This window comes from Kitasatospora humi, assembly GCF_020907985.1.
GTDB lineage: Bacteria > Actinomycetota > Actinomycetes > Streptomycetales > Streptomycetaceae > Kitasatospora > Kitasatospora humi.
Genome location: NZ_JAJJPA010000001.1, coordinates 337,576 through 393,558, shown reverse-complemented (window position 1 = coordinate 393,558; position 55,983 = coordinate 337,576). Strand labels below are relative to the sequence as shown.

The 55,983-nt window shown below is 72.8% G+C and carries 51 protein-coding genes and 1 pseudogene (1 of these 52 only partly in view); 25 read left to right on the top strand and 27 right to left on the bottom strand.

What is annotated here, in order from left to right; all coding sequences use genetic code 11:
• The 5 genes from LN042_RS01875 to LN042_RS01855 form a co-directional block, all read left to right on the top strand.
• Positions 1 to 990, top strand: the 3' portion of a protein-coding gene (locus tag LN042_RS01875; RefSeq protein WP_230047944.1) for a methyltransferase. The gene continues 93 nt to the left of window position 1, outside the view; 990 of the gene's 1,083 nt are visible here — the last part of the coding sequence; the start codon falls outside the window, past its left edge; the stop codon is at positions 988 to 990.
• Between the two features lie 69 nt (positions 991 to 1,059).
• Positions 1,060 to 2,157 carry a tryptophan 2,3-dioxygenase gene (locus tag LN042_RS01870; protein ID WP_230047943.1) on the top strand — a complete coding sequence of 366 codons (1,098 nt, stop codon included), beginning with the start codon at positions 1,060 to 1,062 and terminating at the stop codon, positions 2,155 to 2,157.
• 128 nt (positions 2,158 to 2,285) lie between these two features.
• Positions 2,286 to 2,702, top strand: coding sequence for a GlcG/HbpS family heme-binding protein (locus LN042_RS01865; protein ID WP_230047942.1), 417 nt, complete (start codon positions 2,286 to 2,288; stop codon positions 2,700 to 2,702).
• An 86-nt stretch (positions 2,703 to 2,788) separates the two neighbouring features.
• Positions 2,789 to 4,153: a UDP-glucose dehydrogenase family protein gene (locus LN042_RS01860; RefSeq protein WP_230047941.1), complete on the top strand. Its 1,365-nt coding sequence runs from the start codon at positions 2,789 to 2,791 to the stop codon at positions 4,151 to 4,153.
• Positions 4,154 to 4,421: 268 nt separating this feature from the next.
• On the top strand, positions 4,422 to 5,678 hold the full coding sequence (locus LN042_RS01855) for a DegT/DnrJ/EryC1/StrS family aminotransferase (RefSeq protein ID WP_230047940.1): 1,257 nt from the start codon (positions 4,422 to 4,424) through the stop codon (positions 5,676 to 5,678).
• Positions 5,679 to 5,844: 166 nt separating this feature from the next.
• On the opposite strand, the gene infA is transcribed toward LN042_RS01855, so the two are convergent.
• From infA to LN042_RS37110, 3 genes are all read right to left on the bottom strand, one after another.
• On the bottom strand, positions 5,845 to 6,069 hold the full coding sequence (gene infA, locus LN042_RS01850; RefSeq protein ID WP_230047939.1) for a translation initiation factor IF-1: 225 nt from the start codon (positions 6,067 to 6,069) through the stop codon (positions 5,845 to 5,847).
• 55 nt (positions 6,070 to 6,124) lie between these two features.
• On the bottom strand, positions 6,125 to 6,889 hold the full coding sequence (locus LN042_RS01845) for a GNAT family N-acetyltransferase (RefSeq protein WP_230047938.1): 765 nt from the start codon (positions 6,887 to 6,889) through the stop codon (positions 6,125 to 6,127).
• 200 nt (positions 6,890 to 7,089) lie between these two features.
• Positions 7,090 to 7,755 (bottom strand): LuxR C-terminal-related transcriptional regulator, encoded by a 666-nt coding sequence (locus LN042_RS37110; protein ID WP_308191748.1) that lies wholly within the window; start codon positions 7,753 to 7,755, stop codon positions 7,090 to 7,092.
• Positions 7,756 to 8,045: 290 nt separating this feature from the next.
• Here LN042_RS37110 and LN042_RS01825 point away from each other — a divergent pair, with 290 nt between their 5' ends.
• The 4 genes from LN042_RS01825 to LN042_RS01810 all read left to right on the top strand — a co-directional run bounded on the left by LN042_RS01825 (position 8,046) and on the right by LN042_RS01810 (position 12,351).
• Positions 8,046 to 8,720: a response regulator transcription factor gene (locus LN042_RS01825; RefSeq protein ID WP_230047937.1), complete on the top strand. Its 675-nt coding sequence runs from the start codon at positions 8,046 to 8,048 to the stop codon at positions 8,718 to 8,720.
• A gap of 79 nt (positions 8,721 to 8,799) precedes the next feature.
• Complete coding sequence (gene rfbB / locus LN042_RS01820; protein ID WP_230047936.1) at positions 8,800 to 9,777, top strand: dTDP-glucose 4,6-dehydratase; 978 nt, start codon at positions 8,800 to 8,802, stop codon at positions 9,775 to 9,777.
• A 303-nt stretch (positions 9,778 to 10,080) separates the two neighbouring features.
• On the top strand, positions 10,081 to 11,085 hold the full coding sequence (locus tag LN042_RS01815) for a quinone oxidoreductase family protein (protein ID WP_230047935.1): 1,005 nt from the start codon (positions 10,081 to 10,083) through the stop codon (positions 11,083 to 11,085).
• 411 nt (positions 11,086 to 11,496) lie between these two features.
• Complete coding sequence (locus LN042_RS01810; RefSeq protein WP_230047934.1) at positions 11,497 to 12,351, top strand: VOC family protein; 855 nt, start codon at positions 11,497 to 11,499, stop codon at positions 12,349 to 12,351.
• A gap of 12 nt (positions 12,352 to 12,363) precedes the next feature.
• Here LN042_RS01810 and LN042_RS01805 read toward each other — a convergent pair whose 3' ends face one another.
• Complete coding sequence (locus LN042_RS01805; RefSeq protein WP_230047933.1) at positions 12,364 to 13,359, bottom strand: transcriptional regulator; 996 nt, start codon at positions 13,357 to 13,359, stop codon at positions 12,364 to 12,366.
• 152 nt (positions 13,360 to 13,511) lie between these two features.
• Between LN042_RS01805 and LN042_RS01800 the strand changes: the two genes are divergently transcribed.
• From LN042_RS01800 to LN042_RS01795, 4 genes and pseudogenes are all read left to right on the top strand, one after another.
• The gene (locus tag LN042_RS01800; RefSeq protein ID WP_230047932.1) at positions 13,512 to 14,780 is read left to right on the top strand and encodes an MFS transporter; all 1,269 of its coding nucleotides are present in this window, start codon (positions 13,512 to 13,514) and stop codon (positions 14,778 to 14,780) included.
• Positions 14,781 to 14,837: 57 nt separating this feature from the next.
• A pseudogene (locus LN042_RS37935) lies at positions 14,838 to 15,002 on the top strand (arylamine N-acetyltransferase); the annotation flags it as partial.
• A 50-nt stretch (positions 15,003 to 15,052) separates the two neighbouring features.
• Entirely contained in the window at positions 15,053 to 15,292 is a 240-nt protein-coding gene (locus LN042_RS37930; RefSeq protein ID WP_372495659.1) for an arylamine N-acetyltransferase, read from the top strand.
• On the top strand, positions 15,241 to 15,417 hold the full coding sequence (locus LN042_RS01795) for a hypothetical protein (protein ID WP_230047931.1): 177 nt from the start codon (positions 15,241 to 15,243) through the stop codon (positions 15,415 to 15,417). Before LN042_RS37930 ends, LN042_RS01795 begins: the two co-directional genes overlap by 52 nt.
• A gap of 19 nt (positions 15,418 to 15,436) precedes the next feature.
• Here the strand turns inward: LN042_RS01795 and LN042_RS01790 are convergent, their stop codons facing one another.
• The gene (locus LN042_RS01790; RefSeq protein ID WP_230047930.1) at positions 15,437 to 16,408 is read right to left on the bottom strand and encodes a 2-hydroxyacid dehydrogenase; all 972 of its coding nucleotides are present in this window, start codon (positions 16,406 to 16,408) and stop codon (positions 15,437 to 15,439) included.
• Between the two features lie 168 nt (positions 16,409 to 16,576).
• On the opposite strand from LN042_RS01790, the gene LN042_RS01785 reads away from it, so the two are divergent.
• A complete protein-coding gene (locus LN042_RS01785) occupies positions 16,577 to 18,061 on the top strand; it encodes an SDR family oxidoreductase (RefSeq protein WP_230047929.1) in 1,485 nt (494 codons plus the stop codon).
• 4 nt (positions 18,062 to 18,065) lie between these two features.
• Positions 18,066 to 18,557 carry a nucleotide triphosphate diphosphatase NUDT15 gene (locus LN042_RS01780; RefSeq protein ID WP_230047928.1) on the top strand — a complete coding sequence of 164 codons (492 nt, stop codon included), beginning with the start codon at positions 18,066 to 18,068 and terminating at the stop codon, positions 18,555 to 18,557.
• A 136-nt stretch (positions 18,558 to 18,693) separates the two neighbouring features.
• Here LN042_RS01780 and LN042_RS01775 read toward each other — a convergent pair whose 3' ends face one another.
• On the bottom strand, positions 18,694 to 18,975 hold the full coding sequence (locus LN042_RS01775) for a hypothetical protein (protein ID WP_230047927.1): 282 nt from the start codon (positions 18,973 to 18,975) through the stop codon (positions 18,694 to 18,696).
• A 162-nt stretch (positions 18,976 to 19,137) separates the two neighbouring features.
• Positions 19,138 to 19,560 carry an SsgA family sporulation/cell division regulator gene (locus tag LN042_RS01770; RefSeq protein ID WP_230047926.1) on the bottom strand — a complete coding sequence of 141 codons (423 nt, stop codon included), beginning with the start codon at positions 19,558 to 19,560 and terminating at the stop codon, positions 19,138 to 19,140.
• 448 nt (positions 19,561 to 20,008) lie between these two features.
• Between LN042_RS01770 and LN042_RS01765 the strand changes: the two genes are divergently transcribed.
• The 4 genes from LN042_RS01765 (at position 20,009) to LN042_RS01750 (ending at position 24,216) form a co-directional block, all read left to right on the top strand.
• Positions 20,009 to 20,932, top strand: coding sequence for an NADP-dependent oxidoreductase (locus LN042_RS01765; protein WP_230047925.1), 924 nt, complete (start codon positions 20,009 to 20,011; stop codon positions 20,930 to 20,932).
• Positions 20,933 to 21,021: 89 nt separating this feature from the next.
• Entirely contained in the window at positions 21,022 to 21,963 is a 942-nt protein-coding gene (locus LN042_RS01760; protein ID WP_230047924.1) for an AraC family transcriptional regulator, read from the top strand.
• A 92-nt stretch (positions 21,964 to 22,055) separates the two neighbouring features.
• On the top strand, positions 22,056 to 23,354 hold the full coding sequence (locus tag LN042_RS01755; RefSeq protein ID WP_230047923.1) for a YhgE/Pip domain-containing protein: 1,299 nt from the start codon (positions 22,056 to 22,058) through the stop codon (positions 23,352 to 23,354).
• A 130-nt stretch (positions 23,355 to 23,484) separates the two neighbouring features.
• Positions 23,485 to 24,216, top strand: coding sequence for a class I SAM-dependent methyltransferase (locus tag LN042_RS01750; protein WP_230047922.1), 732 nt, complete (start codon positions 23,485 to 23,487; stop codon positions 24,214 to 24,216).
• A gap of 38 nt (positions 24,217 to 24,254) precedes the next feature.
• Here the strand turns inward: LN042_RS01750 and LN042_RS01745 are convergent, their stop codons facing one another.
• Positions 24,255 to 25,109 carry an XRE family transcriptional regulator gene (locus LN042_RS01745; protein ID WP_308191747.1) on the bottom strand — a complete coding sequence of 285 codons (855 nt, stop codon included), beginning with the start codon at positions 25,107 to 25,109 and terminating at the stop codon, positions 24,255 to 24,257.
• A gap of 102 nt (positions 25,110 to 25,211) precedes the next feature.
• Here LN042_RS01745 and LN042_RS01740 point away from each other — a divergent pair, with 102 nt between their 5' ends.
• Positions 25,212 to 25,787 (top strand): ATP-binding protein, encoded by a 576-nt coding sequence (locus tag LN042_RS01740; protein ID WP_230047921.1) that lies wholly within the window; start codon positions 25,212 to 25,214, stop codon positions 25,785 to 25,787.
• Between the two features lie 150 nt (positions 25,788 to 25,937).
• Positions 25,938 to 26,837 carry an oxidoreductase gene (locus tag LN042_RS01735; protein WP_230047920.1) on the top strand — a complete coding sequence of 300 codons (900 nt, stop codon included), beginning with the start codon at positions 25,938 to 25,940 and terminating at the stop codon, positions 26,835 to 26,837.
• 10 nt (positions 26,838 to 26,847) lie between these two features.
• On the opposite strand, the gene LN042_RS01730 is transcribed toward LN042_RS01735, so the two are convergent.
• From LN042_RS01730 to LN042_RS01715, 4 genes are all read right to left on the bottom strand, one after another.
• Positions 26,848 to 27,702 carry an alpha/beta fold hydrolase gene (locus LN042_RS01730; RefSeq protein ID WP_230047919.1) on the bottom strand — a complete coding sequence of 285 codons (855 nt, stop codon included), beginning with the start codon at positions 27,700 to 27,702 and terminating at the stop codon, positions 26,848 to 26,850.
• A gap of 183 nt (positions 27,703 to 27,885) precedes the next feature.
• Entirely contained in the window at positions 27,886 to 30,882 is a 2,997-nt protein-coding gene (locus LN042_RS01725; RefSeq protein WP_230047918.1) for a helix-turn-helix transcriptional regulator, read from the bottom strand.
• Between the two features lie 313 nt (positions 30,883 to 31,195).
• On the bottom strand, positions 31,196 to 31,411 hold the full coding sequence (locus LN042_RS01720) for a hypothetical protein (protein ID WP_230047917.1): 216 nt from the start codon (positions 31,409 to 31,411) through the stop codon (positions 31,196 to 31,198).
• Between the two features lie 48 nt (positions 31,412 to 31,459).
• Positions 31,460 to 34,528: a type 2 lanthipeptide synthetase LanM family protein gene (locus LN042_RS01715; RefSeq protein ID WP_230047916.1), complete on the bottom strand. Its 3,069-nt coding sequence runs from the start codon at positions 34,526 to 34,528 to the stop codon at positions 31,460 to 31,462.
• Between the two features lie 149 nt (positions 34,529 to 34,677).
• Between LN042_RS01715 and LN042_RS01710 the strand changes: the two genes are divergently transcribed.
• A complete protein-coding gene (locus tag LN042_RS01710) occupies positions 34,678 to 35,484 on the top strand; it encodes an AfsR/SARP family transcriptional regulator (protein WP_230047915.1) in 807 nt (268 codons plus the stop codon).
• Here LN042_RS01710 and LN042_RS01705 read toward each other — a convergent pair.
• The 3 genes from LN042_RS01705 to LN042_RS01695 form a co-directional block, all read right to left on the bottom strand.
• Positions 35,438 to 36,727 (bottom strand): MFS transporter, encoded by a 1,290-nt coding sequence (locus LN042_RS01705; protein WP_230047914.1) that lies wholly within the window; start codon positions 36,725 to 36,727, stop codon positions 35,438 to 35,440. The genes LN042_RS01710 and LN042_RS01705 overlap by 47 nt on opposite strands.
• Entirely contained in the window at positions 36,724 to 39,465 is a 2,742-nt protein-coding gene (lanKC, locus tag LN042_RS01700; protein WP_230047913.1) for a class III lanthionine synthetase LanKC, read from the bottom strand. Before lanKC ends, LN042_RS01705 begins: the two co-directional genes overlap by 4 nt.
• Before the next feature lie 113 nt (positions 39,466 to 39,578).
• Positions 39,579 to 39,707 carry a class III lanthipeptide gene (locus LN042_RS01695; protein ID WP_230047912.1) on the bottom strand — a complete coding sequence of 43 codons (129 nt, stop codon included), beginning with the start codon at positions 39,705 to 39,707 and terminating at the stop codon, positions 39,579 to 39,581.
• A 222-nt stretch (positions 39,708 to 39,929) separates the two neighbouring features.
• Here LN042_RS01695 and LN042_RS01690 point away from each other — a divergent pair, with 222 nt between their 5' ends.
• Positions 39,930 to 40,208 (top strand): hypothetical protein, encoded by a 279-nt coding sequence (locus LN042_RS01690; protein ID WP_230047911.1) that lies wholly within the window; start codon positions 39,930 to 39,932, stop codon positions 40,206 to 40,208.
• Here the strand turns inward: LN042_RS01690 and LN042_RS01685 are convergent.
• The 10 genes from LN042_RS01685 to LN042_RS01640 form a co-directional block, all read right to left on the bottom strand.
• Positions 40,187 to 41,830: a multicopper oxidase family protein gene (locus LN042_RS01685; protein WP_230047910.1), complete on the bottom strand. Its 1,644-nt coding sequence runs from the start codon at positions 41,828 to 41,830 to the stop codon at positions 40,187 to 40,189. The genes LN042_RS01690 and LN042_RS01685 overlap by 22 nt on opposite strands.
• 190 nt (positions 41,831 to 42,020) lie before the next feature.
• Positions 42,021 to 44,963, bottom strand: coding sequence for a DUF5682 family protein (locus LN042_RS01680; RefSeq protein ID WP_230047909.1), 2,943 nt, complete (start codon positions 44,961 to 44,963; stop codon positions 42,021 to 42,023).
• A gap of 30 nt (positions 44,964 to 44,993) precedes the next feature.
• Positions 44,994 to 46,115, bottom strand: a complete 1,122-nt coding sequence (locus LN042_RS01675) for an ATP-binding protein (protein WP_230047908.1) — start codon at positions 46,113 to 46,115, stop codon at positions 44,994 to 44,996.
• A gap of 133 nt (positions 46,116 to 46,248) precedes the next feature.
• Complete coding sequence (locus LN042_RS01670) at positions 46,249 to 47,616, bottom strand: VWA domain-containing protein (RefSeq protein ID WP_230047907.1); 1,368 nt, start codon at positions 47,614 to 47,616, stop codon at positions 46,249 to 46,251.
• Positions 47,613 to 49,028: a hypothetical protein gene (locus LN042_RS01665; RefSeq protein ID WP_230047906.1), complete on the bottom strand. Its 1,416-nt coding sequence runs from the start codon at positions 49,026 to 49,028 to the stop codon at positions 47,613 to 47,615. Before LN042_RS01665 ends, LN042_RS01670 begins: the two co-directional genes overlap by 4 nt.
• The gene (locus LN042_RS01660) at positions 49,028 to 49,534 is read right to left on the bottom strand and encodes a hypothetical protein (RefSeq protein WP_230048079.1); all 507 of its coding nucleotides are present in this window, start codon (positions 49,532 to 49,534) and stop codon (positions 49,028 to 49,030) included. Before LN042_RS01660 ends, LN042_RS01665 begins: the two co-directional genes overlap by 1 nt.
• A gap of 142 nt (positions 49,535 to 49,676) precedes the next feature.
• The gene (locus LN042_RS01655; protein WP_230047905.1) at positions 49,677 to 50,390 is read right to left on the bottom strand and encodes an LppU/SCO3897 family protein; all 714 of its coding nucleotides are present in this window, start codon (positions 50,388 to 50,390) and stop codon (positions 49,677 to 49,679) included.
• A gap of 180 nt (positions 50,391 to 50,570) precedes the next feature.
• Positions 50,571 to 51,146 carry a hypothetical protein gene (locus tag LN042_RS01650; protein WP_230047904.1) on the bottom strand — a complete coding sequence of 192 codons (576 nt, stop codon included), beginning with the start codon at positions 51,144 to 51,146 and terminating at the stop codon, positions 50,571 to 50,573.
• Positions 51,147 to 51,171: 25 nt separating this feature from the next.
• Positions 51,172 to 51,738, bottom strand: coding sequence for a sigma-70 RNA polymerase sigma factor region 4 domain-containing protein (locus LN042_RS01645; RefSeq protein WP_230047903.1), 567 nt, complete (start codon positions 51,736 to 51,738; stop codon positions 51,172 to 51,174).
• A gap of 145 nt (positions 51,739 to 51,883) precedes the next feature.
• Positions 51,884 to 53,398: an aminotransferase-like domain-containing protein gene (locus LN042_RS01640; RefSeq protein ID WP_230047902.1), complete on the bottom strand. Its 1,515-nt coding sequence runs from the start codon at positions 53,396 to 53,398 to the stop codon at positions 51,884 to 51,886.
• Positions 53,399 to 53,474: 76 nt separating this feature from the next.
• On the opposite strand from LN042_RS01640, the gene LN042_RS01635 reads away from it, so the two are divergent.
• Both LN042_RS01635 and LN042_RS01630 read left to right on the top strand, forming a co-directional pair.
• A complete protein-coding gene (locus LN042_RS01635) occupies positions 53,475 to 54,137 on the top strand; it encodes a LysE family translocator (protein WP_230047901.1) in 663 nt (220 codons plus the stop codon).
• A 252-nt stretch (positions 54,138 to 54,389) separates the two neighbouring features.
• A complete protein-coding gene (locus tag LN042_RS01630; protein WP_230047900.1) occupies positions 54,390 to 55,037 on the top strand; it encodes an HD domain-containing protein in 648 nt (215 codons plus the stop codon).
• Between the two features lie 102 nt (positions 55,038 to 55,139).
• Here the strand turns inward: LN042_RS01630 and LN042_RS01625 are convergent, their stop codons facing one another.
• Together LN042_RS01625 and LN042_RS01620 are read right to left on the bottom strand one after the other, a co-directional pair.
• Positions 55,140 to 55,670: an SRPBCC family protein gene (locus LN042_RS01625; RefSeq protein WP_230047899.1), complete on the bottom strand. Its 531-nt coding sequence runs from the start codon at positions 55,668 to 55,670 to the stop codon at positions 55,140 to 55,142.
• 127 nt (positions 55,671 to 55,797) lie between these two features.
• Complete coding sequence (locus LN042_RS01620; RefSeq protein ID WP_230047898.1) at positions 55,798 to 55,959, bottom strand: hypothetical protein; 162 nt, start codon at positions 55,957 to 55,959, stop codon at positions 55,798 to 55,800.
• Positions 55,960 to 55,983: the final 24 nt, after the last annotated feature.

The following is a 55,983-nucleotide window of genomic DNA, read 5'->3' as shown; positions in this document are numbered from 1 at the left end:
GCCACCTGCGCGCTCGACCTCGCCGTGCGGCACGGCGTCTTCCGCGAGCTGACCGAGCACGGGCCGAGCCGTTCGGCGGAGCTCGCCACCGCGCTCGGAGTGGACCAGGACACCCTCGGGCGGCTGCTCACCCTGCTCCGCTCCCTGGAGGTGCTGACCGCCGACGGCGATGGCCGCTACACCGTGCCCGACCAGACCCGCCCCTACCTGGACGCCACTGACGCGCGGTACCTGGGCGGCTTCGTGCACCACCTGGTGGCCAGCACGTTCGGCCGGCTGCGGCATCTGGAGAGCTGCCTGACCAGGGGCAAGGCAGCAGCCGACGCCAACCGGCCCGAGCCCTTCGCCGAGATCTACCAGGACGAGGAGTCCACCGATCGCTTCCTGGACGCCATGTGGCAGCTCAGCTTCGACGTGTCCGGGGAGTTGGTGGAGTCGGCCGGCCTGGAGAACGTCCACCACCTGGTGGACGTCGGCGGCGCCGGTGGACCGTTCTCGGTGGCGGCACTGCTGCGCCGCCCCGGCCTCCGGGCCACCGTGTTCGATCTGCCGCAGGTGGCTCAACGGCTGCAGCAGGCCAGGCGGCGGTACCGGCTCGGCGCCCGGCTCGCGTTCATTCCCGGGGACTTCCACCGCGACGAACTGCCCCCCGGGGACTGCATGGCGTTCGGCTACATCCTCTCCGACTGGACCGATGACACCTGTCTGGAACTGCTGCGCAAGGCCCATCGGGCGCTAGTGCCCGGCGGCCTGGTGCTGGTCATGGAGCGGCTCTTCGAGGAGGACGGCTACCGGCCACTGGCGACCGCCGCGATGAACCTGTCGATGCAGGCGGAGACCCAGGGGCGCCATCGCACCGCGGCGGAGTACCTCACCCTGCTGCGGAGGGCCGGGTTCACCGGCTGCGAGGTGCGTCGCTCCAGCCGGGAGAAGCACCTGGTGATCGGGCGGCGCGCCGACAACGCCCATCCGCCCGGACGGTGGTGGTGAGCCATGACGGAATGGCCAGTGCCCTCGGCCGGTCCGGCGCTTCCCGGCCGGAGCGAGGAGATACTGCGCATGCAGAGCTCTTCCGGCCGGGCCGCTCTGACGGCGGCTCAGCGGGAACTGCTCGCCGACTGGTACGACGAGGCCTGCCACTCCCGTGACGAGAAGTCGACCGAGTACCGCGAGGAGCGCCAGGTGGTCGCGCTGCTCACGCGTCCGTTCAGCCGCCAACCGGACATCCCCGAGTACTACCGCTACACCAGTCTGCACGTCTACGACTGGTTCCTGACGCTCTACCACCGGGAGCCGGTGGAAGCCGGGATCACCGCGCTCCGGGCCACCCTGCTCGACCTGGCGGAGCGGGAGCGCACTCCGCCGCCGCAGCAGCCGGGCTACGGCCCCGCCGAGGCAACGGAGCGCCGCGCCCGGTTGGCTGCCCTGATCGAAACGCTCGACGGCCTCCTGATCGCTCCCTGGGGGCAGTCCGATGAGCAGCTCGGCCGGCGGCTGCAAGTACTGGTCCAGTGCACGGGCCTGCCGCAGTCATCGGTCCACCACGAGCACCTGTTCCTTCGCTCGGTGCACGCCTGCGAGCTCGCGTTCTTCCTCACCCGTTGGAGCGCCTGTCAGGCGATAGCAGCCATCTGCGGGGGGGACCGGAAGGCGGCGGTACGGCACGTCCGGAGTACCGCCGGCTGCGCGGATCTCTTCAGCGGTGTGCTCCATGTGCTGCGCACGCTCTCGCCGGAGCAGTTCATGAGCTTCCGGGCGGCCACCGGTGCGGCCAGCGCCGTGCAGTCGCTCAACTACCACTTGGCCGAGTTGGCGATCTACGGGTACGACCCGCGCAAGGCCGAGATCTTCTTGCGACTGCGCCACCTGCACTGCCTCAACCGTTCGCCGTACCGGGACGTCTGGCCGCTGCGGGCCGCCGTGCAGACCGTGCGCGACCCGGCGCTCAGCGCGGCGCTCAGCTTGGTGGAGCGCTCGCTGCTCTCCTGGCGGGGTCGGCACTACGGCTTCGGCCGCATCTATCTGCCGCAGGACATCAAGGGCTCCGGCGGCACCGAGGGCGCAGGCTACCTGAAACGCATCGTCGACAAGGAGATCTGCGCCACCGGTCCACCCGGCCGGGTGCCCGAAGCCATGTTCCGCTTCGGTCTCTGCTGACCGACGTGATACTTGGGTTGGGCGGCAACTGCCTGATAAGTCGTCAACTTCTTTGCTTCACAAGCAAAACAGCTTTTCTCAGTCATACAAGTCACATCACTTGTGTCTGCCCATCGGAAGGATTCCTCATGAGCAACGCCCCCGTGTTGAACGCCGCCCTGGCCCGCCGCATCCTGGATGCCGCCCTGGCTCAGGCCGTTCAGCTCAATGTCGCCGTCGCGGTCGCGGTGGTGGACGCCGGCGGCAATGTGCTGACCGTCGCCCGGGCCGATGGTGCGACCTTCTGGGCCACCACGGTGGCCACCCACAAGGCGGTGACCGCCGCCGGACTGGGCGTCCCCACGCTCGACTTCGGCAAGGCCGCCGCGGCCGACCCGGTACTGCTCGCCACCATGGCCGCCCAGCCGGGCTTCGCCCTGCTGCCCGGCGGCATCCCGATCATGCTCAACGGCGCCATCGCCGGCGCGATCGGGGTGGCCGGCGGCACCCGCGGCGAGGACCAGCCGGTGGCCGAGGCCGGCGTCGAGGCCGCCGCGGCGGGCTGACACCGGCGCCCACCGCGCCTCCGACTGCTGCCGGTGCGCTCGCGCGGCACACCGGCAGCGCACCTTCGTCCGGGAGGTTCGACCTCATGCGCGTATCGGTGATCGGCTGCGGCCACCTCGGCACCACGCATGCTGCCGCGATGGCCGAGTTGGGGCACGACGTGATCGGTGTCGAACAAGATCCGGAGAAGTGCCGGGCTTTGGCCGCCGGTCGGGTCCCGTTCTTCGAGGCCGGGCTGGACGAGCTGGTGGCCAAGCACACCGCCAGTGGTCGGCTGCGCTTCAGTACCGCTCCGGCCGCGGCCGCGGCCGGAGCGGAGCTGCACTTCCTCGCCGTCGGCACCCCACTGCGGCCGGACGGCAAGGGCTATGAGGTGGACCAAGTGGTGGGGGCCGTGCGATCGCTCGTCCCGCTGCTGCAGCGGCCGTGCACCATCGTCGGCAAGAGCACGGTGGCCGTGGGCACGGTGGCCCGCCTCCAGGCCATCATCGACGGACTGGCGACAGTGCCCGGTGTGGAGCTGGTGTGGAATCCGGAGTTCCTGCGCGAGGGCCATGCGGTCCTCGACACCCTGGAGCCGGACCGGATCCTGGCCGGTCTCAGCTCCACGGCGGCCCGCAAGGCCCTGGAGGAGGTCTATGCGCCGATCCTGGCCCGCGGCGAGGCCCAGCTCGTCATCACCGACCCGGCCACCGCCGAGGTCGCCAAGTCCGCGGCCAACGCCTGCCTCGCCGCCAAGATCTCCTTCGTCAACGCGATGGCCGAGGTCTGCGAGCTGACCGGGGCGGATGTCACCCAGGTCGCCCGGGTGCTCGGCATCGACCCGCGGATCGGCCCGCTCGGCATGCGGCCGGGCATCGGGTACGGCGGCGGCTGCCTGCCCAAGGACATCGCGGCCTTCGCCCATCGAGTCAAGGAGCTGGGTGCGGTGCGGGCGGCCGGGCTGCTGGACGCCGTCGAGGCGGTGAACCACGGCCGCCGGGAGGCAGCCGTGGCGTTGGTGGCACGAGCGGCGGGCGGCAACCTGGAGGGGGTCAGGGTCGGCTTCCTCGGTGCCGCGTTCAAGGCCGGGACCAGCGATGTGCGGGACTCCCCCGCCCTGTGGCTCGCCGCCCGTCTGCACCTTTGCGGTGCCACCGTGGTGATCCACGACCCTCAGGCGCTCCCCCAAGCACAGCGGGCACTGCCGGAGGCGCAGTACCGGGAGACCGCCCTCGGGGCCGCCACCGGTGCGGATCTGCTGGTGCTCGGCACCGAGTGGCCCGAATACCTGGCGGACCCTCAACTCCCCGCCACCGCAGCGACCCTGGTGCGCAAACCGGTGCTGGTGGATGTGCGCACCGCGGTCGATCCGGCGCTCTGGCTGGCCGCCGGCTGGTCGGTCTGGCAACTCGGCTGCCCGGTCCGGCATCCAACGGTCCCGCCGGCGACCGTCGCACCGCCGGGCTGATCTCGTGACCGCCGGCCGGGCCCGGTCGGCGCGGGGACCCGCCGCCGTTGCCGGTGAGCGAGGGGGGCAACCTGTGCCCACCAGCGAGGCGGCGCTCCGCGCGGGCGCCCCCACCGCAGGCGGTCGGCCCGGCCGATCCGCACAAGGCGTAGCCGAACTCGTCCTGCGGCCGGATCCCGTCGGCAGCCGAACGGGCTTACGTTCGGTGTACCGGGTGCGCCGCGAGTCGGGCGCGACGCACCCGATAGCCGCCAGGAGGAACCAGCTGATGGCCGTCGAGCTGACCATGGAACAGCCGGAGCAGGCGCAGGCGGAGCAGCCGGAGCAGGCGCAGGCGGAGCAGGCGCAGGTGGAGCAAGCGCAGCAAGCGGTGCCCTTCATGCGGACCGAGATCTGCCCGGAGGCGCGGGTCGCCGCCCTGCGCGTGCTGGCCTCCGGTCGGGTCGCCACCGGGGCGCAGGCCGCCATGTTCGAGCGGGAGTTCGCAGCCTGGGTGAAGGCGGGGCATGCGGTGGCGGTCTCCTCGGGAACGGCGGCGATCGAGCTGGCGCTGCGGGCTCTGCGGCTGCCACCGGGCGGACTCGTGCTGCTGCCGGCGGTGACCTTCTGCGGGGTGGGGCAGGCGGTGGTGCACGCGGGTCTGCGGCCCCTGCTCGTCGACGTCGACCCGGTCACCGCGATGCCCAGCCCCGCGACGGTGGCCGCCGCCCTGCAGGGGCACGCGCACGGACGGATCCGTCCGGCGGCCATGGTGGTGCTGCACTTCGCGGGTGCGCCGGCCCCGGTGCCGGAGCTCGCCGCCGCGGCCGGCCTGCCGCTGCACCGGGTGATCGAGGACGCGGCGCACGGCCCCGGCACCACCGTCCACGGGCGCGCGGCCGGCGCCCTGTCCCGGGCTGCCTGCTTCAGCTTCTCCACCGCCTCCAATCTGCCGGTCGGCGAGGGCGGCATGGTGACCTGCGATGACGGCGAGCTCGCCGCCCGGGTCCGGCGGGCCGGTCGCAACGGGATGTCCACCGATGTCCGGCAGCGCGACGGCACGGCCTCCCGCAGCGCCCGTCAGTTCACGGTCGAGGACGGCGGGCTGAAGGCGAACATGTCCGATCTGGAGGCCGCGATCGGTCGTGCCCAGCTGCGCAGGCTACCCGGCTGGCGGCGCCGCCGGGAACAGCTGGCCGCCGCCTACACGCTCCAGCTGCACGACCTGGGAACGCTGCTGCCCCCGGCCCTGCCGACGGAGGGACGGCACTCCTGGAACCTCTACGTTCTCCAGGTGACCGAACGCTACGGTCGGTCACGTGACGAGTTGGCCGCCGCACTGGCGGAACGCGGCATCGGCACCGCTGTGCACTACGTCCCGCTGCACCGACTGGGCTACTTCCGCCGTGCGGCGCTGCGCCCGCCGAGCGGCCTGCCAGGCGCCGACCAACTCTTCCCCCGGTTGCTGTCACTGCCGCTCTACCCCGGTCTCACCGACCAGCGGCTTGACCGCATCTGCACCGAGCTGCACCGGCTCGCGCGCTGATGCCGGGCCGCAGTGGCCGCTCCCGGCCGCGACGCCGGCGAAAGCGTGCGACCGGCCGCGACGGCCGCCGAAAGCGTGCGACCGGCCGCGACGCCGGCGAAAGCGTGCGACCGGCCGCGACGGCCGCCGAAAGCGTGCGCCCGCCCGGGCGCACGCTTCAGGTGGCTCAGGTCCGGTACCGGTAGATGATCCGGCCACGGGTCAGGTCATAAGGGCTGACTTCCACGAGCACCCGGTCGAACGGCAGGATCTTGATGTAGTTCTTCCGGATCTTCCCGCTGATGTGTGCGAGCACCTGGTGGCCGTTCTGGAGCTCCACCTTGAACGTGGCATTGCGCAGGCATTCCACCACGCTGCCCTCGACTTCCAGGCCCTTTGCTGTTCTTGCCAATGTCACTCGTCTTTCGAATCGGTGAGTCGTGTCGGATCGATGAGTCGGTACGGCGTCAGGATCGCACCAGTTCGACGGTGCCGCCGGTCCGCTGGGCGCCAATGCCCTCGAAGAGCGCGATCGCGGCCGTGTTGGACGCGTCCACCTCGGCCCAGGCCGAGTCGGTACCCGCGCGCTGCAGCGAGCCCAGCGCGTGGGTCAGCAGCGCCCGGCCGATGCCAAGGCGGTGCTGGTCGGCCCGCACCGCGATCAGTCCGATCCGGGCCCGGCGGCGGACCGGCACCACCCGGACCAGCCCTGCGTACTGGCCGTTCCGGACCGCCACCGCGTACTTCGACGGGTCCACCAGGGTCGTCCCGGCCGGGCGGGGCAGCACCTCCGCCGGCATGGTGTGCCAGCCGACGGTGGCCTCGACCTCCTCGCGGATCGCGCGGTCCAAAGCCCGGAGCAGGTCTTCGTCCGCCGCTCCGGCCGGCAGGATCGTGACGCCCGCCGGCGGCTGCGAGGCGTCGAGCCGGCTGTCGCCCGGTTCCGTGGCCAGGACGTACTCCTGCTCACGGCGTCCGACGGTGAATCCGACCTGCTCCCAGCGGGATTTCAGGTCGACCTCGGCCTCGCCGACCAGGGTGTGGAGGGGGGTCGGCAGGTCCGCGAGCATCGCAGCGGCGAGCCGGCCGAAGACCGCTTCCTGCCATACGTCGATGCTGACGAAGAGCCGCCCGTCGGGCCGCTGCGAGACGTCGCCGTGGCCGACGATCCGATCGTCCACCACGGCCTGCCACTGGGTCTCGGCCGCGCGCCTGATGATCACAGAGTTCATGGTTGTCGCCTTTCAGGAGTGCCTGTTGCAGAGCGCTCCCGACGACACCTGGATCAGTCGCACACCGTGATGAAAGGAGGGAGCACCCACCTCGATACAACGTTCACGGGTCCCACCTCCTTGCGTCCTGTCACGGTGATCCACACGCTAGCAATCGGGGTTTTCCCCGCTCAAGTCATTTTTCCAAGGGCGCGGCCCGGTCAGTGCGGTCCCGGCCGTGTCGGTGCCGTTGCGTCGGATGGTCCGGTCGGTGCGCCGCGGACGGCCTGGTGGGCCACGGCGACGGCTTCCAGGCGGGAGTGCACGCCGAGTTTGTCCAACACGTTCTGCACATGGGTGCGGGCGGTGCTGGTGGTCATTCGCAGGGCACGGGCGATCTCGATGGTGTCATCGCCCTCGGCCAGGCGGTCCAGCACCTCGCGCTCCCGCCGGGTGAGCCGGTGCAGCGGCTCGGTGTGGTCCGGGGTGCGGGCCCGGCGCAGCGCCTCCTGGGCGGGGGTCGGCTCGATGAAGCGGTCGCCGGCCGCGACCGTGCGCAGTGCTCGGTCCAGCAGCTCGAGCCCCTTGTCCTTGCCCAGGTAGCCGGCGACTCCGGCGGCGGCTGCGGTGGCCACCGCGTCCGGGTCCAGCTCCCGGGAGAGCACCACGATCCGGATGCCGGGGTCGCTCCGCCGGATCTGGGCGATGGCGTCCAGGGCCCGGCCGTCGAGGAGTTGCAGGTCGAGCAGGCACAGCTCCGGCCGGCAGGCGGCTACGGCACGCAGCAGCCCGCCCCTGGTGGTGGCGGTCGCCTGGACCAGGTAGCCGCGCCCCGCGAGCACCAGGGCCAGCGCCTCGGCGTGCAGCCGGTTGGCGTCGGCGATCACCAGGCGGGCCGGCGGGCGGGGCGCAGTCGTGGCGTTCCGCGACGCTGCTGGTACTGCCGGCCCCGCCGGCGCCCGGGACCGTACCGGGGGGCGGCTCTCGAGACGATCCGTGGACGAATCGGTCATGGCGGTTGCCCTTGCCTGTGCGGCCGGCCGCCGGGCGTCGGCGCCTGGAACCGCTGTCCGGAGCGGATTCCGGTGCGCCTGCCCCGCACGATCCGGCATCCCCCGCCTCATCCAGCGAAACAGACAACGTCGCCGCAGTCCACCGGCGATCGTATTCTCGAACCGTGGCCGGCGAGATCCAGGTCGTGGTGGCCGACCGCCGCCGCTCCGTGGCCGAGGTACTGGCCCTGGGGCTGCGGCAGGTGGGCATGGCCAGCCATGCGGTCACCGGCATGCGCGCCGCCTGCCGGGTGGCCGCCGCGGAGCACGCCGATGTGGTGGTGGCCGACATCGGACTGGTCGCCGAGGACGGCGCCGCTTCGCCATGGCCGCGTCGCCTCGGCGTTCCGTTGGTGGTGCTCAGCGATGGTGACCGCAGCGAGGATCTGGCCTGTGCGGCGGTCCGGGCCGGAGTGCGCGGCTGGGTGTCCAAGGACAGCTCGATGCAGCAACTGCTGACGGTGATCCGCGGGGTGCGGCGCGGCGAGACCTGGATACCGCCCGGCCTACTCACCCGGGTCCTGGGCGAGTTGATGACGCTGCGCAACTCCTTGGAGGAGGAGAGCGGACGACTGGCCAGTCTCACCGCTAGGGAACGCGAGGTGCTGGAGTGCCTGTCGGCCGGGATGAGCCGAGCCGAGATCGGTCGGCGGCTCTTCCTGTCCACCAACACCGTCCGCACCCACGTGCAGAACCTGATGGTCAAGCTGGACGTGCACTCCTCGGTGGCGGCCGTGGCGCTCGCTCACCGCGTCGCCCCGCCGGAGGCCCTGAGCCCGCCACCGGTGCGGCGCCGCTGAGAGGGCATCGCCACCGCCCCCACCGGCCCCCGGGTCTCGGCACGCAACGGTCGCCGACCGATCCCAGTACGTTTCTCCCATGACGCGCGTACTCGTGACCGGCGGCGCCGGTTTCATCGGCTCCGAATTCGTCCGCTCGATGCTTCGCACCCGGCCGCAGGACCGCATCACGGTGTTCGACAAGCTCACCTATTCGGGCGTCCGGGAGAACCTCGCGGAGGTGGCCGACCACCCTGGTTTCGCCTTCGTGCTCGGGGACGTCTGTGATCCGGTGGCGGTGGACCGGGTGATGTCCGGGCAGGACGCGGTGGTGAACTTCGCCGCCGAGTCACATGTGGACCGCTCGATCCAGGGCGCCGAGGCCTTTGTGCGCACCAATGTGACGGGCACTCAGGTCCTGCTGGACTCCGCGGTCCGACACCGGATCGGCCGGTTCGTCCAGGTCTCCACGGACGAGGTCTACGGCTCGATCGCCAACGGCTCGTGGGCCGAGCAGCAGCCGCTCGCCCCCAACTCGCCGTACGCCGCCAGCAAGGCCGGGGCGGACCTGCTGGCCCTGGCCTGCCACCGCACCCACGGACTGGACGTGGTGGTCACCCGCTGCTCCAACAACTACGGCCCCTACCAGTTCCCGGAGAAGCTGATCCCGCTCTTCACCACCCGGCTGCTGGACGGCCGTCCGGTGCCGCTGTACGGCGACGGACGCAACGTCCGTGACTGGCTGCACGTCCAGGACCACTGCCGGGCCCTCGCCCTGGTCCTGGACCGGGGCCGTGCCGGCGAGGTCTACCACATCGGCGGCGGCACCGAGATCTCCAACCGTGAACTGACCGACCTCCTGCTCGCGGCCGTTGGCGCGGACCCGCAGCTGGTCGAGCGGGTGCCGGACCGCAAGGGCCACGACCTGAGGTACTCGCTGGACACGGCCAAGATCCGGACCGAGCTGGGCTTCGAGCCACGCGTTCCCTTCGCCGACGGCCTGGCGCAGACCGTCGCCTGGTACCGCGGCCACCGCGCCTGGTGGGAGCCGCTGCTCGAGCGTGCGGCCCTGGGCTGATCGGGCGCGGCACCAGGCGGGTGCGTGGCGCGGCCACCGGCCACGCGCCCCGGTCCCCGACCGCGGGCCAGGACCGCCACTGCCGGCCGCCGCTCACCGCCCCGGCGGCGGCCCGTGGTCGAAGCGGTGCCGCTCCGGCGGTGCGTCAACTCCGCGTGCTCATCCTCCGACCGGCCTCGGCGACCGGCTCCCCGGCCGCGACCGCTCAGCCCGCCGACTTCTCGTCACGCGTGGTTCGCGGGTCGGGAACAAAGCACTGAACAGCCCGGTTGGCCTGCACAACGACGCAATGGGAGGTTGTCGATGAAGGCGATCGGATTCACCGAGAACGGCGCACCCCAGGTGCTGCGCCCCGTCGAGCTGCCGGTGCCGGAGCCCGGGCCCGGCCAGGTGCTGATCAAGGTCGCGTATGCGGGCGTCAACTACGGCGAGGTCCAGCACCGCCTCGGTGACTTCGGCCCGCCGGACGGTGTGGACGTCACCGGGCTTGAGGCCTCCGGGCGCATCGCCGCCCTCGGCCCCGGGGTTGCGCCCGGCGAGGGGTTGGCGGTCGGCGACCCGGTCGCCGCCTACCTGCCCACGGGCGGCGGGTACGCCGAATTCGCCATCGCACCCGCCGAGTTGGTCTTCCCGCTGCACACCGCCGCAGGCGAGATCGACCTGCGCACGGCGGGTGGCGCCGGCCTGGTGCTGCCCACGGCCTACGGTCTGCTCGCCGAGGCCGCGCGGCTCCGGCCCGGTGACACCGTGCTGATCCACGCCGCAGCCGGCGGAATCGGCTCGGCTGCCGCGCAGTTGGCCCGCGCCCTCGGCGCCAAGGCCGTGTACGGCACCGTGGGCAGCGCCGCCAAGGCCGAGTACGCCGCCCGCTTCGGCTATGACGACCTCTTCGGTAGGGAGGGATTCACCGAGGCCGTGCTGCAGGCCACCGGAGGCCGTGGGGTGGATGTGGTGCTCGATCCGGTCGGCGGTCCGACCCGCCTGGCCAGTCTGGAGGCCTTGGCTCCGTTCGGCCGGGTGACGATCTTCGGTGAGGCCGCTCGCCACCCCGACCTTGCGCTGCCCCTGCTGCCGCTCTGGAAGAACAACCGCACACTGGCCGGCTACAACATAGCCGACCTGTCCCGTCGTGATCCGCAGCTGGCGCGCAGCCACGGCCTGGCTGCCTTCGATCTGCTGGCGACGGGACAGGTAGCCATCGACATCACCGGTGTGCTGCCGCTCAGCGCTGCCGTCGAGGCGCACGAGCGGATGCAGGCGGGTGCCGTGCGAGGGAAGCTACTGCTGCAGGTGGCCGAGCAGGCGTAAGCAGCGGTGGGCGGGCCTCGCGTCGAGCGGTCAGCCGTCGCACGAACGATCAGCGATCGAGCAGCCGGCCACCAGGCTGCCGGCCACCGCTTGCCACGAGCGACGCCCAGGGCCGGTACCTCGTGCCCTCTGCCGGCAACTCCCGAACCCAGGCGGCATGCTGGGATGGCACAACCGACGAGTCCGCTGGAGCCGGTGACGAGGACGCGCATGGTGCACTGCTTCGGTACGTCCAGTACTGCCTCCGGCTCCTGTCCCTCGGTATCGCCATAGCTCATGAGGTGGCCGAGAAGCCCACATCAGTTGCGAATATGATGTTCCGTCACATGAAGCGATGCCCATCCCCACGGCCGGCCGGATGGCGTCGCGGTGGGGTTTCGGGATCGGAATGACCAGATGAGGGGAGCGGAGATGATCCGCTGGGTGTACGCCTTCATGGACCGGCCGCAGGAGCACTTCACGGCAGCGGCCGAGTTCTGGACTGCGGTCACAGGCACCACGCTCTCCGAACGGCACGGTGCGCAACGGGAATTCGCAACGCTGCTGCCGAGCAGGACGAAGGACGAGCTTGAAGCGCGGAGCGCCGATGGGACTCCCCGTCCGGATGCCTGCCTGAAGCTGCAAGGGGTCGCGAGCGGCTCGGGTGGGGCGCACCTCGATCTTGCCGTGCGGGACGTCCCGGCACTGGTCGCGCGGGCGGTATCGCTGGGCGCGACCGTGGTGATGGAGCAGGGCTTCGTCGTACTGGCCTCCCCCGCAGGGCAGTTGTTCTGCGGGGTCGCCTGGCACGGCGAGTCGCGGCGCCCGGGCGTCATCGAAGGCGCCCGGCTCGACCAGGTCGCGATCGACATCCCGCCGGAGCTGTACGAGGAGGAGACGACGTTCTGGGGAGAGCTGACCGGGTGGCCGGTGCTGACCGGCTCACGACCGGAGTTCCGAGCGGTGAAACCACCGGCGGGGTTGCCGGTTCGGATCCTGCTCCACCGGTTGGGCACCGGGGAGACCCGGAACACCTCGGGCGGTGCGCACGCCGAGCGTCGCGCCCAGGCGGCCCCGCACAGCGCCGCCGGGCTCGTGGCGGCAGGCGCCCACCTGGACTTCGCCTGCACGGACCGGGCCGCGACCCGGGCGGCGCACGAGAAGCTGGGCGCGCGTTTCGTCGCCGAGTACCCTTACTGGACGGTGATGAGTGATCCGACGGGCGCCCGCTACTGCCTCACCGCCCGGGACCCGGACACCGGCCTGCTCGGTACTCCCCACGATTGACGCAACGGCCCGTCAGCCCGACCCACTTCCCGCACCGAGCCCCGCACCGAGACCCGATCCATCGACCAACGCGTCACCCACCTCCGTGCGCCAGTAGAGCACCAGGCGTCCGGAGCGTCGGCGGCGAAGCAGGCCCGCGTCGTGCAGCACCTTGAGGTGACGCCCGATCGAGCCCAGCGGCTGACCGGTCAGGGCCACCAGGTGGGTGGTGCTCAGCGGCGTCTCCAGCAGGACCAGCACCCGGGCGCGGGCCGGGCCGAGCAGCCGGGCGAGCGCCCCGGGCGGGCCGGCGCCCCCGGCATGGGCGAGTGCGCCGGTACAGGGGTAGACCACGGCATGTCGGTGCTGATCCCAGGCGAGCCAGCCCTGGCTGGGCGTGACGGGCACCAACAGCAACCGGGTGCCGGCGAGCTCGCGCGGTGGCTGATCGCGCAATGTGATCCGCAGGCGGCTGGCACCGAGCCAACGCATGCCGGGGCGCAGCTCGTCGAGTGCGGATTCCCAACCACCGTGCGCCAGCCGGGCAGTGCGCGCCAGGATGTCGCCCTCCAGGATCCGGTGCCGGCGCGGCCAGTCGGGCAGGACGGTCTGCCTCCAGACTCGGTCCAGCAACTCGGCCGCGCGCCGGGGCAGGTCGGCCCGGTCGAGTTCGGCGGGGAGCGGGCCGTCGAGGGCCTCGACCAGATCGGCGCGGGCGGCGTCGGGGGCGGTGCGTGCAATGCGGTCCAGTTCGCGGCCGAAGTCGGTTTCGGTCGCATCGGGAGTCGGGGTGAGGAAGGTCGCGTTCCACGGACCGCCGAGGCCCACGCGGACCAGGCGTGCGGTGACCAGGTCGGCGGCCAGCCAGGCGCGGTAGGCGGGCAGATGGGCGGCCAACCAGTTCCGCTCACCGGGATCGGCTGCGCTCGCCCGGTCCAGGAGCTTCAGTGCCGCCGTGGTCTCCGCCAGGGGCGAGATCACGAACCGGCTCGCCGCGAGGGTGTCCGCGGTGATCTCCCACCAGCTCAAGCCTGCAGCCCTTCCACGTCGTCGCACCGCAGTACCGCGCAGTGCGCCCCCGACCCCGGCCGGCCCACCCTCTTCGGTGCCCCCGGACCCGCACCTTTCGCACTGCCGCGAAACAGTACCCGCACCCGTGCGACATCCGGCAGGCTCCCCGCATGCCCAGCTACCGCGACCTGTTCCGCACCCCGGAGTTCACCCCGCTCTTCCTCCTCACCAGCTCGCAAGTCGCCGCCCAGACCGTCGGTTCGCTGGCGCTGGGAACGCTCGTCTTCACCTCGACCAGGTCGCCGCTGCTGGCCGCGCTGGCGATGTTCGGCCCGGCGCTGGCCCAGGTGTTGGGCGCCGCCACGCTGCTGCGCGCCGCCGACCGGCTGCCACCACGAGCCGCGCTGACGGCCCTCGCCCTGCTGTTCGCGGCCGGCACGGCGCTGCAGGCGGTGCGGGGTCTACCGGAGTGGGCGTTGTTCGGCCTGCTGCTGGTGCTGGGCATGGCGGGCGCCCTCGGTGGCGGGGTGCGGTACGGGCTGCTGTCCGAACTGCTCCCGGGTGACAAGTACCCACTCGGCCGGGCCGCCCTCAACGTCGCCAACGGCGTGCTGCAGGTCTGCGGTTTCGCGGTCGGCGGCGTGCTCATGGCCGTCCTGACGCCACGTCAGGCGCTGCTGCTCGGCGCCGCGCTGCACCTGACCGGGGCGATAGCGGCCCTGCTGGGGTTGCGTCCCCGGGCACCGCGCGCCGCACCAGGCCACGGGAGCGTGCCCACCGCCCAGCTGCTCGGCGACCGGGCGCGCCGGACAGTGTACTTGGCGCTCTGGGTACCCAATGGCCTGATCGTGGGATGCGAGTCGCTCTTCCTCCCCTACGCCCCCCGGCAGGCGGGGCTGCTGCTGTCCGCGGCCGCCGCCGGAATGCTGCTCGGGGACGCGGTGGTCGGCCGGTTCCTGACGCCACGGCTGCGAGCCCGGCTCGGCGTACCGCTGAACCTCCTCCTTGCCGCGCCCTACCTGCTCTTCGTCCTCCATCCGCCCGTGGCCCTCGCACTGCCGGCCGCTGCCGTGGCCTCGGTCGGCTATGCGGCCGCACTCCCCCTGCAGGAGCAGCTGCTCGCCCGCACTCCTGCCACCGGCCACGGCCAGGCGCTCGGCCTGCACTCGGCGGGCATGGGCACCGCCCAGGGTCTCAGCGCGGCCCTGGCCGGCGCGGTGGCCGAACGGGTCGGCCCGGGGCTCACCATCGCGCTGCTGGCCGCGGGTTCACTGGCGGTCACCGCGGTACTGGCACCCGGGCTGGCCGACCGCCTGCACCGGCCACCACCCACCCCGACCGGCCAACCACACGCCGACCAACCACCCACACCCCGGTCCACCGCACCGACCGGCCACCCTGACCAACCGGCCAACCGCCCTGTCAGCGGCCCACGGTAGCCTGAAGCAGCCATCAACGATCGCGCAACCGAAGGCAACCGACCGGTAAGGGGCACCGTGCGCGCCGAACTCAACGGCGCGTTCCCGGCGCTGCTCACCGCCCTGGGCTTCCAGGTCGAGCTGCTCAGTGCCCGGGTGTTCGCCGGGGGCACGCCGGGCATTCCCATGGACCACCTGGCGCTGCGGGTCCAGCTAGAGCGGGCCCGGCTGGTGGACGTGGGCTTCGGCCGCTTCAACTTCCGCCGCTCTGCCTGGACGAGTGCGGCGAACAGGTGCACCGGGCCGGCACCTTCCGGGTCGTCGAGCGGCACAGCGGGTCCGGGCCGCCGGACCCGGACGGGCTCACCGACGGCCAACCGCAGTACCGGATCGACCAACGCCCTTACCAGCTCGCGGACTTCGCACCGACCTGCTGGTTCCGGGCAACCTCCCCGGCCGCCACGTTCACTCAGCGCACCCTGTGCTCGCTGCCCACCGGGACCGGCCGGGTCTCACTGGCCGGAACCGGCTGATCCGCACCGGCGACGACGGGGAGCGGACCGAGCAGGACTTGGTCACCGACCGGCAGCGGTCGGACGCCTACCACGAACACTTCGGCATCGCTCTCACCCCGGGCCAGCTGCGGCGCCTGGGCTGAGCCCGCACCGAACGAGCGGTCACTCCATCACGTTCGCCAGCGGCTCCCCTGCCGCCAACCGGGTCAGCTGCGCGCCGATCAGCCGTCGGGCACGCGGCAGGAAGGCCGAAGAACTGCCCCCGACGTGCGGTGAGATCAGCACGCCGGGCGCGTGCCAGAGCGGGTGACCGGCGGGCAGCGGCTCCGGGTCGGTGACGTCCAGCGCGGCACGCAGGCGCCCGGCGGTAAGCTCCGCGAGCAGGTCGTCGGTGCGCACCACGGCACCCCGGGCCACGTTGACCAGCAGTGCGCCGTCCCGCATGGCGGCCAGGAACCGGGCGTCCACCAGGTGCCGGGTCTGGTCGGTGAGCGGCACGGCGAGGATCACCACGTCGGCCTGCGGCAGCAGCTCCGGCAGCTCGGCGAGCGAGTGCACCGGGCCCTGCGGCGCGGTCCGGGCGGTCCGGGCCACCCGCGCCACCTCGACCTCGAACGGGAGCAGCCGGGCCTCGATCGCCGCGCCCACCGAGCCGTAGCCGACGATCAGCACCCGCTTGTCCGCCAGCGCGGGGTAGAAGCCGGCGCGCCACTGCTCGGCGTCCTGGCCGCGCACGAAGCCGGGCAGGTCGCGCAGCGAGGCCAGGGTGAGCGCCACGGCGAGCTCGGCCGTACTGGCGTCGTGCACGCCGCGCGCGTTGCAGAGGGTCACCCCCGCGGGCAGGTGCGGGGCGATGTCGTCGACCCCGGCGGTCTGCGTCTGCACCACTCGCAGGCGCGGCATCGAGCCGAGGAAGGGCAGCACGGTGCCGGTCCGCAGATAGGGGGTGACCAGCACCTCGACGCGGGCCAGCAGCTCGGCCGGCGGCGGCCCGGGGCGGCCGTCGCAGGCGTAGCCGTCGAAGGTGTGCAGCTCAAGGCCGTCGGGCAGGTCTGGGATCTGCTCGCCGGGGTACGGCAGCAGTACGACCGGGGCAGGCACGGGGGCGGACTCGGATGCGGACGCAGGGATCATGTCGGGCAATCTACCCACCGAGCCGCACCCGCCCCCTCCCCCGTCCGCCCACCGAGCCGCACCCACCCGCTCCCCGGCCACCGGGCGTCGTTTGGCCGCTCGTCCGGCACTCCGTACGATTCATCGAGTAAAGGGCGGGTACCAGGACGAGCAGGGAAGCAGCACGGGATGACGAGGGCAGTGGAGCAGCAGGTCGCGGGCGAGATCGAGTACGGTCCCGGCATCGACCCCGAGCGGCTGCAGCACTGCCTGGACGTGCTGGCGGAGCTGGACGAGCTGGACGTCGACCACCCGGACGCGATCACCGTCCGCAAGGCGGTCGCGCACATCTTCCGCACCGTGAAGCAGCGCCGCCGCCAGGAGTCGCGGGCGGCGAAGACCGCCAACGACCGGGCGGTGACCTCCCGGACCGCGACCGGCGCACCGGGGCGGATCGACGACGAGACCGCCGGTGTGTTCGGTCTCACCTCGCCGACGCCGAGCCATGAGATCGCCGGCATCCTGCAGCGCCCGCGCTCCTGCTACGTCTGCAAGGACCGCTACGTCGAGGTGGACGCGTTCTACCACCAGCTCTGCCCGAAGTGCGCGATAACCAACCGGACCAAGCGCGACCAGCAGGCCGACCTGACGGGACGCCGTGCGCTGCTCACCGGCGGTCGAGCCAAGATCGGGATGTACATCGCGCTGAAGCTCCTGCGGGACGGCGCGCACACCACGATCACCACCCGGTTCCCCAAGGACGCGATCCGCCGCTTCAAGGCGATGCCGGACAGCGCCGAGTGGCTCCACCGTTTGAAGATCGTCGGCATCGATCTGCGGGACCCGGCCCAGGTGGTCGCGCTGGCCGACTCGGTGGCCGCGGACGGCCCGCTGGACATCCTGATCAACAACGCCGCGCAGACCGTGCGCCGTTCCCCGGCCGCCTACGCGGAACTGGTGGCCGCCGAGTCGGCGCCGCTGCCGGCCGGTGAGCTGCCGGTCAGCGAGGTGATCGGCGCCTTCGGCAGCGGCGCGGTGGAGCGTCCGGCGCTGCCGGGCCGCTCGGGCGGCGACGCGCTGTCGGCACAGCAGGTCACCGAGCTGGCGCTGGTCACCGGTTCGGCCTCGCCGGCCCGGATCGAGGCCGGCACGGCGATCGACGCCGGCGGCCTGGTGCCCGACCTGGTGGACACCAACAGCTGGGTGCAGACGGTGAGCGAGGTCGACCCGATCGAGCTGCTGGAGGTCCAGCTGTGCAACTCCACGGCGCCGTTCATCCTGGTCAGCCGGCTGCGCCCGGCGCTGGCCGCGTCGCCGGCCCGCCGCAAGTACGTGGTGAACGTCTCCGCGATGGAGGGCCAGTTCTCCCGTGGTTACAAGGGTGCCGGCCACCCGCACACCAACATGGCGAAGGCCGCGCTGAACATGCTCACCCGGACCAGTGCCCGGGAGATGCTGGAGACCGACGGCATCCTGATGACCGCCGTGGACACCGGCTGGATCACCGACGAGCGGCCGCACCCGGACAAGATGCGGCTGGCGGACGAGGGCTTCCACGCCCCGCTCGACCTGGTGGACGGCGCGGCCCGGGTGTACGACCCGATCGTGCGCGGTGAGCGCGGCGAGGATCTGTTCGGTTGCTTCCTGAAGGACTTCGAGCCCACGAACTGGTGATCAGATGACCGCGACCCCGGCCATGCGCCCCGTGCTGGAGAACCCGCCGATCAAGTCACCGCTGATCGGCGCAGGGGTGATCGTCCCGACCCTGGACGGCCGGGGCGTGCTGATCGGCCGCCGCACCACGGCCGGGGAGCCGCCCAGCTGGAGCCTGCCCGGCGGCAAGGCGGACCAGCCCGGTGAGTCCTTCGAGCAGACCGCCGCGCGCGAACTGGCCGAGGAGACCGGCATCGTGCTGCCTGCCGGGCGGATGCGGGTGCTGGGCGTGGTGCTGGACCATCTGGCGGGGTGGCCGCGGCTGACGGCGGCGGTGCTGGCGCCGCCGTCCGACGATCCGGCGCAGGTCACCGAACCGCACGCCTGCGCGGGTTGGGAGCGGCGCGGGCTGGACGAGTTGCCGGAGCCGATGTTCGGGCCGTCCGCCTGGGTGCTGGCACAGTGGCGGCCCGACCTCGCCGAGCTGCCGCAGGGCGTGCACGCCTACCGCCTCTGACGTTGCTGCCGCCGGAAGCCCGCCCGCCGGCCGCCCGGCAGCGCGGCCGACCGCACCCGTTCGGTCGCTCCACCGGAACCGGACCCAACCGCGGCAGGGAGCCCCCGCGAGCGGGGGCTCCGGTGCGTCGACGCCGTCAGAACGGTTCCGAGCCCATGCCCACGATCTCGACCCGAGTGGATCCCGGCTCGTGCGACGAGCTCGGATCCACCGTGAAGTCGCCTTCCTGCCCCGTGGGGAACAGCAGCATCCCGGTGCGGCGGTTGAGGAGCTCGGTGAGGTCCTTGGGATCCGCGACCGTGAGTGCGCCGCGCCACTCGGACGGTGCGTCGCCGGCGTTCTCCGCCCGGAGTTCGGCGTCGGCGGGGAACTCCACGTCGCCGGAGACGACCGTGACGCGGCTCTGGTAAGTCCTCATGGTGGCAAACCTATGGCGGGGCTGGTGATGTGGCGCGGCGGGTGGGCCGTCCGGGTCAGCGGGGTTCGAAAGCCGGTGCGGTGCGGCGGTCGCGCCCTGCCGGCCGCGAGCCCCTTCGGGACCGCCGGCCCGGCAAGGTGCCCGAGCCGGCCGAACGGACGGTCAGCTCCCGTCCAGCACCTCGCCGAGCCACCGGTCGAGGGCGGGTGTGCACTGTTCGCCGCCCGGGGGCACACGCGCGTAGCTGCGCTCCAGGAAGTCGCGCAGGCCCCGCTCGTCCGCCCGCAGCACCGCCGCCGCACCGTTGGCGCCGCGCAGCAGCATCCGCACGTGGTCGAGGTCGGCCTCGGGCTGCAGCACCACGTCCCCGTCACCGGCCGGGGCGTTCAGGCCCTCTGCGAGCAGTTCCCGGGCGAAGGTCCAGCGCTCGGGGCTGCCGAGCGGCATCAGGAAGTCGACCCGGACCGCCAGCGGATCGTAGCTGTCGTAGGCCCAGGTGGATCGCAGGGGGATCCGCTCCGGCCGGCCCGGGACCAGTAGTTCGACCTCGACCTCGGCGGTCACCGTCAAGTCGTTCAAGTTCATCTCGTACGCCTCCGATCCGGTCGGGGTGCGCTCCCCGGGCGCCGTTGTGCGACCGCTCCTGCCCCGATCCCTGCCGCCCAAACCGGTGGCTCGTGGTGGATCGATGCGCACCCGCCCGTGCGCAGCGGGACCGTGCGGCTCGCCGATGCCGGACCAGCCGGCTCGCAGTTCGCCGCGGCCATCGGTTGGCGGGCCCGTCGCTGCTCGGCGCCGCGGCTGCCGAGCGACCGGCCGGCCGGCCGGCCGAGGCCAACGCGGCACTGGGCGTGGGCGGTTGTGCTTAGACTCCGCCGGGTCGCAGGACATGGCCGAGAACCGCGCCGCTGTGGACGCTGGGACATCGAAGCTGGATCGTGGGCCATTTTCCGTCTCACCCGTGCCGCCTACCGTTGATCACGTCAACGAGAGCCCGGCGGAACTGCCGGGCCGTCAGGGAGGGAAAACCCCGATGCGTGCGGTTGTTCAGAAGTCCTTCGGCGGTCCCGAGGTGCTGGAGGTCGTGGAGACCGAGCGCCCCAAGCCGCGCTCCGGTGAGGTGCTGATCCGGGTGCACGCCAGCGCCATCAACCCGGTGGACGCGGCCGTCCGCTCCGGTGCCTTCCCGCTGCTGGGCGAGCCGGCGTTCGGCCTCGGCTGGGACGTCTCCGGCGTGGTCGAGGAGGCCGGCCCGGGCGCCCGGTACGAGGTGGGCGAGGAGGTCTACGGGATGCCCTTCTTCCCCCGTGAGGCCGGCGGCTACGCGGAGTACCTGGCCACCCCGTCGCGGCAGGTGGCCCGCAAGCCCGCCACCGTCGACCATGTGCACGCCGCCGCGCTGCCGCTCGCCGCGCTGACCGCCTGGCAGGGCCTGGTGGACCGGGCGCAGATCGGCCCGGGCGACCGGGTCGTGGTCCACCGGGCGGCCGGTGGCGTCGGCCACCTGGCCGTGCAGATCGCCAAGGTCCGTGGCGCACACGTGATCGCGCTGGCGGGCGCGGCCCGCCACGACTTCGTGCGCGGTCTGGGTGCGGACGAAGTGGTCGACTCCCGGGCGGTGGACTTCTCCGAGGTGCTGAGCGACGTCGACGTGGTCTTCGATTCCAACGCCGAGGGCGAGAAGTCGCTGAAGGTGCTGCGTCCGGGCGGCATCCTGGTCACCGTACTGGAGCACGGCAACCCGGAGTTGGCCGAGAAGGTCACGGCGGCCGGTCGGCGGTTCATCGGCGTCTCGGTGGAGCCGGACTACGCGGCGCTGGAGGCGATCGCCGCACTGGTGGACGAGGGCAGGATCCGTCCGCACGTCTCCGCGGTGCTGCCGCTGGAGGAGGCCGGCAAGGCCCACGCGCTGATCGAGAGCGGCCACACCCAGGGCAAGATCGTCCTGACCGTCTGACAGTCTGGCTGCCCGGCGGTCCGACCGTCGGGCGGCCCGGGTCCGAGGACCCGGCAGCGGTCCCGGCAGCACCACAGGAGGGGAGCAGGATGGACGTCCTGACGGAGGCACTGAGTTCGATGCGCACCGGCCAGCCGGCTTCGGTGCGCACGGAGGGTCGCGCGCCCTGGGGCATCCGACTGGCGCCGGTGTCCGGCGCGAGCTTCCACGTGGTGCTGCAGGGCACCTGCTGGCTGCTGCCGGGGGACGGCGCGGCGGGCCTGACCGAGTCGATCCCGCTCGGCCCGGGTGACGTGGTCTTCCTGCGCGACGGGCGCGGTCACGTCCTGGCCGACCGTCCCGACTCCCCCGTGGCCGAGTCCGGGACCACCACCTGCCGTCCGGACGCCCCGCTCGGCACCCTGTCGCTCGGCGGGGACGGCGCCCGCACCAGCCTGCTCTGCGGCGCTTACCACCTGGACCAGGGCCGGCCGCACCCCCTGCTCGGCCAACTGCCCGCACTGGTCCACCTGCCGGCCCGACCGGGCGCCTACCCCGAGCTGACCGCCGCGGTGCAGCTGCTCGGCCGCGAACTGGAGAACCCCCGGATCGGCTCGCACGGCATCGTGCCGCTGCTGATCGACTCGCTGCTGCTCTACATCCTGCGCGCCTGGCTGGACGAGCAGCCCGCCGACACGGCGCGCGGCTGGGCGGCGGCGCTGCGCGACCGGGCCGTCGCGTCCGCGCTGTCCGCGATCCATGACGACCCGTCGGCGCCGTGGACCGTGGCGTCGCTGGCCGACCGGGCCGGCCTCTCCCGGGCCGGCTTCGCCCGTCGGTTCGCCGAGCAGGTGGGCGAGCCGCCGCTGGCCTACCTCACCCGCTGGCGGATGACCACGGCCGCCAAGCTGCTCCGGGAGAGCGACACCCCGCTGAGCGTCGTCGCCGACCGGACCGGCTACGGCTCCGAGTACGCACTCGGCAAGGCCTTCAAGCGCGAGTACGGCCAGGCGCCCGGCAGTTACCGCCGCCAGAACCGGGCCGCCGCCTGACGGCCAGGGCACCGCCCGTGTCGCGGACGCCGGCCCGACGCCCCGGCAACTAGGGTCGACCCTGTCCACCGGCCGACCAACCGTGGAGTCCCATGGCGTCCGCGATCACCCCGCGCCCCGGCCCTCGGCAGGCCCAGGCCGGTCCGCTGCTGCGTCGCTGGAAGCTGTGGCTGGTGCCGACCGTGCTGAGCAGCCTGGTCGCCTTCGGACTCTCGCTGCTCTACATGGGCGGCATCGTCGATCCCAGCCGCAGTCTGCACCATCTGCCGATCGCCCTGGTGAACGGCGACACCGGGGCGCCGCCACCGGGGCAGCAGCAGAACATCGGCACCCGGGTCGCCGCCGCGGTCACGGCCGGCACTCCGCCCGGCCAGGTCTCCTGGCACCAGGAGAGCCTGAGCCGGGCGCAGGACGAGCTGGCGTCGGGCAAGGTGTACGGGGCGCTGGTGATCCCCGCCGACTTCACGGCCTCGGTCGAGGCGCTGACCACCCCCGACGCCACCGGTCAACCCACCTTGACGGTGCTGACCAACCCGGGCGCCGGCAGCCTGGCCTCCTCGCTGGCCGGCCAGATCAACCAGGGCGCGGCGCAGCAGGCGTCGGCGGCGATCGGCAGGCAGCTGACGGCCAACGCCGCCGCTGCCGGGGCCGATGCCACCACCCGGGTGCTGCTGGTCGATCCGGTCGCCGTCACCACCAGGCCGGGCCACCCCATCGGCAGCCACAGCGGCCTGGGACTGACCGCCTTCTACTACACCCTGCTGCTGGTGCTGGCCGGGTTCGTCGGCGGCAACATCGTCCACAACGGCGTCGACACGGGCCTCGGCTACGCCGACACGGAGATCGGCCCGCTGCACACCCGCCGTCCCACCGTGCCCATCAGCCGCACCCAGACGCTGCTGCTGAAGATGGGCATGACGGCCGGCATCTCCCTGGTGACCTGCTCGCTGGTGATGGTGGCCACCGTGTCGATCCTGGGCATGGACGCCCCGCACGCCGGGCTGCTCTGGGTGTTCTCCTACTGCGCCGCGCTGGCGGTGGGGCTGGGCGTGCAGGCCATCAACGCCGCGTTCGGCGGGATCGGGCAGCTGGTGTCGATGTTCGTCTTCATCGCGCTCGCGCTGCCCTCCTCCGGAGCGACCGTCCCGTTGGAGGCCTCGCCCGGGTTCTACCGCTTCCTGGGCAACTTCGAGCCGATGCGCCAACTGGTCGGCGGGGTAAGGGCGATCATCTACTTCGACGCCCGCGCCGACGCCGGGCTCACCAGGGCCTGGGTGATGATCGCGATCGGCGTCGCCGCGGCGCTGCTCTTCGGATTCCTGATGACCCGCTACTACGACCACAAGGGCCTGCACCGGCTGACCCCGCAGCCGGCCGAGGACGACGTCTGACGGGAAATCACGATCCGCGGTGCTCGAAGGGCCGCCATCCGCCCCTGCACGCCTTTCGCACACGCCGGGCACGGCTGCGGCGGCCGAAAACCCCGGTCGCCGCACTCGCCGGTTCGCTACCTTCGGCCGCATGGCTGACGAAATCTTCACCGACCCACGCCTCGCCGCCCTCTACGACCCGCTGGAGGCGGACCGCCCGGACCTCGACGCCTACCTCCGCATCGCCGAGCAGCTCGACGCCCGTACGGTGCTGGACATTGGCTGCGGGACGGGCGTGTTCGCGCTACTGCTGGCCGACCGTGGGTTGGCGGTCACCGGCCTGGATCCGGCCGCGGCCTCCCTCGCCGTGGCCCGCGCCAAACCGGGCGCGGAGCAGGTCCGTTGGTTGCACGGTGACGCGAACACACTGCCACCGCTGCAGGTCGACCTGGCGACCATGACCGCCAACGTCGCCCAGGCGATCGTCGACCCCGCCCTCTGGCACACCACACTCACCCGTGCGAGAGCCGCGCTGCGACCGGGCGGCCACCTGGTGTTCGAGACGCGGAACCCGGCCAGGCGCGACTGGGAGTCCTGGACCCGGGCGAACTCCCATGCGGTGACGGATGTTTCGGGCATCGGCGAGGTGGAGTCCTGGGTGGAGCTGATCGACGTCGACGGCCGGCTGGTGACCTTCCGCCGGCACTACGTCTTCACCTCCAGCGGCGAGGCACTGACCTCCGACTCCACCCTGCGCTTCCGCGAACGCGAGGAGGTCGAGGCGGACTTGCTGACCGCGGGCTACCGGCTCCGCGAGGTCCGCGACGCCCCGGACCGCCCGGGCAAGGAGTTCGTCTTCCTCGCCCAGCGGGCAGACCACTGACCCGCGGGCACTGCCGCAGGCGCGTCCCGCCCGGTCGATCAGGCGATCGGCCGACCCCGCTCCCAGAGCTCTTCGGCGTGCTCGGCGAAACGATCGAACATGCCGCCGGGGTCGCGCCGACGCAGGTGCATCATCGGAGAGTCATGGCCGACCAGTCGCGCCAGGTGAGGCGTCACGAGAGCATCACCGTCGAACCGGAAGACGGAAAGGCCCACATGGTTGGTGGCGTCTTCCGCAGCACTGAACCGCGCTTCGATTCCCGGGACTTCTCGCAACTTGGCAAGGTTCTCCAGCGTGATCCGGATCCGTGTTGAGACGGTGAGCGGCGTGTCCTCGATCGCCTCCCTCGCACGGGTGGTCTCTCCGTCCGGGTCGCCGACCAGGAAACGAACCCGGCACCCGGATTCCGCTTTGGCTCGGAGCGTCGCAACGAAGTTGGGCTGCTCCAGCCAGAGGAAGTAGTTCGTGAACCCGGCCAACAAGAGGTCGGCTTTCGCGTCGGCCACCAACTGGGCCCAGGTGGAGGTCGGACACGCTGATCGGTAGGGGTAGACCGCAACGATCTCGCGATCCGGACCAACCTTGACTGCTGATCGGACGATACTCGGCCACAGCATCGCTTCACTCACCCCTAGCGCTTGGCTTGCGTCTGTGCGGTTCCTCGGGTGCGGCAGAAGTGCCTCATCTGCTACCCAGCGTTCCACGGTCTTCAGCGTGACCCCCACGCGGGTCGCCAGCTGGCGGGGGCTCATACGCGCGTCGTCCATAGCGCGTCGTAGGGCTGTATTCAAGGGGTCTCCCGCAGACATTTGAGCCTTCTTGGACAGTATGGCCCTGATGGCCCGGCTGTCCTTCGCATGTCCGCTGATTCGTCCCGACAGGTCGTCAATCATGTCAGGGGAGATAGACGTCCCCGTCCTCACCCGGCAGGAGACGGGCCCGGCGGCCGCTGGAACGGCCCAGCGGCGTGGCCACCCTGGAGAAAGCAGGTCGACATGCAAGACCTCACCCACCTTCCGTTCGATGAAGGCACCGAATTGCGGACGTGGTTTGATCAGCCGCTGCCCATCATGACGAGTGATCGGCACTCGTTGCCGCGTCATCAGAAGTCCTCCGGGGTGGCACGCGCGATGCTGCGCGACTTTCTTCGTTGCGTGAACGGCGGCGAACTCTTCGCTACTGCCGGCGAGTTGGTACTGAGCGAGTTGGTCGCCAATGCCGTGCTCCACGGGCGTCCAGCAGGTGGTCAGTTCGGTGAGTTGATCTTCGTACGCTTCGAGCAGTACCAGGGGCTGCTGTACGTCGAGGTGCACGACGGCAGCGAAGAGCAGCCGACCGTTTCCCCGGCACGCGAGGATGACGAGAGCGGCCGGGGGCTGTGGCTGGTGGAACAGCTCTCGCTGGACTGGGGCTACGGCCCTCGTGATGGCATCGGCAAGCGGGTCTGGGCGGTGATCGGCCCGGCGGAGCCGAAGCCGAGTGAACACCCGGGGGCCGCCGGTGCTGAGGTTCCGACGCAGACCGTCGCGCGTCCGCAGGGCGTTGTTTCCGTGGTGAGTGACACCAGGTGAACGACGCGCGGGCGGTGCCGGGTTCCCGTTTCAGGTGTGACATTTCCCGATCACGCGAGCTCTTCTCGCCATGGTGGTCGGGGCTCCATGATGCGTTCCGCCTCGGAATGAACGGGCAATCGGAATGAACGGGCAAGGAGAACGCGGACAGTGACCAGTACGAAGGCGATCGTCGACGCATCCGCTGCCGGTAGTTGGCGGCTCGGTGATCTGAGTGTCAACCGGCTCGGGTTCGGGGCGATGCGGGTGACGGGGAGTGCGGCGTTCGATCTCGGGGCGCCGAGCGAGCGGGAGACGGCGATCGGGGTGTTGCGACGGGCGGTGGAGCTGGGGGTCAACCACATCGACACCGCTGCGATCTACTTCTCCCGGCTGCGGTCGGCGAACGAGCTGATCAACACGGCGCTGGCGCCCTACTCCGACGAGCTGGTGATCGCGACCAAGGTGGGGCCGGGCCGGGATGCGTCCGGGGAGTGGTACTCCGCGAGTCCCGAGCAGTTGCGCGGGCAGGTGGAGGAGAACCTGCGGCAGCTCGGGCGGGATCACCTGGACGTGGTGAACCTGCGTCGGATGCCCGCGGTGTCGTCGATCTCCGAACACTTCGGGGTGCTGGCCGAGTTGCGCGAGGAGGGGCTGATCCGCCATCTCGGGGTGTCCAACGTGACGGTGGAGCACCTCGCCGAGGCACAGGCGATCGCACCGGTGGTGTGCGTGCAGAACCGGTTCGGCCTCGGACTCCAGGAGCACGACGAGGTGCTGGCGCGGTGCGGGGAACAGGGCATCGCCTTCGTGCCGTTCTTCGCGATCGCCGGGGAGACCCGTGAGCGGGGTGCCGCGGCCCGGGCGGGCGAGGACGAACGGGTGGCCGAGGTCGCGCAGGCGCACGGCGCTTCACCGGCCCAGGTGCGGCTGGCGTGGACGCTGCACCAGGGGCCGCACGTGCTGGCGATCCCGGGAACGGGCAACCGGGAGCACCTGGAGGAGAACGTCGCGGCCGGTGCGCTCCGGTTGACGACGGAGGAACTCGCGAAGCTGGGCCCGCTCGGCTGACCGGTGGGCCCTATGCCCGCACGCGCAGCCAGGGCAGCGCGCAGGCAGCGGCGTTGAGGATGGACAGGTGGCCGTCCGCCGGGTGGCGGCGCAACTCGGCGCCGGGGATGGCGCGGGCGAGCCACTCGCCGTGGCCGGCGGGGACGACGCGGTCGGCCCCGCCGTGCAGGATCAGCACCGGCACGGTGATCCGCCCGGGGTCGAACCCCCAGGGGGCGACGTAGGCGAGGTCGTCGTCCAGCATGCCGTCCAGGCCGGATGCGGTGCCGAGTCGGGCCGTGTCCGCCAGCCAGGACCACTCGCCCTGGAGTGCGGCGTGGTCCCGCTCGGTGAACATCTCCGGGTCGAACTCTGACGAGGCGAGCTCGGCGGCGAGTTGCGCCCGTTCGGCGACGGCCGCGCGGAGCTCGGCCTTGCCGCCGGGGTACATGCCCGCGAACCAGTCCAACCCGGGAGCACCGTAGGGGGCCAGGCCCGCCACGCTGACCACGCCGACGACCCGCTCGGGCAGCAGTGCGGCGCAGGCCAGCGCGTGGCTGGCGCCGCCGGAGACGCCGAGTGCTCCGAACCGCGGGAGCCCCAGCGCGTCCGCCACCGCGGCGGTGTCGGCGGCGGCCGCGGCCAGGTCGCGCCCGGCTGCGGGTGTCGAACCGCCGTATCCGGGACGGTCGTAGGAGATCCAGCGGATCGCCTGCCGTCGTGCGGCCGCGAACAGCGGCTGCGGCGGCAGGCCGAGGCCGGGAGTGCCGTGGTGCCACAGCACGGGCAGCGGCTCGACACCGCGCCCGGTGGCTCCCTCCGGCGACCAGTCGTAGACATGCAGGGTGCGGCCGTCGGTCAGCCGGATGTCGAGCTCGGTCGTCATGTGCCGGACCATACCCAGTTCTGGACACTGACCGGCCGTCAGGCCCGGACGATGCTGGGCGTAACCGGACGACGACTTGGCGCGACGGATCGGTGCGACGGCTCATCGCGACGACTCGGCGCGACGGTTCCGCGAGGCGCGCTCGGCGCTGCCGGCGGTACGCCCCGGTGGCCGGGCCCGTACTCAGCCCTCGGCCGGGCCGCCCAGCGGATCCGGCGCCTGGTGGGCGCCTGGCACGGGCTCCAGCAGCCTGAGCACTTCCGCCGCGTGGTCGCAGAGCGCGGCCCGGTGCGGCCGGCCGGTCTTGGCGAGCAGGCTGGCCACGTGTTTCTCGACCGTGCGGGGCGAGATGAACAGCCGCTGCGCGATCTCCTGGTTGCCCAGCCGGTGGAGCAGCAGCAGGAACACCTCGTACTCGCGCACCGTCAGGCCCTGGCGCCGCAGCTCGGCCGGCACCGTCGCGGTTCCGCTGCGGCGCTGCGGAACGGCCGCGCCCGCCCGCCGCAGCAGCTCGCGGCAGGCTCCCGCGACCGATGGGACGGCGGCGGTGTGGAAGTACTCCTCGGCGCCGCGCAGCCACTCCACCGGATCGCCCCAGCCGTCCGCCACGGCCGCCTCAGCCACCAGCCGCAAGCCGAGCCGGCGGGCCATCAGGAACGGCGCGCCGACCCGGCCCGCCTCGGCAACGGCCGCCGCCGCTACGGCGGTTCGCCCGGCCCGCCCCTCGTGCACCGCGTGCGCCAGCCGCTCGAACTGGCGGTTCCACGGCAGCGCGGCGGCCGGGTGGGCGGCCACGGCCGCGTGCTCCGCTGGGTCCGCCTGACCGGACAGGGCCCGCAGTAGCGGCCGCAGGCCGTAGCGGCCGCTGAGGTAGAAGACGGAGGGGTTCTGCTCCTCCCAGGCCAGCGCACGGTCCAGTTCGCCCAGTGCCTCCCGGCGGTTCTCCTCCAGCAGCGCACAGATCGCCTTGCTGCCGAAGACGAGCGGCAGTTGCAGCGACCGCTCGCCGTCCCAGCGGCGGAACTCGGCGAGTTCCTGCTCCATCTCGCGCCGCCGTCCCCGGTGGGCGGCCAGTGCCGCCCGGGTGAGCAGGACGAGTTGGTGGTTGTCGGCGTTGCGCAGCCGGGCGGTGGCCTCGACGCAGCGGTCCGTGAGTGCGCGGGCGGTGGCGTACTCGCCGCGCAGCACCGCCTGGATGGCCAGGGTGGCCTCGGCGCTGTGCATCAGCACCAGGGCGCCGTGGCCCAGGGCCGCGCGGTGGGCCCGTTCCAACCGGGCGGAGGAGCCGCTGCGCAGGAACTCGTTGGCCCCCAGCCGCAGCAGGAGGGTCACCTGCCAGCCGGCCAGCCCGTGCTCGGTGGCCAGCGCGAGGCCCCGCTCCAGGCAGGCGTCGGCCCGGTCGAAGCCGTGCCGGCGCTCTAGCAGGGCCAGCAGGTCCCAGGCCTGGCAGGCGACTTCGGCGAGCCCGGCGTGCTCGGCGCCGGCCGCGGCGCGGCGCGCCAGCCGTTCGGACTCGGCCGCCCGGTCGGTGTCGGCCCCTTCCACTCCGGCGAACACCAGGTACGCCTCGACCACGTCCACCGCCGGGGTGTGGGCGGCGCTGTCGAAGCCGCCGAGCAGGCCGCGCACGTGCTGCACCCGGGCGGCGGCCTCCTCGTAGCGCGAGGCGGTGACGGCGGCCCAGGCGAGCCGGGTGTGCAGGGCCGCGGTGCGGGCGGCGTCGAGCGCCCCCGGTCCGGCGTCCGGCAGCGCCTCGGCCAGGGCGAGCGCCCGGTCCAGTCGGCCGGTCTCGATCAGTGTGTAGACGAGCTGTTCGGCCACCGGTGTCCGGTCGGCCGGTTCGGTGAGCAGCCCGTGGGCCTGCTCCAGGAGCGAGACGGCGGAGTTGACGGCGCCGCCGGCCAGCGCCGCCCGCCCGGCCTCGGCGTAGTGCAGCGCGGCCGCCCTGGTGTCCCCGGCGGTCAGCCGCAGGGCCGCGACCTGCGCGCACCACTCGCCGGGCAGGCCCGGGTGGGCGCGTTCGACGGCGTCGGCGGCCTGCGAGGCGATGGCCGCACGTTCGGAGGGGAGCAACTGGGCGAGCAGCGCCTCGGCGGTCAGCGCGTGCCGGAACTCGTACCAGTCGCCGACCGGGCCACTGGGCGAGATCAGTTGGGCGTCGATTCCGGCCCGCAGGTGGACCAGCAGGTCGCGGTCGACCAGGCCGGTGACCAGCTTGAGGACCGGTAACGAGAACCGGCGGCCGAGCACGGCCGCGCTGTCCAGCATGGCCCGCCCGGCGGCACTGAGCCTGGCTGCTCGCTGGGCCACGCTGTGCACCACGGTGGTCGGCACGTCGATGCCCAGGTCGCCGCAGACGTGCCAGCCGCCGGCCGGCTCGCGGCGCAGCACGCCCGCGCTGACCATGCCGCCGAGCAGTTCCTCCACGACGAAGGGATTGCCCTCGGCGTCCCGGACCAGCCGGTCGGCCACCTGCGCGGGCAGCCGTCCGTCGCCGATCGCCAGCGCGGAGCCGGCCATCGTGCGGACCTCGTCGGCGGTCAGCGGCCGCAGCTCGGTCAGGAGCGCGGACCGGCGCAGGGCCGCCGTCCGGGCCAGCTGGCCGGCCTGGTCGGCGTCGGGGCGCAGGGTTGCCAGCAGGCAGACCGGCAGGCTGCGGAGGTTGTCGCAGAGGTACTCCAGGACGGCCAGGGTCTCGGCTTCGGCGTCGTGGAGGTCTTCGATGACCAACAGGCAGCCGGGCTCCCGATGTTGGCCCAGGTCACGCCCGATGGCGAGCAGCAGGCGCAGGACCGCCTCGGCGGTCTCGAACAGCGAGGCGGGTTCGCCGACCGGTTCGGCGGTGCGCCACTCGGGCAGCAGGTTGCCCAACGCGGAGCGGTACGGCACCAGTTCGGGGTTCTGCGGCGGCCCGCCGAGCCGGAAGTAGGAGAGCAGTGCCTCGGCGATCGGCCGGAACGGCATGGTCGCCCCGGAGGTCGCGGCCCTGCCGCGCAGCACGGCCAGACCGCTCGAGAACGCGCGGTAGGCGCACTCGGCGGCCAGCCGTGACTTGCCGATCCCGGCCTCGCCGAGCAGGAACACCGCCCGGCCCTCCCCCTGTCGTGCGGTGGCGAGGCATGAGTCCAGCAGCGCGAGCTCATCGTCCCGGCCCACCATCACCGGTGATGAGATCAGCATGGCCAGAGGCTATCGCCGGATCGGAAGATCCGCCAGAAGCCGGATCGAACGGCCCGCCGGCGGTTGGATTCCGACGGCCCGCCAGGGGTTGGAGCCCGACGGCCCGCCGCGGGCCGGAACGAACGGCCCGTCAGGATCCGGAAGTACTACCCGGACCGGTACGGGCCGTCAGGGGGTCGGGCCGAACGGCCTCGTCAGGAGGGCGGGCCGCAGGGGCGGCACGACGGGAGTAGGGCCGGACGCTGACGAGGAGCCGGCCGCCGGGCCCCGGGGTCCGCCGGAGGGCCGCGGTAACCGGCCGCGCCGTGCGGGATCACTGCGGGCCGGTGACGCTCGACGTGGGGAACGGGGAGGTGATCGTGTACGTCGACGCGTCGTTGGCGGTGGTGGCCAGGGCGGCCAGCAGCCGGGCCCGCCGGCCGATAGACGAGCCCGTGACGAGCCGGATCTCGCCGGCCGGGTGGCTCGGCCCGGTCCAGGCCCCGGTACCCGGGCTTTGCCAGCCGGTGGCCGGTGTGTCGTTGCTCATCGCACAGCTCCTTCATGGGCGGTGGGTGGGTCGGTGGGTGATGGGTCGTCAGTTGTGCCGGTTCGCGGGCTGCAGCAGGAGGACCGACGGGACGCGGGTGCCGAAGCCCAGCCTGAGCAGCCCGTACCCGATGCCCGACAGTCCGGCCAGCAGGCCGGGGCTGCTCACCGCGTCGGGCGTTCCGCAGCGCGGGCCGAACCGGTCGAGTCCCGCGAGCAGGGTGCCGGCCCGGGACACCGCTGCCCCTGGATCGGCCAGGCCCGCCGCAGCGGCGGTGAGCAGCAGTTCGGTGGCGCCGGTCTCGCCGTGGCAGAGGCTGTGGTCGCCGGCCGGGCGCGAGGCGGCGGCGGTCACGGCGCGGTCCAGCAGCGCGGCCGGGCCCGGATCGACGGTCGCGGCGCCGCTGTCGGCCAGGGCCAGTGCGGTGCCTGCCGGCCCGTCGCACCAGCCGGCGCCGAGCGGGCCCGTGGCCTCCCGGTCGACTGCCGTGTGCAGTGCGGCCCGGCCCGCCGCGGCGTGCCGGGGGGTGCCGCCCGCCGCGGCGTACCGCAGCAGGGCCCAGCCGATGCCGGCCGCGCCGCTGCGGAAGCCGCCGGACGGCAGGTGCTCGGGTGCCTGGGCGGCGAGCCGGTCGGCGCAGGCGAGCGCGGCCCGGGCGGCCCGCTCGGAGCCGGTGCTCCGCTGGACGGCGAGCATGGCGGCCAGGCAGCCGGCGTCGCCCTCCAGCAGCCCGGCCTCCTCGGCCGAGCCGGTCGTCAGCTCGACCGCCATCGCCGTCAGGTCGACGGCGGTGTCGGTCCAGGCGGCGAGGTCGCCGTCGTCCAGCAGGGCGGCGAGCCGGCTGAGCGCGTAGGCGATCCCGCCGAGGCCGGCGAAGCCGACGCCGATGGCCGACAGGTCGATCGGCCGGTCGGCCAGCGCGGTGAGCAGGCTGGGGACGGAGGTCAGGGTGCGCCTGGCCGCCGAGACGTACCGCTCGGTGCCGGTGAGCGCGGCGAGTTGGGCCAGGAAGAGCGCGGTGCCGCAGTATCCGTGGGGAAGGCCGGCGCCCTGCGGCAGGATCGTCCAGAGTCGGTCGTCCAGCGGTTCCAGGCCGAGCCAGTTCACCCGGTGGCCGTCGTCGTGCGCGTCGGCCAGGATCCGGTCGGCGATCCCGCAGGCGGCTGCCAGCAGCCGTTCCGGGTCGGGGACCGTCGCGGCCAGTGGGCTGTGCGGCGGCGCTGCGGTGGCGTGGTGGCCGCTGCGCCGGGTGGCGAGCGCGGCGTGGATCACCCACTCCTGGTCGGAGCGGTCGGTCCGGTTCATCGCGGCGATCCGGCTCTCGGCGCCGGCCAGTCCGGATTCGGTGACCAGTCCGGTGGCCGTGACGGCACCCACCGTCAGCTCGGTGCTGCCGGGCCGGCAGGTGGCCAGCGGGACGTCGCCGGCCCAGAGCGCGGCCGACTCGGCGCCGACCAGCGCGCGCAGCGTCGGCTCCGCGGACGGGTCCCGCCAGAGCGCGTCGAGCAGCCGGTCGCGCTCCAGGGCGTCGCGCAGCACGTCCGGGTGGGTGGACTCGTCCAGCAGGGTGGTGTACCAGTGGGTGGGGCGCAGCACGACCCGGGTCTCGTCCGCCGCGAAGCGGGCCAACAGACCGTCGGGGCCAATCAGTTCGTCGCGGTGGGCGACGATGGCGTCGTAGCCGTCGCGGAAGCCGTCGAGCAGTGCCTCGGTGTGCCCGGCCGGGTCGGCGTCGCTGCCCGCCAGGCTCGGCCGGTTGGCCGCGCCGTGGAAGGTGCCCGTGGTGCGGACCAGGCGCATCTCGTCGGTGGCGGGCGCGTCCCAGCCGGTGACGTCGTTCGGCAGCGGCGTGCCGCGGTCGCCGCCGAGCGCGGAGAGGTCGAGGGTGCCGTGCTCGCCGGCCACCAGGCAGGGCAGCAGGGCGGTCCGGTAGACGGAGGACTGAAAGGCCGCCAGGGCGGGGTCGTCCGAGGACGGCCGGGGCGGGGCGGGGTGGAAGAGCGTCTCCAGGTCCACCAGGACCGGCTGGTCGGCGCAGGCGATCAGGTTCTCGAAGTGGACGTCGGTGCCGCCGAGAGCGTGGACCAGGGCGAGCAGTGTGCCGAGCCGCCGGTAGAACCGGCCGACCTGGGCCTGGTCGGCGCAGGGCGCGGCGGCGGCGTGCTCCACCCAGCCGTAGCCGGGCCGTTCCAGCACCGCCAGGGTCCGCAGACCGAGGCCGGGCAGACGGGAGTTGAGCCATCGGACGGTGTCGTTGAAGTGGCAGTGCACGGCGAGGGGGCGGGGTTTGTAGACCACTCTGGCGCCGTGCTCGAAGCGCAGGACGGCGACCGTGCGGCCGCCGTGGTGCCGGTCGCCGGCCCCGGTGGTCACCTCGACCAGCTTGCCGGGGTCGGTGCCGAGGAGTTCCCCGACCAGCGCGGCCCGGTCGGTGCGGAAGCGTTCCAGCAGCTCGCACCAGGTCGCCACGGCCTGGTCGCAGCACTGCGCCAACAGCCGGGCCAGCACCGGGTATTCGGTGACCAGGGAGCGCAGCCCGCCGCGCGCCGAGGTCTGACGGACGAAGTCCGCGAACCGCAGCTCGGGTGTGCCGCCCTGCAGCCGGCCGGCCACCCGTAGCACGTTGACTTCCAACACCAGCGTGCGCCGGGCCAGTTGCACCAGTGTCGAGCTCAACTGGTCGATGAAGCAGCGGATCACGGCCGCCACATCGGCCGGCTCACCGAGGCCGGCCGGTCCGGCGGCTCGCAGCAGCCGTTCGGCCGCGGCCCCGGTGAACGGCGCGAGCACCGCCGCGAAGCCCGCCGACCAGGAGCCGTCGGCCGGCGGCAGCGCCGGGTCGAGCGGAGCGGCCGCGAGCGCCTGCTCGACCGTACCGACCCAGTCCGGCTCACCGAGCCGGGCCGCCAGCGCTGCGGGCTCCTCGGCGATCAGGGCGCGCAGCCCGTTCTCGTCGAGTCCGAGGTCGGCGAGCCGGGCCCGGAACAGCGCGGCTGACGGGTAGTCGTGGCGCCACGGTCCGGTCGGGTCGCCCGGCTCGGCGGCGGGTCGCGGGGGTGGCGGCAGCCGCTCGGCCAGCGTCACGCCGCCTGCCCACCAGGTCTGCGGATCGGTCATGCCGCAGAGCATGCCAGTGGGCGGCCGGGTGCCGTATGGGGGCCGGCCCCCATATTCCGGGGCGGACAGCGGCCCCGGCCCGCCCGGGCGGCGGAATGCGGGGGCCGGCCCCCATGGGAAGCCGGTACCGGTCGGGCCACGCTCGGTCCATGAATCCGAAAACCTCGGCACTGCCGATCAACGACGTACGGATCAACGTGCTCGGCCCGGTGACCGCCCTGGTGGGCGGCGCGCGGACCCCGCTCGGCGGGCGTCGGCCGAAGGCGTTGCTGGCCGCGCTGCTGCTGGCCGAGGGGGCGCTGGTCTCGGAGGAGCAGCTGATCGACGCGGTCTGGGAGCAGCGCCTGCCGGAGAAGCCCCGGCAGGCGCTGCACACCTACATCGCCGACCTGCGGCGGGCGTTGGAGCCCCAGCGGCGGTCCCGGGAGGAGCCGTTGGTGCTGCGGCGCCACCCGGCCGGCTACGCGCTCGCGGTCGACCGCACGGCCGTGGACGCGCGCCGGTTCGGCGAGCTGGTGCTGGCCGCCCACCGCGCGTCCACGGCCGGGCGGGCGACCGAGGCGACGGCGCGGGCCGACCAGGCGCTGGCCCTGTGGAGCGGCCCGGCCTACGCGGACCTGGCGGACGCCCGCTTCCTGTGCGCGGAGATCAGTCGACTTGAGGAGCTGCGCTCGCTCGCCCGCGAGGTGCGGGTCGCGGCCCGGCTCGCCCTCGGCGAGCACCGGCTCTCGCTGCTGGAGAGCCAGGCGCTGACGGCCGAGTACCCGCTGCGCGAGTCCGGGTGGGCGCTGCGGGCCCTGGCGCTGTACCGGTCCGGACGGCAGGCCGAGGCGCTGGAGGCCCTCGGGGACGCCCGCCGGCTGCTGCGCGAGCAGCTCGGGGCCGACCCCGGCCCGGAGCTGGCCCTGCTCACGCAGCGGGTGCTGGCCCACGATCCGGCACTGCTGGAGAGGTGACGCCGACCCGGTCGCCCTCCGGTTCGGCCGCCTCGGGCGCCGCCGGGTCCAGCCCTCGGCCCAGCACGACGGTCAGCGCGCAGCAGGCGAACAGCGCGGCGACCACGCCGAGCGCGCTGCGCGCACCGCCGGTCTGCACCAGCACCCCGGCGGCGAGCGGGGCCAGCGGCTGCAGCGCGCTCCCGATGAACGAGCTGGTGCCGGCCACCCTGCCGTACACCTCGTAGTCCACGAGCTGCAGGGTGGTCGCCGTGATCGCCGCACCCACCACCGGGCCGAGGAGCAGCACCGTGGCCAGCGCGGCGCCGAGCGCCACCGGACCGCCGACCAGGGCCGCGACCGCGGCCACCAGCAGCCGCAGCAGGCAGACGGCCAGCATCAGCCGTCGCAGCCCGAGCCGCCGGAAGACCCACGGGGCCACCGTCGAGCCGGCCAGCCCGGCAGCCGCGGCAGCGCTGAGCGAGAGGCCGACGCCGCCCCCGCCGGCCCTGGGACGCAGCAGCACGACGAACAGCAGCATCGAGACGGCGGGGTTCGCGAGTTGTGAGTACAGCAGGGTGCTGCGCAGGAACGGCGTGGTGCGCACCACCCGCAGGCCGTCCCTCAGTCGGGGCCGCTCGGGCCGCCCGGTCCGCTCGCTGGGTGCGGGTGCGGCCCCGGCCGGCAGGCCGCGGACGGCGCCCAGCGAGACGGCGTACGTCAGGGCGTCGGTCAGGAACGGCACCGCCCGGCCGGCGGCGAAGAGCGCGCCGCCGACGGCCGGGCCCACGATGCTCGCCGTGTAGCCGCGGACCTGGTTGACCGAGACCGCCTCCGGCAGCTGGTCGGCCGGCACGACGGTCCGCAGCATCTTGCCCGCGGCCGGCGCGAAGGGCATCGACGCCGCGTTGGCGACCACCACGGCCAGGGCCAGCAGCCAGAACGGCGTGCGGTGGAGCAGCGCGCCCGCCGCGATCGCGGCGACCGCGGCCAGCCGGACCGTGTCGCAGCCGAGCAGCACCCGCCGCGGTGGGTACCGGTCGGCCAGCTGCCCCGCGGGCATGGACGTCAACCAGGTGATCAGGAAGGTGAGCGTGCCGAGCAGGCCGGCCTCGGCGGCCGAGCCGCTGGCGGCCACCGCCAGCATGGGCAGCGCCAGGACGGTGACCGAGCTGCCCAGATCGGAGGTGAACTGGCCGATCCACATCCGCCGGAACGCGGGGTTGCCGCTGATCGCGGCGAACCGCCGACCCGGGAGCCTCATGGCAGCAGCCCGTCCACCGTGAAGAACGCGTTGGTCCGCCCGCCCGGCCGGGCGTGCCGCAGCCGGTCGAGGAAGAGCGCCACCCCGATCGACCCGGTGGCCAGGTCCACGGACTCGCGGATCGCCTGCTCGCCGGGGAAGGCGATGCCCTCCGGCCGCTCGATCCGGCTCAGCAGCACGCCCTGCGCCACCCGCCGCGCCTCGGCGAACCACCGCTCCTCGCCCAGCAGTTCACCGGCGTCCAGCAGCAGGTTGCCCTGGCCGGCCAGGCCGTGGAAGAGCTGCGGCATGACGGTGTACTTGGCGACCGAGCCGGCCACCAGACGCGGTACGGCCGCCTCCAGTTCACGGTCCGGCCGGGCCACCAGCCAGCGCAGCGCGGCGGTCGCCACACCCGCCGTGCCCTCGTCCCAGTAGCAGCGCAGCACCGGGTCGGCCGGCGGCTCGTCGTCGTCCGCGGAGCGGGCGTAGCGGCGGAAGAACCACCGGTCGTCAGCGGTCACCACCGCCTGCTCCAGGTCGAACCCGAGAGCCGCACGGCCGAGTTCGCCCCAGCGCCGGTCACCGGTGGCCAGGTGCAGGTAGAGCAGGAAGAGTGAGATCCCGGACGCCCCGTAGGCGTAGCCCAGCCGGGTGGGGGACGGCCGGCCGTGCCGCTCGGGTTCGGGCCAGTGAACGCCGGTGTCACCGCGCACGCCGGCGGCGGCGAGCGCCTCGCCGGCGGCCCGTGCGTCGTCCAGCAGCCGCTGCTCGCCGGTCCGTTGCCACAGCTGCAGGCAGGCCAGACCGTAACCGGCCGAGCCGTGCAGCACGTTGTGGGCGGCGAACCGGAGCGGGTGGGCGCGAGCCCGGTCCATCAGCGTCAACGCGGCTGGTGTGTAGCCCAGTTCGTCCAGCACCCAGGCGATGCCGGCCTGACCGGTGAAGAGGCCGGGTGGGTAGTACGCGGAGTCGACGTCCTGGGCGAGCACCCAGGAGCGCAGCCGGGCCGGTACCGTGCCGCGCAGCCGCTGCAGGCCGTGCAGCACGCCGGCCGCGCCGAAGGACAGTGAGAGCGGGTTGGTCTCGAAGACCAGCGGGTCCGCGGGGAAGAGCCGGTCGCTCCGCTGCGGATCGGCCGCCGCCTCGGCGTACCGCGCGATGCCCTCGACCACCGAGGCGAGTTCGGCGTCGCCGAGGCCCGGCAGCTGCTCCGGATCTCCGTAGCGTTCGGTGGCGGGCAGCGCCAGCGGTACGGGGGCGGCCCACAGCGCCGGGTCGTCGAAGGGCAGTGCGTCGATCCGTTCGAGCACCTCGGAGCCGGTCAGCGCGTCGTCGGTGAGGTGTTCGTCCGTCAGGTCCTGGACCAGGGCGATCAGTTCACCGGGAAGGGCCAGGTCTGCGGCGAGCTCGGCCAGGAAGCGCGGCAGGACCGGGCGGTGGAAGCCCACGGTGCTGTTGACCACCATCAGCGAGCTGAAGATCAGCGCACCGAGCGCGTGCCAGTCGGCGGCGCGGTCGTAGCGCCGGGTGGCCAGCAGCCGGGGACTGGCCGAGCCCATGGTGAACACGCCCAGGTGCGGGTCGACGTCCTCGCGTACCGCCGCCTCCAGATCGATGATCGTGATCGAGTGGCCGTCCGGGTCGACGTAGACGTTGGTGTAGGACAGGTCGCCCAGCAGGATGCCGCGCTGGTGGGCGGCCTCGATCGCTTCGGCGATCTGCCGCCACAGGCCCCGCACGCCGCGGTAGTAGGAGCGGATCGACTCCGCGGCGAGCTCGCCCGTGATGACCGGGTTGGTGCTGTTGCCGTGCCGGCTGAAGCGCTGGCCCTCGACCTTCTCCTCGACCAGGAAGGCGTGCTCCCACTCGCGGAAGAAGCCGAGCGGCTTCACGAACAGCCCGGTGTCGGACAGCATGCGCAGCAGCTGGTACTCCTTCTCCAACACCTCGGTCGCCGGTACGCCGTCGCCGATGGTCACGCCGTGCCGGGCCTCCTTGAGCACCACCTCCTGGCCGGTCTGCGTGTCGGTCGCCAGGTAGACCCCGCCGCGGTTGCCGAAGGAGAGCGCCCGCAGCGGCTGGTAGCGGCCGCCGAGCAGGCCGTCCGGCTCGTCCGGCTCCGGCGGGAACGGGTCGGTGGCCCACTCGGGCACTTCGAACCAGGGCCGACGGGCGTCCAGCACCAGGGTGCCGTCCGGCGCGGTGATCATCAGGTCGGATGCGCCGTCGGGTCGCAACTGCCGCTGGGCGGCGAAACCGCCGTAGCGGTAGTAGACGGCGGTGGAGCCCGGCCAGCGGCGGTCGGTGAGGATGTACGGCCCGCCGTGCCCCTCCAGTTCCTTCGCCAGCGCCGTGCCGACGGCGTGGAACTGCTCGTCGTCCACCGGGTATGCGGTGATGAACTTGCCACTGGCGGTGCGGGCGAAGACCTTGCCGCAGGCCTGGTTGGCGGACCACTCGTCGATCAGGAACTTGAACGGCACCCGTGCCTCGCACAGCACGGGCAGGGCCTTGCCCAGGATGGTGGCACTCCCGCCGAACTCCGCCGTGACGTGGAGCTTCCAGCCCTGGGCCACCGGGGCGACGCCGGGCGGGTTGGCGATGAACCAGGGCCCGCGGCGGAAGGTCCGCCATCCGTCGCCCGCGGCAGCCCGGAAGAGGGCGAGGTGCGCGTCGCCGAAGGGAACGCGGCTGGACGTCTCGTACCAGCGGGGATCGGCCTGGGCGTAGTGGAGAAGCGATTCCCAGCCAAGCATGGCGTGGCTCCGTTCGGGCGCGGGGGGCGGAGGGGCGTGGGCCCCGGCGGCCGACGGCCGGCAGCACGGCTGCCGGCCTCCGACCGCCGGGGCAGTGGTTCAGCGGCGCGTGATCAGGCGCTGCCGTGCCCGGGCGACGTGGTGTTGCAGCTGTTGCTGTCGCAGGAGCCGGAGCTGAGGGCGTCGACGAGAGCGGTGGTCTCCTCGACCTCCAGCTCCTGCAGGCGCAGGATCTTGGTCATGGTGTTCTCCTTCGGGTGGGTCCTGCCGACCGGACCGGCCGGCGGGACCCACCGAACCACCGGCCACTGGGGAACCGATGTGAGACCACTGGGAAGGCGCCATCGCGCTCCCGAACGCGAGAAGCCGCACCCGGGCGGGCGCGGCTTCCGGGAGCGCTCGGTGCCGGACGGTCAGGACGCGTCCCGGTCCTCCGGCAGGGCGAGCTGGACCACCGTGGACGGGTGGGCGCGGCGGACCAGCAGGGCGCGACCCGGCGGCCGCAGGGCGGCGCATTCGCTGCCGACCAGGGCGCCCTCGCGCGGGTCGCCGGAGAGCAGCAGGCCGACCGAGCCGAGCTCACGGGCCCGGCTCAGCAGCGGCTCAGTGAGCGCACTGCGGCTGCTGCCGGCCCCACCGCGAGCGCCGGCACCGCGGTCAGCGCGGCGGTGATCCGCAGCGACTCCGGCACCGACCAGCGGCGCTCACCCGCGATCGCCGGCTACGGGACCACGTTGATGTAGCTCATCATCCCGAAGTCCTCATGGGCCGCGATGTGGCAGTGGAACATCCACTTGCCCGGGAAGTCGGCGAAGTCGACCCGGATGACCATCTGGCCGGGCACCCCGTTGACCTCGTGCGGCACGGGCACGTCGTCCGCCCGGGAGGTGTACGGCTGCGGCACGCCGTTGATCGAGACCACCTGGAAGGCGTTGGTGTGGATGTGGAACGGGTGGTCGACACCGGTGTGGTTGACGATGGTCCACTCCTCGACGGTGCCCAGCTTGGCGGGGGTGCCGAAGGCCGGCGCGTCCATCGCGAACTGCTTGCCGTTGATGTAGTAGCTCAGGTTGTCCGAGCTCTGGGTGAGGTCCACGGTGCGGTGCTGCGCGACCGGCACCGCCGAGAGGTCGGCCGGCGCGGTCGGGATGCTGCCGGAGACGGTGGACTTCTTGGGCGCCGGGTGGCCGGCCACCTTGATGGTGGCGAGCGGCACGTCCGGGTAGTTGTCGCCGATCGGACCGGTGTTGAAGGCGACGTTGCGCAGGGTCGCCGTGCCGGGGTGGTCGCTCGCGGTCACCAGGACGTCGTAGCGCTTGCCCGGCGGCAGCAGCAGCCGATCGGGCGTGGTCACCTGGTTGACCGGCTCGCCGTCCTCGCCGATCACGGTGAACTGGTAGCCGTCCAGCTGGAGTTGGTAGGAGATGTTGGCTCCGGCGTTGACCAGCCGCCACAGTTGGGTCTCATTGGGCTTCATGGTCAGCACCGGCCGTAGCTGGCCGTTGACCAGCCGCACGGTCGGGGCCTTGGAGTTGATGAAGCCCTGCACGATGTGGCCGGTGGCGTCCAGCTGGACGTCCTTCAGCACCATGGTGTGCGTGGTGGTGTAGCGCAGGTCGCGGGGCAGCAGGGTGCGGTTGTCGCCGACGATGATCGCGCCGGACAGGCCGGCGAACACCTGGTTCATCACGTCGCCGGGAGTGAAGCCGGTGCCGGACGCACTGGGCGCGCCGGACGGGTCGGACGCGTCCGGCATCCCGTCGTCCATGCCGTCGTCCATCCCGTCGGTGCTGCCGGGGGGCGGGCAGGTCTTGCTCATGGCGTGCGAGTGGTACCAGAAGGTGCCCTGCGGGTGGTTGGCGGGGATCGCCAGCTGGTAGGTGGTCTCGGCGCCGGGAGCCACGCAGATGAAGGGATCGTCCGCCTGGCCCTCCGGGGAGACGTGCAACCCGTGGAAGTGCAGGTTGGTGGCCACGGTCAGGTGGTTGACCAGCTTGATGGTGACGGTCGAGCCCGGCGTCATGCGGATGGTCGGCGCCACGAACGAGCCGTTGTACGACTGCCCGTAGACCTTGCGGCCACCGACGTCGAAACGGGTGTCGGCCGCGTCCAGGGTGATGTCGAGGTCCTGGCTGCCCGCGGTGTCGGCATCGGCCGGATCGTGGAACGGCCGGCCGGGGTGCATGCCCTGTTCCTGCTCGGCGGTCGACGGGTTGGGTCCCGGCGGCGGCGTGTCCGCCATCGCGGCGGTGCCGACGGCCGCCGAGATCAGCAGGGCGATGGCGGTCATGGCGTGGAACAGGCGGCGGGTGCGGCGGGTCTGCTGCCGATGCGCTTCGGCGGCCGCCACGGTGTCGTCGGACATCGCAGGCATGACAGGGGTGCTCCAGAGGGTCGATGAGCAGTTCGGCAGCTCCCAACGTTGGTGAATTCCGTTCGCGCTGACAAGGTTTGACGTCAGGTAGTGCGTGCAGTGACTTGCCATCGGCCGGGACGTCGAAGGCCGGCCGTCGTGCGACCGCCCGCCGCCCCGGGAAGGGCGACGGGCGGCAGGCTCACCGGGCGGCCAGCAACCGGTCCAGCGCGAGCGCTGTGTCAGGAAATCCCTTGAGCAGCACGGAACCTGATGGGCCATCGATGGCTGAGGTCCACTCGCCCGCGCATCCCAGCAGCGTCGCCGCCGCGTCGCACGCCGACGGATGGGCGGCCAGCAGGGCCGGCCCTCGCTGACCGCCGTCCGAGCGCCGCACCGCCGGTGCGGCGGCGGGCCGCGCCAGCCACGGCGGCACCCAGCTGTCCAGTGCGTCCAGCCGGCCGGGGAAGATCCGCCCGGCCTCCCGGATCAGCAGCGGAGCCGGCTCTGCGCCGCCACCGCGCAGGGTGGTGATCAGGGTCGGCAGCCAGGGCAGCAGCACCGGGTCGGGCAGTCGACCGAACGCGTTGGAGACCGCCTCCACCACGAAGTCGGTGAGGTTCGGCACCGGCTCCAAGGCGTGCAGGAACCCGCTGAGGTAGCGCGGATAGGCGGGCAGCACCAAGGGGTTGGCCAGCAGCGCGTCGCACCGCTCGCGCAACTCCTGCCGGCTCAGCACCCCGAGTTGCACCTGGCCCGCCCAGAGCAGCGCAGTCTTCGCCTGGTCGGTGGGGTGCGACTGGGCGACGGCCAGCTCCAGTTGGGTCCGGTCGCAGCCCAGTGAGAGCGCCAACCCCTCCATGCTGAACAGGAAGCCCAGCATCGCACCGACCTGGCGCACTGTCGCGTCCTCATCGGTGAAGGCCATCGGCAGCCTGGTGCAGTAGTGCGCGTAACCGGTCCTGACGAACGACTCCAGCCAACCGGGCAGCACCGGTTCGGCGGTGCGGTAGTGCGCCAGCAGGGTGCGCACCAGGCGGAGCACCTCCGGCGCGCCGTCCACCCCGCGCTCGGTCACCAGGACGTCCAGCGCCCGGGTGCCCAGCTCCTGGGCGAGCCGGTTGCTGCGCAGGTAGCGCAGCGCGTCCTCGACGGTGCCGAGCACGGTGGCCGCGGTGGCCTGCGAGTGGCCGGCCCGGCGCCGCAGCCGCTGCTCCAGCACCTGCTCGATGCTGACGCCCTCGTAGCCGAGCTGGATCAACTCCCGTTGGTGCGTGCCCAGGGCGAGGTCCCAGGACTCCTGGAGCGAGGGCGGCCCGCCGAGGCCCCGCTCCCCCATGATCGGGCGGACCGCGCCGCCGGGCAGCAGCGAGCGCAGCTTCCACAGCACGTCGCTGCAGCCCGCCAGCTCCGGTTTCCCGGCGATGTCCAGCAACGCCCGCTGCACGCCGCGCTGTTCGATCTTCAGTCCGAGCGCGGCGAGCCGGTCGTGGACATCGCGGGCCAACGGCGGCAGCGCGTCGTAGCCGACCTGGCCGATCCGGTCCCCACCCATCATGATCTCGACCAGACGGCGGACGTCGCGCCGGCCGGGGACGGCGTCCTTCTCGATGCAGGTGACCGCCGCGTCCAGGAAGTCGTACGGAGTGGGTTTGGCCCGGTCCCGCATCGCGGCCAGCAGGATGGAGGTTTCGAAGACCGCGATGGCGTCGGCAGTGGACGCCAGGTAGCCGTTGCGGCGTGCGGCGCGCACGATCTCCACGCACCAGCCGAGCAGTTCGTCCTCGTCCAGGCGGTCCAGCACGGGTGGCCGGCGCAGGAAGCCGGAGAGCTGGTCGGCGGGCACGGCGACCGGCGCAGCGGCAGGCGCGGGCGCGACGGTCGACACGGGCGCGGGGGCAGCGGCAGGCGCGGGCGCGACGGTCGACACGGGCGCGGGGGCAGCGGCAGGCGCGGGCGCGACGGTCGGCACGGGCGCGGCCGGGGCCTTCGCGCCCGCTTTGCCGCGCTTCTTGGCCCCTGCCTGGCCGGCGAGTTGGAACGGCTGCACCCCGGTGCGCTTGAGGTTCTTCGCCCAGAGCGTCGCCGCGATCGACACCGAGCCGCCGGCCAGACCGAACTGCGCCTCGATCGCCGCGTGGCTGGACGGGATCAGGCCGTGCTGCCAGACGGTGTCGGTGCGCGGGCCGATCCGGAAGCCGTCGCTGCCGTGCACGCCGAACTCGGCGACCCGGCTGGCCGCGTGGAACGCGCCGCAGACGTAGAGGCAGTCCGCCGGGTCGGTGCCGGTGGCGGCGAGGTGCTGCCGCATCCTGGTCCACATGTGGCGTTCGCGGTCCTCGTCCACCCGCACCCGGTGCGGGTCGCCGGGGGCGAGGCGCCGGAACAGGCTGCCGATCAGCAGCATGACCTGCCGGTAGGTGTCGTGATCGGCGTCACCGAGCGGCAGTTCGACGTACTGGTGCCACCACTCCGACCAGTGCCGCACCCGGCCGTGACGCAGCAGGTGCTCCTCCAACTCGACGAACCGGGGCCGCAGATCTCCGATCTCCACCCCGACCGCGTCGCCGTGCAGGGCGGCCTCCTGCGCCACCGCCGGTGCCTCGGAACCGGCCCCGGCCGACTCCGGCTCCGGCTCCGGCTCCGGCTCCGGCTCGGCAGCGTCCTGCTGCCACTGGAACACGTGGTCCGAAGAGCGGTCCACCAGGACGAGTTCGACCCCCGGCGTGTCCAACGCGTAGGCGATCGCCTGGTATTCGGCCGAGGCCTCGGTGATCGGCGCGACCACCGAGAGCGGCGCCCAGTCGACCGGGAAGCCCTTGACCTCGCTGGCGAACGCCTGGACCGCCACCGGCAGGCGGCAGTTGCGCAGTTCGGTCAGCAGCGGCGCCATGTCCTCGCACAGCTCCAGGTAGACCACCTTGGGCTGCTTCTCGCGCAGGCGGCGGGCCATCGCGGTCGCCGAGGCCGGCGAGTGGTGGCAGACCGGGAAGATCTCCAGCGGTTCGGCCACCGCCCGGTCCACGTCGTCCACGATGCCGAGCAGGATGCCCTCCAGGGCGTCGGGGCCGTCGGCGAAGGTCGCAGCCGCCTCCCGCAGCTGCGAGCGCAACGCGTCGAAGGTGCCCTCGTGACTGCTGCTCATCTGGTGAAACCCCTTCTCGGGCGCGGTGGTTCAGGACAGCGTGGCGATGGTCTCGCGACCGCCCGCGAGGAACTCGGGCCACTCGCCGCCCGCTTCCTTGCTGCGCGGCTCGACGACGCCGTGCAGGTACTTGTTGAGGATCGCCAAGTCCTCCGGTTCGCGGCGGGCCATTGAGCCGACCAGCGAGGAGGCCAGGGTGCGGGCGGTCAGGGCGCGGTCACCGAAGAAGTTGCTGTGCAGGATGGCGTCCTCCAGCACGCCGATCTGCTCGGCGGTGGAGAGCGCGGACTCCAGCTTCTCGTCGTCGCTGCCGGCCGAGGCCGAGGCCTCGCGCAGGTCGGCGAAGCTCTGCAGCAGCACGTCCAGCAGGGTCGGCGGCACGTCCAGCTCGATCTGGTGGCGGCGCAGCAGCTCCTCGGTGCGGAACCGCACGATCTCCGCCTCACTGCGCTTGTTTGTCACCACCGGGATGCGCACGAAGTTGAACCGCCGCTTGAGCGCGGAGGAGAGGTCGTTGACGCCGCGGTCGCGGCTGTTGGCGGTGGCGATGATCGAGAAGCCGGGCTTGGCGAACACGATGTTGTCGCTGTTGTCGCTGTCGAGTTCGGGCACCGATATGTACTTCTCGGAGAGGATGGAGATCAGTGCGTCCTGCACGTCGCTGGTGGAGCGGGTGAGTTCCTCGAACCGGCCGATCGCACCGGTCTCCATGGCGGTCATGATCGGTGACGGGATCATCGACTCCCTGGACTGGCCCTTGGCGATCACCATGGACACGTTCCAGGAGTACTTGATGTGGTCCTCGGTGGTGCCGGCGGTGCCCTGCACCACCAGGGTGGAGTTGCGGCAGATCGCCGCGGCCAGCAGCTCGGCCAGCCAGCTCTTGCCGGTGCCCGGGTCGCCGATCAGCAGCAGGCCGCGGTCCGAGGCGAGGGTGACGATGGCGCGCTCGACCAGACTGCGGTCACCGAACCACTTCTGCTGGACCTCGCGGTCCAGGCCGTCCGCGCGCTCGGAGCCGAGGATGAACAGGCGGATCATCTTCGGGGAGAGCCGCCAGGAGAACGGCTTGGGGCCGGTGTCGACCGACTCCAGCCAGGCCAGCTCCTCGGCGTACTTGATCTCGGCGGGGGCGCGGAGCAGGTCGGACATGCGGAAGGGCCTTTCTTGCGAGGGAAATTGGATGGTGCTCACCGGTCAGGCGAGCCGCTCGGGCGAGGACGGTCAGGCGAGCCGCTCGGGCGAGAGCGCTCGGCTCGGCCGCTCGGACGAGGGCGCTCGCCGCTCAGGCGAGGAAGGCCTTGAGCTCGTGCACCAGCTTGTTGATGTGCCCGGAGACCACGGGCGTGCCAAGGGCCTTGAAGCGCTCCCGGAACCAGGGGTTGACCTCCTGGCGTCCGGAGCTGGTCACCGACCCGACCGGGATGAACTTCACTCCGGACCGGTGCACCGCCTCGATGCCCTCGAACAGCGGCTGGGATCGGTCGAATTCGTAGAAGTCCGAGATCCACACCAGCACGGTGTTCTTCGGCTCGGCGATCTTCGGACGGGCCATCGCCATCGCGATCGGCCCGTCGTTGCCGCCGCCGAGATTGGTGCGCAGCAGGGTCTCGAAGGGGTCGTGCACCCAGGGCGTCAGATCGATGGCACGGGTGTCGTAGGCGATCAGGTGCACGTCCACCTTGGGCAGTCCGGCGAAGATCGAGGCCAGGATGGTGCAGTTGACCATCGAGTCGACCATCGAACCGGACTGGTCCACCACCACGATCAGCCGGTTCGGCGTGGTCTTGCGGACGGTGTGCCGGTAGTAGAGGCGGTCGACGTAGAGCCGCTCCTCCTCCGGGCTCCAGTTGGTGAGGTTCTTCCAGACGGTGCGGTCGAGGTCCAGGTTGCGGAACACCCGCTTGGGCGGCACCGAGCGGTCGAGCTCGCCCACCGTGGCCTTGGCCACCTGGGTGCGCAGCACCTCGGCGACCTCGTCGATGAACCGCCGGATCAGCGACTTGGCGTTGGCCAGTGCCAAGCCGGACAGGTTGTGCTTGTCGCGCAGCAGCTGCTCGATCAGCGACATGCTCGGGGTCAACTGGGCGGCCAGCACGGGGTCGGCGAGCACCTCACGCAGCCGCATCCGCTTCACCAGGTCGGCTTCGATCTCGCCCAACTGCGGTCCGAACGCCGGAAACAGGGTGCCCGGCTCCGGCGCCGCACCGCCACCGCCCTTGCCGCCCCGCAGCTCGCCGGGGCGGCAGCCGAGCGCCTTCTCCAGCCAGCCGGCGTCGGACTGCCAGCGGGCGAGCTGCTTCGCACTGACCGGGCCGGAGCCGGTGGAGAAGACGTTCAGCAGCACTTTGGCGGCCAGCGCGGCGCGGCGCACCTCGGCGGCCCGGTCGCGCTCCCCGTCGCCGAGCGGTTCCGGCACCATCAGGCCGTCGAACTCCTCGGCCAGCGCCGGGTGGCGCTGCACGATGGAGTCGACCGAGGTGCCGGGGTCGAGCAGTCCGGCCGGCAGGCCGATGTCCTCGACCACGGCCAGGCTCGCGGACTCCAGGGCGGGCTGCTCCTCGGAGTCGAAGAGCCGGGCCAGCAACCGCCAGTAGAGCACCTGGCGGCGATGTTCCTGGCTTGTCGTCAGTTCGTCCGTGTTCTCGGTCATTTGCGCAGCAGCCTGCCCGCTCGCTCGCGCAGCACCGCGACGGCCTCGGTGGCGGCTTTCTCGCCCTTGGCACCCAGCTTGTCGGTGGTGCCGCCGGCCCAGGCACCGGAGTGCACGGCCACGGTCTTCTTGCGCACGGTGGTCTCGACAGCCAGTGGCTGCACCGTGAACTCCCCGGCGTCCCACCGGAGCAGGCCGATGCAGGCGCTGGACGCGGCGACCGCGGCCGGGGTGAGCGGACCGGCGCTCGGGATCCGGTCGGTGTCGACGGCGATCCTCCCCCAGCCTTCGGCCGGGGCTGCCCCCGTCCCGGCCAGGGTGAACGCCACGGCGTCCCCGTCGGCCACTGCTGCGTAGCCTTCCAGCAGCAGCGGGACGGCGATCCGCGCCGGATGCCGGTCGAGCGGGGCGGTGGCGGGCAACTCGGCGGCGGACAGGGCGACTCGGGCGGTGGCGAAGGGATCGGCCGGCTCGCCGGCGCGGGCCTGCGCATCGCTCCAGATCAGGTCCCCGTCGTCGGTGATCGGCAGCTCGGTGATCTCCATCGAACGGCCGTCGCCGAGCGCCGCCAGCAACGACAGGTGCGGGCGCAGCAGTTGCCAGACGCCGGCGCCGACCACCGTGTCGGGCTTGGGCACTGCGACGGACGCCCGCACCAGCCGGGACGGGCTGCCGTCGGCCGGCTCGAACACCGCGTGCACCTGGGCCTGCGCGGCGGTCGCGTGTTCCTGCAGGTCGACGCCGAGCGGCAGCAGCCGGCCGGTGGCGCGGCCGGTCGGGGCCGGGCCGGTGGCGCCAGACTGGGTGAGCAGCAGCGCCCGGGACCAGAGATCGGCCCAGCGGCGCAGCGGCACCAGCTCCAGGGTGGCCCCCGGGCAGCAGGCGGCGAGCTCGGCGGCGAACCCGTCGAGCAGCACGGCCAGTCGGCGCAGGCCGGGGTCGGGCAGCATCGCGGAGACGATCTGCGCCGCGCCCGAGATCAGCTCGTGGTCGATGCCCTGCCAGCCGGCCCGGCCCAGCTCGCAGAGCCAGGAGCGGGCGGCGGCCGACAGGTTGGCCGCCTGCGGCTCGCCGGGGGTGAAGGCGGGCGCGGGGCCGACGGTCCGTCCGACGGACTCGGCGGCGCGGGCGGTCAGGGCGTCGTGGGCGGCGCCGAGCAGTGCGGTGCGGGCAGCGGCCAGGGCGACGAAGTGCTCCTCCCCCGCGGCGCCGGCTGCCGCCTTCTCGGCGGCCTCGGCGACCCGGGCGGCCAGCGGCGAGCCGGCCACCGCGTCGGCCAGTCCGGCCAGCCCGGCAGCCTGGGCGGGGTGCGGGCGGAGCAGTCCGGTCACCAGCACCTGGTCGAACGCGGCCACGGCGGCGAGGAGTTCGTCCAGTCCGTCGACCGGCTCGGTCAGCAGGTCGGCTCGCATCACGCCACCGCCGTCCGGCTCGCCGGGAACCACTGCAGCTCGGGCAGCGGCGTGCTGCTCGGCCCCAGTTCCAGGTAGGCCAGGTGGCGCAGGAAGCGGCTGAAGACTGCCGCGGGGGCCTTGCCGGGATCCGGTACCGGCCGGGTGGCGAGCATCGCCGCCGTCAGGCCGGCCGCGTCGGTCTGCGGATCGGCGAGCTCGATCCGCAGGTAGCGGACCACCCGCTCGGCGCCGTACTGCAGCACGGCCTCGCCGACCAGGGCCTGGATGTGCTTGCAGAAGGAGCCGCGGGCGCCGCCGCAAGGACGGTTGTTGTTGGTGCTGCAGGCGTACCCGAAGCTGCCCGCGGCGATCGACGAGACGTAGACCCGCTCGATGTCCGAGCCGCTGGACACCACGCCCTGCAACCGCCCGTCGGCCAACTCGACGAACGGCACCTTGGCGAGCTTGCGCGGGCGCGCGGGCGGTACCACGCGCGCCGTGCTCGACTCCTCCCAGGCTGACAACACACCATCTCCTTCGCACCGAGGGGTTACCTCGCCGGATCGGCGGGATGTGCTGAAGCTACTCGCGATCACTGACAGCGGCCGTCGGCCGCCGGGTCGCGCGCGGCCCCCTCGGTGCGAACGAAGCTGGTGCGGTGGTTGCTCAGCTGCGGGAGTAGGAGCCCAGGCCCTTCACGCAGTAAACGGTGGACATCAGTGTGGCCCCGCCCCAGGTCCTGGTCTCGGAGAACATGTACTCGGTCCCAGAGACGCTGTCGCACTGGTGCAGGTCGTCGCTGAACGGGAAGGTGTGGATGATCTTGTAGTGCGCGTCCGAGGAGCCGCAGTCGACCACGTTGACGTCGGTCACCGGCTGGGCGGTCGTCGAGTCGGGCAGGGTGCCGCTGAGGCAGGAGCCGTCGGTGAACGGGCTTTCGGAGGGCGACGTGGGGTCGGTGGTCGGCGGCTGGTAGGTGTCCGGGTCGGTCGGGAGGGCGGTGTCGGTGTCGTCGGGCGCGGGGGTGGTGGCGCTGTCGGTGGTCTGGGTGACGACGGGGTCGACCGTCGGGCTGGAGTAGGGGCTGTCGTGGTGCTGGCCAAGCGTGAGGCCGAGGGTCACGCCGATCGCCACGACGGCGATGACGGACACCAGGACCACCAGCGGCGCCTTGCTCTTGGTCGGCACCCCCGGCTGGCCGCCGATGATCTGGATCCGGGCGTACACCTCGCCGCCGTCGGCGGTGGGCACGCGCACCACCATGCCGTCCTGCACCGGCGGGATGTGGATCGTGGTCGGCCCGGTAGCCGTGTTGATCGTCCGGTATGTGCCGGCAGCCGCCTCTTCCCTGGTCAGCTGCAGCATGATGATGTTCGACACGAGGCCCCCTCGCCTAGCAGTGGTCGGCTTCCATGGGCGCACTGGGTGACGCGCCGTCAGCCTCGCCCGGTTCCGCGGCCCTCTCCTGACGTCTTGTCAGCTTGTAGTACGGGGGCTACGGCGAGTCAAAGGATAGCGTCGCTATCTTCACAGCGGGCAAGCGGTTTGGCGCGCGGCCGGTCAGCCGGCCGCCAAGTCGGTGCTCAAGGCCGTTGACGGCTGGGGGATCTCACCGTAGTCCTCGTCGTCGGCGGCGACGCACAGGCGGTTGATCACGGCCTCCAGGGCGGTCGGCAGCCGGGCGTCCAGGCCTTCGTGGCAGCGGGCCAGCAGATCGTGCCGCACCTCGTCCGGCAGCAGCGCGGGGCCGGTGCGGCGGCTGTGCACGGTCCGGCGTGGCGCCTGGGCGAGCTGCTCGGCCTCGGCCCGCCAATAGGCGGCGTCACGCGGCTCACCCAGGCGCATGTGGTGCAGGTGGAGCAGGTTGGCGGCGGTGTGGCTGCCGGATCCGGCGGCGAACTGCCACCAGAACTGGGCGGGATCGAGGCGTCCGGTGACGGCGAGCAGGCAGGCGAAGACCAGCGCGCCCTCGGGGTGGATCCGGTCGCTGTTCACCAGCCGCTCCAGGGAGCGCCCGGCCTGCGGCGCGTTGAGCACCAGGGCGATGGCGAGGTCGAGTTCGTGCCCGGCCTGCTCGTGCTCGGAGGGGTACGGGGCCGGCGCGGCGGTGACCCGTGCCATCAGCCGGCCGGTCATGGGTGCACCGCCCCCCGTCGCTCTCTCATTCGTCCTCCTGTTCCGCGGGCTCGGCCCAGCCGATCGCCCTGGCCAGTCGGCGACGGGCGTGCCGGCGGTGCGAGCGCAAGCCGGCCGCCGGCATGCCGAGGTAGCCGGCGGTCGCGGTGTCGTCCTGATCGAGGCAGTACGTCAGGATCATGGTATCGAGTTGCCGCTCGGGAAGCTCCTGCATCGCCGCCAGCAACGCGATCCGCTCGTCCGGCAGGTCGGCCGGTCCCAGCCCGGCGCGCTTGCAGAACCGGTCGAGAACGGCGTCCAGGGCGACGGTCTGGACCACCGCGGGACGGCTCTGGGCGGCCAGCCAGGCGGCGATGTGCTCCTTGAGCAGTCGCCAGGCATATGCCGCCGGCATTTCCTGCCGCAGCGCCAACTGCCAGTTCTGCCGCAAGTGTTCGGCCATGCCCTGGACCACCAGCCGATCGGCGTCCCCGTGGTCGCCGACCTGGGTGCGGGCGAAGCCGGTCCACACCCGGTCGTTGAGGTCGCGGAACGCCTCGAAGGTCAAGCGCAGGCGGGCGCCGTCCGGCGCGGTGCCGTTGCCGTCGTTCATGGCCCTCCCCAGTGACGTCCGCTGCTGCTGCCGGGACCCATGCAAGCGCATGCGCAGGGCCGTTGTGCGGCGGACTCACGGAATGATAACCGACGGTAATGTTCCCAATACACGATGATCTGACGATATATGAGTCACCTGTTACTCAAGGGGCTTCTGGGCCATTCGTGCCTGGAGGGGATGACGGGTTCGGCTGCTCCGGTCCGCCTCGGGCGATCCGGGCCAGCGTCTCCAACGCCCCTGCCAGCACCGGCAGCTGTGGCGAGCCCAGCCCGACCCGCACGGCGGCCGGTGTGCTGCGCGGATCGACGGCGAAGGCCGCGGCGGGCGTCACGGCGATGCCCTGGCCGGCGGCGGCCGCGACGAAGGCCTCCGCCCGCCACGGGGTCGGCAACTCCCACCAGACGTAGTACGAACACGGGTCCGCGCGCAGCCGGAAGCCGGACAGCAGGCGCCGGGCGAGCAGTTGGCGCTCCCGCGCGTCCGCCCGCTTGGCCGCGGCCACCGCCGCCACCGTGCCGTCCCCGATCCAACGCACCGCCGCCTCCAGGGCCAACCCGCCCGGCGCCCAAGCCCCGGAGCGCAGCGCTGCGGCGACCGGCTCGCGCAGCTCCTCGGGCACCACCGCGAAGCCGGTGCTCAGGCCGGGGGCCAGCCGCTTGGCGAGGCTGTCGGCCAGGATGGTGCGCTCCGGCGCGTACGCGGCGAACGGCGGCTGGTCGGGGTGCAGGAACGCCCAGATCGCGTCCTCCACCACCGGCAGGTCCAGGCGGCGCAGTTCGGCGGCGAGCGCCAGGCGGCGTTCGGCCGGGAGCGTTGCGCCGAGCGGGTTCTGCAGGCGTGGCTGTAGGTAGAGGGCGCGCAGCGGCGTGGTGCGGTGGACGGCGGCCAGGGCCTCGGGGCGCAGCCCGCGATCGTCGACGGGGAGCGGGACGAGGGTGATGCCGAGCTGTCGGGCGACCGCCTTGACCACGGGGTAGGTGAGCGCCTCGACGCCGAGCCGCTGCCCGGGGGGCACCAGGGCGGCGAGGGCGGCGGCGATCGCCTGGCGCCCGCTGCCGGCGAAGAGCACCGCGTCGGCGGGCGGGCACCAGACGGGTGCCTCGGGGCGGTCGGGCAGGCAGGGCCGGGCGGGTCCGGGGAGCCGGGCGGGTGCGCCGGGTGCGTTGGACGGGGCGGGTGCGCCGGGTCCGTCGGGGCGGTCCTCGGGATGGGTGGGCGCGGCGGCCGGTCCGGGCCAGGCGACCAGTTGGACGAACGCCCGGCGGGCGGCGGGGGTGCCGGTCACGCCGATCGGGCGGAGCGCGGCCTCCAGCGCTTCGGCCCGCAGCAGCGGCGTCAGGCCGGCCGCCAGCAGGCCCGACTGCTCCGGCACCACGGGGTAGTTGAGCTCCAGGTCGACGGGGGCCGCGGCCGGCTCGGCCAACGCGGGCCCGCTCCCGCTCCCGGCGGGCGCGGCCCGCACGAAGGTGCCCCGCCCGACCTCGCCGACCACCAACTGGCGCCGCACCAGTTCCCGGTAGACCCGGCCCGCGGTCGAGTTGGCGATCCGCCGGGCGCGGGCGAAGGAGCGCTGGGTGGGCAGCTGTTCGCCGGGCCGAAGTCGGCCGTCGGCGATCCGGGCCGCGATCTCGTCGGCGATGGCGCGGTAGTCGTCCATGGATCCCCTCCTGCGGATTGCACCGAGCGCAAAGTCAGTATTGCACCGACGTTCCGGATCGCCATAGCCTCGCCGCATGGACGCGCTCACCTCAGCCGTGGACCCGCACGCCATGCTCGCAGTCGCCGCGATGGCGCTGGGCATGGTCCTCACTCCGGGGCCCAACATGATCTACCTGGTGTCCCGCTCGATCGCCCAGGGCCGCCGGGCCGGGCTGCTCTCGCTGGCCGGCGTCGCGACCGCCTTCCTCGCCTACCTGACCGCCGTCACCGCCGGAGTCGCCACGGTCTTCGCGGTGGTCCCGCTGCTCTACACCGTGATCAAGCTGGCCGGCGCGGCCTACCTGCTCTGGCTCGCCTGGCAGGCCGTCAGGCCGGGCGGCACCGCGGTGTTCGCGCCCAAGCAGCTGCCGCCGGACCCCCCGCGCAAGCTGTTCGCGATGGGCTTCCTCACCTGCCTGCTGAACCCCAAGATCGCCATCATCTACATCTCACTGCTCCCCCAGTTCGTCACCCCGTCGCGCGGCCAGGTCGCGGCGCAGAGCTTCGTGCTCGGCCTCACCCAGATCGCCGTGGCCGTCACCGTCAACGGTCTGATCGCCATCGGCGCCGGCGGCATCGCCGCCTTCCTGGACCGCCGCCCCGCCTGGCTCCGCGTCCAGCGCTACGCCATGGGCACCGTCCTCGGCGCGCTCGCCCTGCACATCGCCGCCGACCGCGCCAAGGCGGTCGCGGCCTGACCGGTCAGGCTCCGGCCGGCCGCTGGGACGCCACCCGGTAGCCGGTGGCGCCGCTGCGAGATGGCGGTGGCACCCGGAGGTGGGCGGTGGCACTCGGAGCCAGCGGTGACATCCGGAGGTGGAGGTGGTGCCCGGAGGTGGGCGGTGGCACCCGGCGGGTGTGCCGAGCCCGCGCCGGCGGGCCGCCGCCACCGGGGGAGGAGGCAGGTGTGCCACTGGCGGGCCGGCGGTCCACCCGCCTACCGTCGGAGCATGGCCACCATCTCCGACGTCCTCGCCCTGCCGACCACCGCCACCGCGGTGCGGGCCCTCGCCTGGGTCCGCGCCTGCGAGCGCGAGCCGGTCGCCAACCACAGCGTCCGCAGCTACCTGTTCGCCGTGCTGCTGGCGGAGCACGAAGGCCTACGCCGTGGCACGGACTTCGATCCGGACCTGCTGTACCACGCCTGCGTCCTGCACGACCTCGGCACCTCTGCCGCGGCCCCGGGCGAGCAGCGGTTCGAGGTCGAGGGTGCCGACCTGGCGGCAGCGTTCCTGACCGAGCACCAGTACACGGCCGATCAGGTGGACGCGGTGTGGGAGGCGATCGCCCTGCACGCCACGCCCGGGATCGCCGAGCGCCGCGGTCCGCTGTCCTACCTGACGTACCTCGGCATCAGCACCGATTTCGGTTTCCGCTCCGAGTTCGTCAGCGAGGAGCAGGCGGTGGCGATCCATGCCGCCCATCCGCGCCTGAACATGGCCACCGCCCTGGTCGACGACATCGTGCGGCACGCTTCCCGTGGCCCGCTCGCCGCTCCCCGCTACAGCCTCGCCGCCCAACTGGTCCACGAACGTGCCGCCCCCGGGGGCACCACCGGGCTGGAATCGGCCGCCGCCGCCTCCCGCTGGGGCGAGTGACGACCGCCTACCCCCGCTACTGCGCCGAACTCCCCGGCCCCGGCCGCCGGATGTCGATCGGCACCGCACCGGGTGCGCTTCGACCGTTGGCCTGTGGCTTCCTCAACTGCCATGCTCCACAAGCGCCTTGATGCCGCGCAGGGTAGCCTCCATGCCGGCGCGGAGCTCGCGCCGGCGGGAGGCGACGAACTCCTCCTCGCGGTCCGGCCAACGCTCTATCGCCAGACTGAGGCCATTGCGGCCCGGGCCGAGCACCGCCGTCTGACGCAGCCGGGTGCCGCCGTCCACCGGGTGGAGCTCGAAGCGCCAGGAGGCGAGGCGTCGGGCCGGATCGAGCGTCGGCTCGCCGAAGCGGCCGTCGGCGTCCATCACCGCCCAGGCGAAGACGCGCTCGGGCTCCAGCTCGACCACCTCGGAGACCGTGCGCCACTCGCCGAGCTTCTCGTGGCGGTTGTGCCCCTCGAAGCGCGCGCCGAGCGCGGGTGTGCCCGCGCCGTCGAGCCAGGCGGCGCGCTGCAGTTCGGGGCTGAGCCTGGCCGGCAGGTTGATGTCGGCCACCAGCTCCCAGACCCTCGCCACGGGTCCAGCCACCTGGATCTCGCACTCCACGGTCGGGCCGTCGGCCATGCGCATGTCGTCCCCCTCCCTGTCCGGTCGGGTCGCCCCCTCGCGGTGGGCGCCCCCTGACACCGGGATCCTAACGCGTCCCGGCTTTCCCAGTACTCCCGGATGTCCAACCAGTCCCACCGCTGCTCGGTGTTCACCGGCTCAGTACGGTCTCCCGGCCCATGCGGGAGAGCTTCTGCGGATCGCGCAGGGCGTGGAGGCCGGTGATGACGCGGTCGTCGATGCGCAGGGCGGTGACGGTTTCGACGCCGGTCCGCCCGGTTCTGTGACAGCCCCGCACGGTGGCGCACGTCACATCGGTGTGCTGTCACGGGGCACG

Bases quoted from the DNA above. Each gene is read 5' to 3' on its own strand.
- LN042_RS01625 (WP_230047899.1), bottom strand. From the start codon at position 55,670: ATGCGCATGGCCGACGGCCCGACCGTGGAGTGCGAGATCCAGGTGGCT.
- LN042_RS01810 (WP_230047934.1), top strand. From the start codon at position 11,497: ATGATCCGCTGGGTGTACGCCTTCATGGACCGGCCGCAGGAGCACTTC.
- LN042_RS01730 (WP_230047919.1), bottom strand. From the start codon at position 27,702: ATGACGACCGAGCTCGACATCCGGCTGACCGACGGCCGCACCCTGCAT.
- LN042_RS01645 (WP_230047903.1), bottom strand. From the start codon at position 51,738: ATGAACGACGGCAACGGCACCGCGCCGGACGGCGCCCGCCTGCGCTTG.
- LN042_RS01695 (WP_230047912.1), bottom strand. From the start codon at position 39,707: ATGACCAAGATCCTGCGCCTGCAGGAGCTGGAGGTCGAGGAGACCACC.
- LN042_RS01715 (WP_230047916.1), bottom strand. From the start codon at position 34,528: ATGACCGATCCGCAGACCTGGTGGGCAGGCGGCGTGACGCTGGCCGAG.
- LN042_RS01785 (WP_230047929.1), top strand. From the start codon at position 16,577: ATGACGAGGGCAGTGGAGCAGCAGGTCGCGGGCGAGATCGAGTACGGT.
- LN042_RS01685 (WP_230047910.1), bottom strand. From the start codon at position 41,830: ATGTCCGACGACACCGTGGCGGCCGCCGAAGCGCATCGGCAGCAGACC.
- LN042_RS01845 (WP_230047938.1), bottom strand. From the start codon at position 6,889: ATGAACTCTGTGATCATCAGGCGCGCGGCCGAGACCCAGTGGCAGGCC.
- LN042_RS01630 (WP_230047900.1), top strand. From the start codon at position 54,390: ATGGCCACCATCTCCGACGTCCTCGCCCTGCCGACCACCGCCACCGCG.
- LN042_RS01650 (WP_230047904.1), bottom strand. From the start codon at position 51,146: ATGACCGGCCGGCTGATGGCACGGGTCACCGCCGCGCCGGCCCCGTAC.
- LN042_RS01725 (WP_230047918.1), bottom strand. From the start codon at position 30,882: ATGCTGATCTCATCACCGGTGATGGTGGGCCGGGACGATGAGCTCGCG.
- LN042_RS01770 (WP_230047926.1), bottom strand. From the start codon at position 19,560: ATGAACTTGAACGACTTGACGGTGACCGCCGAGGTCGAGGTCGAACTA.
- LN042_RS01790 (WP_230047930.1), bottom strand. From the start codon at position 16,408: ATGATCCCTGCGTCCGCATCCGAGTCCGCCCCCGTGCCTGCCCCGGTC.
- LN042_RS01720 (WP_230047917.1), bottom strand. From the start codon at position 31,411: ATGAGCAACGACACACCGGCCACCGGCTGGCAAAGCCCGGGTACCGGG.
- LN042_RS01755 (WP_230047923.1), top strand. From the start codon at position 22,056: ATGGCGTCCGCGATCACCCCGCGCCCCGGCCCTCGGCAGGCCCAGGCC.
- LN042_RS01745 (WP_308191747.1), bottom strand. From the start codon at position 25,109: ATGATTGACGACCTGTCGGGACGAATCAGCGGACATGCGAAGGACAGC.
- LN042_RS01665 (WP_230047906.1), bottom strand. From the start codon at position 49,028: ATGCGAGCCGACCTGCTGACCGAGCCGGTCGACGGACTGGACGAACTC.
- LN042_RS01860 (WP_230047941.1), top strand. From the start codon at position 2,789: ATGCGCGTATCGGTGATCGGCTGCGGCCACCTCGGCACCACGCATGCT.
- rfbB (WP_230047936.1), top strand. From the start codon at position 8,800: ATGACGCGCGTACTCGTGACCGGCGGCGCCGGTTTCATCGGCTCCGAA.
- LN042_RS01705 (WP_230047914.1), bottom strand. From the start codon at position 36,727: ATGAGGCTCCCGGGTCGGCGGTTCGCCGCGATCAGCGGCAACCCCGCG.
- LN042_RS01680 (WP_230047909.1), bottom strand. From the start codon at position 44,963: ATGAGCAGCAGTCACGAGGGCACCTTCGACGCGTTGCGCTCGCAGCTG.
- LN042_RS01670 (WP_230047907.1), bottom strand. From the start codon at position 47,616: ATGACCGAGAACACGGACGAACTGACGACAAGCCAGGAACATCGCCGC.
- LN042_RS01675 (WP_230047908.1), bottom strand. From the start codon at position 46,115: ATGTCCGACCTGCTCCGCGCCCCCGCCGAGATCAAGTACGCCGAGGAG.
- LN042_RS01635 (WP_230047901.1), top strand. From the start codon at position 53,475: ATGGACGCGCTCACCTCAGCCGTGGACCCGCACGCCATGCTCGCAGTC.
- LN042_RS01800 (WP_230047932.1), top strand. From the start codon at position 13,512: ATGCCCAGCTACCGCGACCTGTTCCGCACCCCGGAGTTCACCCCGCTC.
- LN042_RS01750 (WP_230047922.1), top strand. From the start codon at position 23,485: ATGGCTGACGAAATCTTCACCGACCCACGCCTCGCCGCCCTCTACGAC.
- LN042_RS01855 (WP_230047940.1), top strand. From the start codon at position 4,422: ATGGCCGTCGAGCTGACCATGGAACAGCCGGAGCAGGCGCAGGCGGAG.
- LN042_RS01760 (WP_230047924.1), top strand. From the start codon at position 21,022: ATGGACGTCCTGACGGAGGCACTGAGTTCGATGCGCACCGGCCAGCCG.
- LN042_RS01865 (WP_230047942.1), top strand. From the start codon at position 2,286: ATGAGCAACGCCCCCGTGTTGAACGCCGCCCTGGCCCGCCGCATCCTG.
- LN042_RS01740 (WP_230047921.1), top strand. From the start codon at position 25,212: ATGCAAGACCTCACCCACCTTCCGTTCGATGAAGGCACCGAATTGCGG.
- LN042_RS01870 (WP_230047943.1), top strand. From the start codon at position 1,060: ATGCAGAGCTCTTCCGGCCGGGCCGCTCTGACGGCGGCTCAGCGGGAA.
- LN042_RS01780 (WP_230047928.1), top strand. From the start codon at position 18,066: ATGACCGCGACCCCGGCCATGCGCCCCGTGCTGGAGAACCCGCCGATC.
- LN042_RS01775 (WP_230047927.1), bottom strand. From the start codon at position 18,975: ATGAGGACTTACCAGAGCCGCGTCACGGTCGTCTCCGGCGACGTGGAG.
- LN042_RS01765 (WP_230047925.1), top strand. From the start codon at position 20,009: ATGCGTGCGGTTGTTCAGAAGTCCTTCGGCGGTCCCGAGGTGCTGGAG.
- LN042_RS01815 (WP_230047935.1), top strand. From the start codon at position 10,081: ATGAAGGCGATCGGATTCACCGAGAACGGCGCACCCCAGGTGCTGCGC.
- LN042_RS01640 (WP_230047902.1), bottom strand. From the start codon at position 53,398: ATGGACGACTACCGCGCCATCGCCGACGAGATCGCGGCCCGGATCGCC.
- lanKC (WP_230047913.1), bottom strand. From the start codon at position 39,465: ATGCTTGGCTGGGAATCGCTTCTCCACTACGCCCAGGCCGATCCCCGC.
- LN042_RS01710 (WP_230047915.1), top strand. From the start codon at position 34,678: ATGAATCCGAAAACCTCGGCACTGCCGATCAACGACGTACGGATCAAC.